This is a genomic window from Azospirillum oryzae (assembly GCF_900177515.1).
Taxonomy (GTDB): Bacteria; Pseudomonadota; Alphaproteobacteria; order Azospirillales; family Azospirillaceae; genus Azospirillum; species Azospirillum oryzae_A.
The window spans coordinates 2,792,501-2,847,836 of sequence record NZ_FXAK01000007.1 but is presented as its reverse complement, the minus strand read 5'-3'; the positions used below and the strand labels follow the sequence as shown (position 1 = coordinate 2,847,836).

Genomic DNA, 55,336 nt, shown 5'->3' with positions numbered 1-55,336 from the left:
CCAGGACTTCGTCCCGGTCGATGTTCTTTTCGCGGGCGACCGCGTCAGCGACTTGCAGCAGTTCCATCCGTTACACTTCCTGAGTCGGTCTTGTGTGATGCCGGTCTTGCGTGATGTCCGGTCGGGTCTCGGCGGGGTGGGGGCAACCTGGGGCAGGCAGTCCGATGGCGCGTCCTGATGGACGGGTCCGTCAGTTCTGCAGGCCCTCCTGCTGCTCCTGGCTGGCGCGGATCAGTTCGTCCGTCAGCACCAGCTTGGCGCGCAGGATGTTGTCGAACTCCAGCCGGGCGGCTCCCTGTTCGGTGTCGATGCACACGAGGCCGTCCTCGACGCCCTTCAGCATGCCCTTGAAACGCTTGCGGCCGTCGATGGCCATGCGGCTTTCCAGCCGGGCTTCGAAGCCGGCGAAGCGCTCGAAATCCTTGAGCCGGGTCAGCGGCCGGTCGATGCCGGGCGAACTGACCTCCAGCGTGTAAGCTTCGCGGATCGGGTCTTCCACGTCCAGCAGGGCCGAAACGGAACGGCTGATGTCGGCGCAATCCTCGACGGTCATGGGCGCGCCGTCGGCGCGCTCCGCCATGATCTGGAGGATCGCCCGCTGGCCGCCGGAGATCTGTACGCGCACGACCTCATAGCCCATGGCTTCGACCGACGGCGTGATGATCTGTTCGATGCGACCTGTAGCGTCCATTCCACCTGACCCAAAGCCTGCGGCCGGGATCGAACCGGACGAGGTTTCCACAACAGAAGGTTCAACAAGCGCGTGCTTCCACACGCTCATAAAAAAATAAGTGGGCAAAAGCCCACCCGCAAAGCGTCTCGCCGGCCCGGTTGCCCGGGCCGCCGATCCGTATGGGTTCTCAGCGGTGAATATAGTCATTCCGTCCGATGCCGCAAGCCTTTTCCGGTCCGATCGCTGTGGCCGGCCGGAATCTCAAGCGGAACGGGTATGCGTCAGCCCCGCGGACGGCGGACGAACCGCATGAACACCGGCTTGCGGCCGGCGGCGATGGCTTTCTCCTCGTAGCGCGTCGCCGGCCAATCGTCGGGGCGGATGCGCCAGTCCGACGGGCGGCGCGCCGTCCATTCGAAATCGGGATGCTTCACCGTGTGTTCAAGCATCCAGCGCACCAGACCCATGTCGTCGCTGGCCAGACGCAGCTCGGCACCGTCCTTCAGCACGCGGGCGAGCCGCGGCAGGTTCTCCGGCCCGATGAAGCGGCGGTCGGCGTGGCGCTTCTTCGGCCAGGGGTCGGCGAACAGCACGAAGGCGCGGCCGATGGAGGCGTCAGGCAGGGCGTCCAGCAGCGGACGGGCGTCGTCGGGCTGGATGCGCACATTCCGCAGATTTTCGTCGTCGACCATGCCCAGCAGGCCGGCGATGCCGTTGAGGAAGGGTTCCGCGCCGATGAAGCCGACATCCGGGTGGTGCCCGGCCTGCCAGGCGAGGTGATGGCCCATGCCGAACCCGACCTCCAGCCAGACCTCCCGCTTGGGGCTGTCGAACAGGCCGGCGGGGTCCAACCTGTCGCCGGGCTCCGGCAGCGTGATCTGGAGCTGCGGCAGCAGAACGTCGATCAGCTCCGTCCGGCGCTTGCGCAACGGCCGGCCCTTGCGGCGCCCGAACAGGCGGTTGGAGCTTTCGGCGAGGGGGCCGGCGGAGAGAGGGCCGGAGGTGCTGTCGTCGGTCATGTCGGAACGCTGTATCGGGAAAAGGGATGGGCCTCAAAAGAAAGCAGGGGCCGTTGCCAGCCCCTGCCGTCCAACCGCCTTGCGGCGGGTCCTATGCTGCGAACGCGCGCTTACAGGAAGGCGCTGCGCAGGTCGCCGACCAGATCGGTCTTCTCCCACGAGAAGCCGCCGTCCACCTCCGGCTCGCGGCCGAAATGGCCGTAGGCGGCGGTGCGGGCGTAGATCGGCCTGTTCAGGCCCAGATGCGTGCGGATGCCGCGCGGGGACAGGTCCACCAGCTGCTGCAGCACGTCGGACAGGCGATCCTCGTCGACATTGCCGGTGCCGTGGGTGTCGACATAGACCGACAGCGGCTTCGACACGCCGATGGCGTAGGAGACCTGGATCGTGCACTTCTCCGCCAGCTCCGCCGCGACGACGTTCTTGGCGAGATAGCGGGCGGCGTAGGCGGCCGAGCGGTCGACCTTCGTCGGGTCCTTGCCGGAGAAAGCGCCGCCGCCGTGCGGAGCGGCACCGCCGTAGGTGTCGACGATGATCTTGCGGCCGGTCAGGCCGGCGTCACCGTCCGGGCCGCCGATGACGAAGCGGCCGGTCGGGTTGACGTACAGGTGCTTCGGGTCGCACATCCAGCCTTCCGGCAGGCAGTTGACGATGTGCGGCAGGACGATCTCGCGCACGGCGTCCTGGTCCAGCCCCTCGGCATGCTGGGTGGACAGCACGATGGCGGTGGCGCGGGTCGGGCGGCCGTTGACGTACTGCAGGGTGACCTGGCTCTTGGCGTCGGGGCCCAGCTGCGGGGCGGCGCCGGAATGGCGCGCCTCGGCCAGCGACTTCAGGATGGCGTGGCTGTAGTAGATCGGCGCCGGCATCAGCGCCGGGGTCTCGCGGCAGGCATAGCCGAACATGATGCCCTGGTCGCCGGCACCCTCGTCCTTGTTGCCCGCGGCGTCGACGCCCACGGCGATGTCGGCGGACTGGGAATGGACGAAGCACTTGACGTCCATCTTCTCCCAATGGAAGCCGTCCTGCTCGTAGCCGATGTCCTTCACCGCGGCGCGGGCGACTTCGACCAGCTGGTCGGCCTTGATGCTGTCGGGGCCGCGCACCTCGCCGGCCAGAACGACCTGGTTGGTGGTTGCGAGCGTCTCGACGGCCACGCGGGCCTGCGGGTCGTGCGAAAGATAAAGATCGACGATGGCGTCGGAGATTCGGTCGCAGACCTTGTCGGGATGACCTTCCGACACGGACTCGCTGGTGAAGACGTAGTTCAGCTTTGCCACGGGAAACCTCGGCATTCGGCGGCACGCTATTTCATGAGCCGAAACGGCAGACCGGTACAGCGGCCGCAGACACCGGTCCAAAGCGGGTTGTGACAAGGAATCCCGCCCGGGTCAAGAAATCTACCGGCGGTAAGGCCCCGGACCGATTATCGCAGGCCCAGCACGAAGGGGGAGCACGGTCGGACCCGTGCCTTCCCCATTCGGTGGGTATCACTTGCCGTGTGGCAACCGGCAGGAGGTACTTGACGGCGTTACTCCGCGGCCTCGGCCACGGCGGCGCTGGCCACCGCCTTGGTCAGTTCGAACAGGCGCTTGCGCACCGACGGATCGCTGATCTTGTAGTAGGCGCGGACCAGTTCCAGCGTCTCGCGCTTGGCCATCGGATCGGGCTCGTAGGCGCCGGCGGAGCGCTCTTCGGTCGCACCGGTCTCGTCCTCGTCGTCGACGCGGGCGGCAGCCGCTTCGGCCGGCATGTCGTCGAAGAAGAAGGAGACCGGCACATCCAGGACGCGGCTGAGATCGAACAGACGCGACGCGCCGATGCGGTTGGCGCCGCGCTCGTACTTCTGCACCTGCTGGAAGGTCAGGCCGATCGCCTCGCCAAGCTTCTCCTGGCTCATGCCGAGAAGCGTGCGGCGAAGACGGACGCGGGATCCGACATGGACGTCGATGGGATTCGGCTTTCCGGTCTTCGGACGGCCGGCACCCGCACGGCGCCCGCGCGGCGCCCCAGTTTCAGTCTGCATCTCGTTTATCCCTGTAACGGTTGTGCAACCTAGTTACGACATATCCACGTATGCAGTCAAGCCCGCTCCGGTCAAGCCCGATACACGAAATTGTTCTGCCTGTGGCGGACGGATTGCCCGTATTGCTGCGTTACCGGTGATATCGCGAGGCCAAGGCCGCCAGAAAACAGCCTAGAAGCACTATGCCGAAAATCCAGTCTCCCATGCGGGCATAGGCTGTGACGCCGTCAGGCGCTTTCGGCAATGTGGTATCGATGAAGCCTCGCTCACCCAGTCCGAGCAATTGTTGCACACGACCGTAGGAGTCCACCACCCCGGATATTCCCGTATTCGCCACCCGGACCAGGGGCAGCCCTTCCTCCACCGCGCGGACCTGGTTGATGGCGAAATGCTGGTGCGGGCCGGCGGTGCGTCCATACCAGGCGTCGTTGGTCAGGTTCAGCAGCCAGTGCGGCCGGTCGGCGGTGTCGACCACGGCGCCGGGGAAGATGCTCTCATAACAGATCAGCGGGCTGAAGGAGGGCAGGCCGGCCACCCGACCTTCCAGGTCCAAGGTGCGCGGACCGGGGCCGGCCGAGAACTCCGCCCCGTTGCCGGCGATGGCGCCGACGGGCAGCCATTGCCGCAGCGGCATATACTCGCCGAACGGCACGAGGTGGAACTTGTCGTAGTCGGCGACCACCGCACCGCTGCCGTCCACCGCCACCATGCCGTTGAAATAGCGGCGCTCGCCGTCCGCATCGACCGTCGTGCGAGGCGCCCCGGTGATCAGCAGCCCGCCCGGCGGGATGACCGAGGCCATCGCCTGGCGCACCCGCGCATCCTCCTCGACGAAGAAGGGGACGGCGGTTTCCGGCCAGATGATGACGTTGGGCGGCGGGGCCGACGGATCGGCCGGCGGAGCGGCGGACAGGGCGAGATGGTTCTGGAAGTTCTGCACCCGCTCGCCGGGCGCCCATTTCAGCCGCTGGTCGATCGCCGCCTGGACCAGCCGGAGACGGACGCCCGGCACCGGCTCGTCGACCGCGCCGGCCAGCCTCCAGGCTCCCCAGCCGCCCAGCACCGCCAGCAGCGCCAGCCCGGCGGCGACGCCGGCCCAGGCGCGGCGAGGCGTGGTGTCGCGGTCGGGCAGGGCGGCGGGCAAGCTGGCCACCAGCACCGTCACCAGCGTCAGGCCGTAGATGCCGACCAGCGAGGCGGTCTGCAGCACCGGCAGAACCCCGACCCAGCCATAGCCGATCAGGTTCCAGGGAAAGCCGGTGAAGACATGGCCGCGCAGCCATTCCCACAGGCACCAGCAGGCGGCGAACAGAACCGGCCGGGCCAACCCGATGCCGAAGCCGCGCCGGCGCAGCAGATGGAAGGCCAGGGTGGCGCCGCCGCTGAACATCGCCAGCAGGACCGGCAGACCGACGGCCGACAGCGGCAGGGCCCACCAGAAGCGTGCGATGTCGGTGAACAGCGCGGCGCTGATCCAATAGAGCCCCAGCAGGTGATGGCCGAAGCCGAAGAACCAGCCGACGGCGAAGGCGCCCTTCTTCGTCTCCACCCCGTCCAGCAGCCAGATCAGGCCGGGAAAGGCGACCAGCAGCACCGGCATCAGGTCGGCCGGCGGCACCGCCAGCGTGGCTAGCCCGCCCAGCAGCGTCGCGGCGGCCAGCCGGCGCCAGCCGGTCAACGCGGCCAGCCGCGCAGAAACACGGCCCAGCCGGGCGGGGACGGGCAGCGCATCGGTGACGGTCAAGACGGGAAACTCCGGCAGCGGCAAGGAATGGCGGGCGGCGCCATAGGTAATGCGGCCGGACGGGGGCGCCAAGGCTGTTGTGGGCGGAGCTGTGTTGTGGGAGTGGGGGGAGGCGCGGGCCCCCACCCCGATCCTTACGCCGTCTCCGCCAGCTCCGAACTGTTGGCCGGGACGTTGTGGACGCGCAGGCGCTTCAGGCGGCGGGAGTCGGCGTCGACGATCTCGAATTCCAGGCCCGAGGGATGGATCAGCCGCTCGCCCAGCCCCGGCACGCGGCCGGCGATGGAAACGACCAGACCGCCCAGCGTGTCGATGTCCTCGCGCTCCTCCTCCGACAGGACCGGGCCGACGCGGTGCTCGAAATCCTCGATGGGCAGGCGGGCGTCGGCGATCAGGCTGCCGTCGGGACGCTCGACCAGACGCGGCGCCGCGGTCTCGTCATGCTCGTCCTCGATCTCGCCGACGATCTCCTCCACCAGATCCTCGATGGTGACGAGGCCGTCGATGCCGCCGAACTCGTCCACCACCAGCGCCATGTGCTGGCGGGTCTGGCGCATCTGCACCAGCAGGTCGAGCACATGCATGGAAGGGGCGACGATCTTCGCCTCGCGGATGATGCCGGTCAGGTCCGGCTTCTGGCGCATGCCCTCGGGCGAGGCGGCCTGCTTCGCCAGCAGGGTCAGCACGTCCTTGATGTGGATGATGCCGACCACGTCGTCCAGCGTCTCGCGGAACACCGGTAGGCGGGAATGGCCCTCCTCGGCGACGCGCTGGACCAGGGCGGGGAAGGGGGTGTCGATGTCGACGGCGATGATGTCGGCGCGCGGCACCATGACGTCGGCGACGGTGCGGTCGCGCAGCTTCAGGATGTTGGTCAGCAGCGCCCGCTCGCCGGCGCCCAGCGAATCCTCGCCGTCCTCGCTCGCGGCATCGTCCAGGCCGGCGATCAGCTCTTCGATCGTGCCGCGCAGGGAATTGTCCTCGCGGCCGCCCCAGACGGTGCGGAGCCACCCCTTGAACAGGTGGCCCAGGGAATGGTCTTCGGCCCCGTGGTCATCACGGGGCGTGCGACTGTCGGATATCTCGCTCATCGGTCCGGCGGTTGGTGGTTGGCGGCATAAGGGTCGGCGATTCCGAGCGTGGCGAGCAGCCGGGTTTCCAGCGCCTCCATCTCCTCGGCCTCGTCGTCCGTCTCGTGATCATAACCCAGCAGATGCAGAACACCATGCATCACAAGGTGAGTCATGTGGTCTTTGAAGATTTTCCCCTGTTCGGACGCCTCGCGGGCGACCGTTTCATAGGCGAGGATGACGTCGCCCAGCATCACCGGCACGCCGTCTTGCGCCTCCGGCTCCTCCGCCTCGGTCAGGGCGAAGGACAGGACGTTGGTCGGCTTGTCCTTGCCGCGATACTCGCGGTTCAGCCGGTGGACCAGCGCGTCGTCGGCCAGCACGACCGACAGCTCGGCCGGGCCTTCCTCATCGTCATAGGCGGCACCCAGCGCGGCGAGCGCCGCGCGCTCCGCCAGCCACTCGGCATCCTCGGCCCAATCGCCGGCTTCACGTGAAACAGTGACGTCGACCGCGCTGGTCATTCCGGATCTCCAACGATACCGGCCTCGCGGTCGTTCGTTCCGGGTTCGGAACCAGCACGGCGGGCCTGCTTGCGCGCCGCCTCGCGGGCATCGGCCTGGTCATAGGCGCGGATGATGCGGGCCACCATCGGGTGGCGGACGACGTCGGCGTCGGTGAAGCGGACGAAGCGCACGCCCTCCACCCCGCGCAGGATGTCCAGCGCGTCGCGCAGGCCCGACCGGGTGCCCGACGGCAGGTCGATCTGCGAGATGTCTCCCGTGACGACCATCCGCCCGCCTTCGCCGAGACGGGTCAGGAACATCTTCATCTGCATCGGCGTGGTGTTCTGCGCCTCGTCCAGGATGACGAAGGCGTTGCCCAGCGTCCGGCCGCGCATGAAGGCCAGCGGCGCGATCTCGATCTCGCCGGACTCCAGCCGCTTCTTCACCTGTTCGGCCGGCAGCATGTCGTGCAGCGCGTCGTAGAGCGGACGCAGGTAAGGATCGACCTTTTCCTTCAGGTCGCCGGGCAGGAAGCCCAGACGCTCGCCCGCCTCGACCGCCGGGCGCGACAGCACGATGCGGTCGACCTGACCGGTGGTCAGCAAGGCCACCGCCTGGGCCACCGCCAGATAGGTCTTGCCGGTGCCGGCCGGGCCGAGGCCGAAGACCAGCTCGCTCTCCGCCAAAGCCTGCAGATAGGCGGCCTGGGTGGGGGAACGCGGGGTGATCGGGCCGCGCCGGCGGGTGCGCAGCGCGATCTCGGCGCGGGTGATGGTCGCCTGCTGGCCGGGTGCGCGCGGCTCTTCACCCGTCGCCACGCCGGCGAATCCGGCATCGGCCGTGGCCATGCGGACGGCGCCGTCGACCTCGCCGCCGTCGATGGTCTGGCCGCGGGTCAGCCGGCCATACAGGCCGTTCAGCGCCGTCCGCGCCGTTTCGGCGGCCTCGGGCGGGCCGGAGATGGTCAGGGTGTTGCCGCGGGAGATCAGCGACACGCCGAGGAGGGATTCGATGCGGGCGAGGTGGCGGTCATGCTCCCCGTACAGCATCGGCAGAAGCCGGTTGTCATCGAATTGAACGTCGATACGCCGTTCGGGCAGACCGTTCAAGCGCTTGCCTCCAAGGTTACGGCAGGCTGGAAGGGAAGGGCGGCAGTGTGTCCGCCGGTGGTGTGCTCACCGGTTACAACAGTGCCGGCGAGGCTGTTGGCCAGCGCCGCATCGACCCGCACTTCGACGATGCGGCCGAGCAGCCGTTCGTTCGCCTCGGCATGGACCGACTGCATCCACGGGCTGCGGCCCAGCAGCTGGCCGTCGCGCCGCCCGACGCGGTCGAACAGGACCGGCACGCTGCGGCCGACGAAGCTGTGGTTGAAGGCCACCTGCTGGGCGTTCAGCAGCTGGTGCAGCGCCGCCAGCCGGGATTCCTTCACCTCTTCCGGCACCTGCGATCCCTCGACCGAGGCCGGGGTGCCGGGGCGCGGGCTGTATTTGAAGGAATAGGCCTGGGCATAGCCAATCTCGGTGACCAGCTTCAGCGTCGCGGCAAAATCGGCGTCGCTCTCGCCGGGGAAGCCGACGATGAAGTCGCCGGACATCGCCAGATCGGGCTTGGCCGCGCGCAGCCGGTCGACCAGACGGCGGTAATCGTCGGCGGTGTGCTTGCGGTTCATCGCCGCCAGGATGCGGTCGGACCCGGCCTGCACCGGCAGATGCAGGTAGGGCATCAGCTGCGGCACCTCGGCATGGGCGCGGATCAGGTCGTCGGCCATGTCGCGCGGGTGCGAGGTGGTGTAGCGGATGCGCTCCAGCCCGTCGATCTCCGCCAATTCGCGGATCAGCCGGCCGAGACCCCAGGTCGTGCCGTCCGGCCCGTCGCCATGCCACGCGTTGACGTTCTGGCCCAGCAGGTTGATCTCGCGCGTGCCGCCGGCCACCAGGCGTTTGGCTTCCGCAACGATCTGGCCGGCGGGGCGGGAGAACTCGGCGCCGCGGGTGTAGGGCACCACGCAGAAGGTGCAGAACTTGTCGCAGCCCTCCTGCACCGCCAGGAAGGCGGACACGCCCTGGCTGCCGGCTTCCTCCGGCAGGAAGTCGAACTTGGATTCGGCCGGGAAATCGGTGTTCAGCACGCTGCCGGCGGCACGGCTGGCCTTCGCCACCATCTCCGGCAGGGTGTGGTAGGTCTGCGGGCCGAAGACCATGTCGACGAAGGGCGCGCGGGCGACGATCTCCTCGCCTTCCGCCTGGGCGACGCAGCCGGCGACCGCCAGGATCATCCGGCCGTCCTCGGCCTCCGCCTTGCGGTCCTTCATCTGGCGCAGGCGGCCCAGTTCGGAAAAGACCTTCTCTGCGGCCTTTTCGCGGATGTGGCAGGTGTTCAGGATCACCATGTCGGCGCCGTCCGGCTCATCGACCGGTTGGTAGCCCAGCGGTGCCAGGACGTCCGCCATCCGGGCGGAGTCGTACACGTTCATCTGGCAGCCCCAGGTCTTGATGAACAGCTTCTTGGTCAACCCGCACCCTTCCGCTTGGAACAAAAACGAATAGCGCGCTCACGGTGCTGCGTGGCGCGCGGCACGCCGTCGGTCCGGCGTCGCTCCTGAAAAGATGGTATCGCGTGTGGGGCGAATCGAGTCAATCCCGCTTCGCCCCACCCATGTTTGCAACGACGTCGTTTCCGCAATCCGAAATCGTCACGCCGCGCCGGCCTGCAGACCGTCGCGCCAGAACCAGTCGGTCCTGCGCACGCGGTCAGTCCAGATTCGCTCCGCCGCCGCCCGGCTGAACAGGGCGCTGAAAGGGACGGAGGTGTCTCCCGCCGGCATGTCGATGGAGGTGGCCAGCACCGGGCCGAGAACCGGGCCAAGAACCGAGGTTTCGCCGATGGCGATGTCCTGCGCGTCCGCCTGCTCCGGCTTGCCGATCATGCCGGCGGCGCCGGCCAGCGAGCCTTCGACCAGTTCCAGGCCCAGCAGCCGGCTCATGTCGACCGGACCCGGCATCTCCATGCCCAGCGTCAGGGCGCGGGAGAAGCCGAACCGCTCGTAATAGGGGGCGTCGCCGACCAGGATCACCGACTTGTGGCCCAGAGCCACCGCCTTGTTCAGGCTCATCCGGATCATCTTGCTGCCCAGACCGCTGCCCTGCAGATGGGCGGCGACCGCGATCGGGCCGAGCAGGATCGACTGGGTGGTGCCGCCGACCAGGATCGGCCAGTAGCGGATGGTGCCCACCACCACCTCGCGCCCATGCTCGTCATGCTCGATGGCGACGAGGTTCAGGGCGGGGATGGAGTCGACGCCGTCGCGCAGCCGGTAGGCGGTCTTGGCAAAGCGGTCGGGACCGAAGGAGGCGTCCAGCAGGGCTTCGATGGCGGCGGCGTGCTTCGGCTCTTCGACGGTGATGATCATGCGTGGGGCTCCCGGCGGGAAGAAAGTCTTCTCAGAAGGCTTTTGGAGGGCGGATCGCGCCGCCGCCGGAAGGCCGGGGGTGTCAGGTCCCCGTTGTGCCTTTGGCGTTCGCACGCGACCCAAGGACGGCCGCAACCGCGATGCGCGGTGCGAGGCTCCGTCGTCGGATGCGAAGGGCGTGCGAACGAGACATGGACAAGGCTCTTCGGCCGTTGCTGGGACTTGCGCATATATCATCGTCGCCCCCCCATCGCAAGACCATGCAGACCCGAAGACTGTGCATGACTGTGTCAATCGTGGTGCGTGCCCAAGGCCGGCCAAAGGCTGGGATGCCGCATCATTGTCCGGCCGCGTTCTGGACAGTGCGGAGAGGGGACCTTATCCTGCGCGGAACCGCTGCCCGGCCACCCGGACTCCCCACCCGGACTCCCAAGCCGGACCCCCAAGCCGCCGGCCCGTTTTTACGGCCGGCGCCGTTCTCGGACCGCCCGCCATGTACACCGCCGTCACCCATGACATCCGCGTCACCGTCCAGCCCGTTTTCCTGGAAGACCAGTCGGCTCCGGCCGAGGGGCGCTTCGTCTGGGCCTATCATGTCCGCATCGAGAACGAGGGCAGCGAGACGGTGCAGCTGCGCACCCGCCACTGGCGCATCACCGACGCCATGGGCCGCGTGCAGGAGGTGCGGGGACCCGGCGTGGTCGGCGAGCAGCCGGTGCTGGAGCCGGGCGACCATTTCGAATACACCAGCGGCACCCCGCTCGGCACGCCGTCCGGCATCATGGCCGGCACCTACGGCATGGAGGGGGAGGACGGGCGTGCCTTCGACGTGACGATTCCGGCCTTCTCGCTGGACAGTCCGCACCAGCCGATGCAACTGAACTGATCGGACGGCGCGGCCGACCGTCTAATTCGGACGCAGGCGAATAATACAATAGAATGCTTGTGGTTATTGGAAGAAATTAACGCGCGGCTTTGACAATCCGCATGGCTGCCCGTACTTTGTCCATAGCTTGAAGGCCATAGGCCGGGCCCTATCTAGGGACTTCCAAGTGGCGTCCGGCGACAGAAACCGGGCGGAAACGGAAAGGCGGGCGCCGCCATTCCGTTTATAATCAACTCCTTTTCGTCTTACGAGCCGTTCGGTTGATCCGCCGGGACATCGGCTCCGTACTGACGCCAGACACGATGGGCGTGTTGCGCGACGGCCGTCGGATCGCGGTCATCGGCTTCGCGCAGGGTGTTTCCCAGTTATGGAAAGGATGTTCCCGTGACGGCTACCAAGACCCCGCACGCCAAGCCCCCGGTCGCCGACAACGTGCTGCGCGGCCCCGGCCTGTCCCGGCCCGACGCCGTCGCCCGTCCGTCCCGCGCCGAGGCGGAAGAGGCCGTGCGGACCCTGATCCGCTGGGCCGGCGACGACCCGGCGCGCGAAGGGCTGGTCGGCACGCCGGACCGCGTCGTCCGCTCCTATGAGGAATTCTTCGCCGGCTACGGCATCGACCCGGTCGAGATCCTGTCGCGTACTTTCGAGGAGACCGACGGCTATGACGAGATGGTCGTGCTGCGCGACATCCGGGTGGAGTCCTATTGCGAGCACCACATGGTGCCGATCATCGGCAAGGCGCATGTCGCCTACCTGCCGCGCCGCCGCGTCGTCGGCATCTCCAAGCTGGCGCGTCTGGTCGAGGCCTACGGCAAGCGCCTGCAGATCCAGGAGAAGATGACGGCGCAGATCGCCAACACCATCGACGAGGTCCTGCAGCCCGAGGGCGTCGCCGTGGTGGTGGAGGCGCAGCACCAGTGCATGACCACCCGCGGCGTCCACAAGACCGGCGTGACGATGGTGACCAGCCGCATGCTGGGCGCCTTCCGCACCGACCCGTCGACCCGCCGCGAATTCCTGACGATGATCGGCAACCCGTCCTCGCGCGGGATGGAGTGAGGCATCCGGCGGCACTGCCCCCTCCCTCCCACGGCTTCGCCGCGGGTCCCTCCCTCCCCCGCCTTCGGCGGTGGAGGGTGAGTTTGCATAACGGCGGCAGTCCCCTCTCCCACCAAAGGTGGGGGAGGGTTAGGGAGGGGGCCAAGCCCTGCGCATCCTGCAGGGCTTTACACCCGTAACGCCGCCTGCCAAGCTCCCGCCGCTGTTTGTCAGGGAACGGTGTGGAGCATGGCGGCGAAGGTAACCCCGGCGGTCAACGCGGCGAAGGCGGCGAGCGTCGCCTTCCGGCTGATGGAATACGACTACGACCCGTCGGCCGACGCCATCGGCCTGCATGCGGCCGAATCGCTCGGGCTCGACCCCGCCATCGTCTACAAGACCCTGATCGTCCAGCTGGAACCCAAGGCGCTGGCCTGCGCCGTCATCCCGGTCGCGGCCAAGCTGGACCTGAAGGCTATCGCCGCGGCGGCCAAGGCGAAGAAGGCCGATCTCGCCGACCCGGCGCTGGCGGAAAAGACCACGGGTTTCCTGGTCGGCGGCATCAGCCCGCTGGGCCAGAAGAAGCCGCTGCCGACCTTCATCGACGCGAGCGCCGAAGCGCTGCCGGAAATGGTGGTGAATGGCGGCCGGCGCGGCTTGCAGATCGTGCTGGCGCCCGCCGATCTGGCCAAGGCGACGAAGGCGACGGTCTGCGCCATCGTCGCGCACTGACGGGCCGTGAAAAGCGTTTTTGAACACGGAGCAAGTACGACCCTGGAAGCTCCCTTTCCAACACTACTTCCAGAAGCTGTGCCGCCCGTCGGGTGTCGCTCCAAAACTTCCTGCTTCGCTGTCTCATTGAGGCAAGGCTGAAGGGAAGTACAAGGGACGTAAACCAACGGCTCAGGCGAAGGCTGAGAATGTGTTATCGTTGAACGATAAAGGGTTTGGACTAACCAGTATTACAAAAGAAATTGGTATTTGGCGCGCAATTGTTTACAGAATAGTTGAATCTAAGGAAAAAAGTCATCTAAATAATCTTTGCTTCCACTATGTACTTCGCATGTTTTAATCACGACATATTTACCGGTGCTTACATCTTTTTTTGTTCTGATGCGTGACGGATCATCTGTGCCAATCTCACGCATCAATTCTATGAAGGAACTCAGGGAAACGCCAAATAGCCTCTGCTGTTTTCCTTGTTTCGAGGAGACAAGGAATCCATTTACTACATCTTCTTCGTCAACCTGAAGCATGAATATATGGCTGTGAACAATCTGATTGACTAGAGCCTTATAACTCAAGCTTGCAATTGAAGAACGCTGTAATTCAAAGTGCTCGTCTATACGGTGCCAGTTCAACGGAGTCATAACTGAACTGGTTCGGGAGTAAGTTTCGCATAAAATCACCTTTTCAGGAACTTCTGTGCACACTTTCTCCGCTTCAAATAGCTTCCTAATTACGTAAGCAGAAAGAAATAATTTTTTCTCGAAAATAAGCTCCCTCTTTGCAATTCTTTTTTTATTGGCAGACCAGCGATTAAGCATCTCTGCATCTTTCAGTAATTCATCTTTCCATGGACCGGATTCCCAAATCATTTTGAATTTACCTCAGTTTCCATGCATTGCTTATCATTAATTACATCTGACGTACGGACAACTATGGAAGGTGTTCCGTAGAATAGTTGGGAATTTGATAATTGGCCGAACGTGTTAGCTTCGTGAGACGTGCCATCTATGTGCCACCGAATGTGCCACATTGCTGTGCCAGATCCATCACACGCGAGATGACTAAACCATTGAATAGCAACGGAATTTCAAAAATGGTGACCCCGGCAGGACTCGAACCTGCTGCCTCAAGTTTAGGAAACTCGCGCTCTATCCTGATGAGCTACGGGGCCACTTGCGCCGCACCTTAACGGTTTCGTTGCCAAGGTGAAAGTGGCTTTTGGTGACTATGCCGCTTCGCCGTGTCAGTCGGAATAGCGTTCCTCCAGCCACGGATCGGCGTGGTTGTTGTAGCCGCGGACCTCCCAATAGCCTTTGCGGTCGCCGGCCAGCAGCTCGATCCGCTTCACCCACTTGGCGCTCTTCCACAGATACAGCTTGGGCAGGATGATGCGCACCGGGCCGCCATGGTCGCGGCTGATCGGCTGGCCTTCCCAATTGGTGGCGAGCAGCACGCCGTCGTCGTCGAAATCCGACAGGGCAACGTTGGTGGTGTAGCCGTCGAAGGAATGGAAGACGACGAAACGCGCCTCCGGCTTCGGCCGGGCCAGCTCCAGCAGGCGGCGGGCGCTGACACCCTCCCACCGGTTGTCGTAGCGCGACCAGGTTGTGACGCAATGGATGTCGGAGACGAAGCTCTCCTGCGGCTGGGCCTGGAAGTCCTCCCAACTCCAGGACAGCGGGTTCTCCACCAGCCCGTCGACGGCGAGCGTCCAGTTGGCGGTCGTCACCTTCGGCGTGATGCCGAGGTCCAGCACCGGCCAGTCGGTCACCAGACGCTGGCCGGGCGGCAGCCGGTCGCGCGCCGGGTCGGCGGCGTGGCCGGTCAGCGCGCGGCCGTCGCGCGCCCATTGCTCCTTGACGGCAACCAGCTTGTCGCGGATGGCGCCGTCGCGCTCCATCTCCTGATCCGGATCAAGTCCGGCGGGTCCATCCGATCCGGCGGGCGTGTCGTTCATGGCTGGTCCTTCTCTGCGGTTCCGGCGTTGCCGGTGGGGCTCCCGCTTAAAAAAGGAACAGCCGGTCGGGTTGGCAAGCGCAAGCGGGAGAACTAACTTCCCGAAGCCCGGCATATTGGAGCCACAGTTCCGCGCCAAGGTTCCGCTTTGCCGCCTTTTGCCACCGCTTTCCGAAGACCAGCCGAGTGATTTGCCGATGATCCGGTTCGCAACGCCTGCCGCACCCGCCCTTGCACGGGGCTGGCGTTTGTTCCTGTCCGGCGGCTTCGCCGTCCTGCTGCTCGCGGCTCTGCTCGCCGGAGCAGGCTTGGCCGGATCCGCCGCGCTGGCCGCATCGCCGCCGCCGGCCGCCGCCGCCCCGACCGCCGCTCCGGCCACCGGTGCCGCCGCTCCCGCCGCGTCCGCTGCTCCGGTGGTGGTTGACGAAGCGACCGTGCAGCAGCTGGAGGCGCTGGTCGGCACGCTGGAGAACCAGGACGCGCGCACCCAGCTGGTCAGCCAGCTGCGCAACCTGATCACCGCCCAGCGCGGCCTTGCCCAGGCCAAGGAGGCGGAGGGCGAGTCGGCGCTGCCGCAGACGCTCGGCGCCCGTGCGCTGGCCTTCCTGGCGGCGCGGATGGACGTGGTCAGCCGCCAGCTGGTGCAGGTCGCCAACGTCTTCTCCGACCTGCCGGGGGCGCTGTCCTGGGTGCAGCGGCAGGCGCAGGACGACACGGCGCGCGACCGCTGGGTGCAGATCGCCATCCAGCTGGCGATGATCCTCGCCGTCGGCGCCGCCGCCGCCCGCGGGATCAGCTGGCTGCTCGGCCGGCCGCGACAGGCGATGGCCGCCCGCCATGTCGGCTCCACCCTGCTGCGCATCCCGATGCTGCTGGGCCGCGCGGTGCTGGAGCTGGCGCCGATCCTGGGGTTCATCGTCGTCGCCTACACCATCCTGTCGGTGACGGAGCCGGCGCCGCGCGTGCGGCTGGTGGCGCTGGCGGTGGTGAACGCCACCGTCATCACCCAGGCGCTGCTGATCCTGGTGCGGATGCTGTTCGCGCCGGACGCGCCCAACCTGCGGCTGGTCCACACCAGCGATGCCGGGGCGCGCCGCTGCTACATCTGGTCGCGCCGGCTGATCGCGGTGGCGGTCTACGGCTATTTCCTGGCGGAGGGCGCCTATGTGCTGGGCCTGCCGCTGGGCGCCTACGGCGCGCTGCTGAAGCTGCTGGGGGTGGTGATCGCCGGCATGCTGATCGCGTTGATCCTGCAGAACCGCGTCGGCGTCGCCGAGTGGATGCGCGGCAACCCGCTGTCGGGCGACGGCGACCCGCTGGCGACCGCCCGGCGCGAGGCGGAAGGGCAGGGGGCGGTCCTGCGCACCGCGCGCCGCCGCTTCGCCGAGATCTGGCATGTGCTGGCGATCCTCTATGTCGTGGTGACGCTGGGCGTGTGGGTGCTGAACGTCTATGGCGGGTTCGAGTATCTGGCCCGCGGCACCGCCGTGACCGTGCTGTCGGTGGTGGTGGCGCGGCTGCTGGTGACCGGGCTGAACCGGGCACTGCGCCGCGGCCTGACGATGAACCGCGAACTGGCCGGCAACCTGCCGCAGCTCCACACCCGCGCCTTCCACTATCTTCCCGTCGTCCAGCGCATCGGCAAGGCCATCATCTGGCTGGTCGCGCTGGGTGTCGCGCTGAACGGCTGGGGCATCGACACGCTGGGTCTGGTTGAATCCACGATCGGCCGCCGCATCGTCGGAAGCACCATCTCCATCGGCCTGCTGCTGGGCGGCGCCATCGTCGCCTGGGAGGTGGTGAGCGCGCTGATCGAGCATTTCCTGACCAGCACCGACAGCAACGGCACCAAGATCGAACGCAGCGCCCGCATGCGCACGCTGCTGCCGCTGCTGCGCAACGCCTTCCTGATCCTGCTGGTGACCATGGTGTCGCTGATCACCCTGTCGGAACTGGGGGTGAACATCGCCCCGCTGCTGGCCGGTGCCGGTGTCGTCGGTCTGGCCATCGGTTTCGGATCGCAGACGCTGGTCAAGGACATCATCACCGGCCTATTCATCCTGTTCGAGGACTCCATCTCGGTCGGCGACGTGGTCGATGTCGGCGGCGGTCATTCCGGCGTGTGCGAGGCGATCTCCATCCGCTCGATCCGGCTGCGCGACTCGGCGGGGGCGGTGCATTCCATCCCCTTCAGCTCGGTGACCACGGTGAAGAACCTGACCAAGGACTTCTCCTTCGCCGTCTTCAACGTCAGCGTCGCCTATCACGAGGACCCCGATCATGTGATCGACACGCTGGTGGAACTGGGCAAGGAGATGCAGGCAGACGCCGAGTTCGCCGCCGACATCCTGGCCCCGCTGGAGGTGATGGGCGTCGACAAGTTCGCCGACTCCGCCATCGTCATCCTCGCCCGCTTCAAGACGCGGCCGATCAAGCAGTGGGGCGTCCAGCGCGCCTTCAACAAGCGGATGAAGAAGCGTTTCGACGAGCTGGGGATCGAGATCCCGTTCCCGCACATGCAGGTCGTCGCCGGCAGCCGGCCGCAGGACCGCGCAATGGCGGAGGCGCTCAGCCAGGGGTCGTGATCGCCGGGGATCGCAGGTCTGCTCCGTCGCGACGGAAAGGGAACGCCCGGCATTGCCGGGCGTTTTCCTTTTTCCGCCCGATGAACCGGAGCGTGCTGCAAAATGCTCAGCGATGCCTTCTCCCGTTTCGCCCGCTGGATGGAACGTCAGTCCGGGCGGCCGGGTGCCTTCGTCACCGCCTTCTTGGTCGTGCTGATCTGGGGGGTGACCGGGCCGCTGTTCCACTTCTCCGACACGTGGCAGCTGGTGATCAACACCGGCACCACCATCGTCACCTTCCTGATGGTGTTCATCATCCAGAACGCCCAGAACCGCGACACCCAGGCCATCCATCTGAAGCTGGACGAGCTGATCCGCGTCACCCATTCCGCCCGCAACGGCATGATCGACCTGGAAGAGATGTCGGAGGCCGAGCTGGCGAAGGTGAAGCGCAGCTTCGAACGCCTCGCCAAGACGGCCGAGTGCCTGGACCACCGCATCGACGAGAAGGTGGAACGCGCGGTCGAACGCGAGGTGGACGAGGAACTGGACGAACGCGGGCTACCCGATCCTTCGGATCGGCGGTAGGAGACGTTAGCCGGCGGGTGCCGGCGGGCAGGGCGGACGGCGCCAGGCGCGTAACGCGTCGTCCAGCGCGCGGGCGAAGGTGGAGCGTTCGGCCGGCGACAGGAAGGACCCGACCCCCACCGACTGGCCATGCGAACTCAGCGTGACCTGCCCGGCCGGACCGCGGCGGTCGTGGTCGGCGCGCTCGTCGTGGGTGATCCGCAGCCAATAGGGATGGAAGGACCAGCGGCGTTCCGGCGCCTTCCAGTGGACGCGCTGCACCGTCAGCGTGCTTTCGGTCAGCTGCACCCGCTCATACTGGCGGGCGGAGCGGTAGCTGACGCGGAAGGCCAGCCACAGCGCCAGCACGTCCAGCCCGCAGAAGGGCACCACCGGCCAGGCGCCGTGGGAGACGAAGATGCCGGCGACGATCAGGTTCATCACCACCACCACGCCCATCAGCACCCGGAAGCCGGTGCGGCCCAGGCTGCGGTGCGGATGGAGGATGGCATCGAAGAACACGCGCACGGCGCCGCTTCCGCCGCCGCCCTCCGCAGGGGTGGGGCCGTCGCCGGGCTGGCCGTCAGGCTGGGGGCCGCTGATGTCGATGGGCATGGCCGCCATCCTAACCCAGCGACGGCCGGCAGAAAACCGTGAGGAAGACGGGGTTATGCCGCCTTCGACACCATCGGCACCGCGCCGCCGTTCAGCACCCAGGCCATGGCGCTGTCCATTCCGGTGAAATCGGCCCCGGAGACGTCGGTACCGGAGAAACTGGCGGCCGGTCCGCCGTCCAGCTCCCCGGCAAGGTCGCCGTCGGCCGCCGTCACCCTGGCCTGGACGAAAATCCGCGCCTGATCGTCGGTGCCGGCCGCGATCATCGCATCGGCCATCACCGAGGCCCAGTTCCAGTCGGTCATCACCACCGCGCAACGCAGTTGGCCGCAGCGACGCGCCAGCCTCATCAGGGCGACGACGATCTCCGGCCGGAACCGGTCGGCTTCGAAGTGGTCGAACTCGACGAGGCTGCTCCATGGCGTGCCGCGGGTGCCGAGGTTGGCGCATTGCACCTCCACCTGACGGGCGACGGCGTCGCGCTGCTCCACCGACAGGGTACCCTGCAACCGGACATGCAGGCCCCAGTCCTTCACTTCCACAAGATAAGACGCGCTCATTTCGAGATACCCTTATCCGATCCGAACGCCACAACCAGGGTGATCCATGGTTCGATTGACGGCGTTCAAACGGTGTCTTGGCGGTCAGCAAATCATACGCCACCGCCGAAGGGGCCGGAAAGCGGTATTCCTGCGACCAAATCTGTTGGATTGACGTCAATTACTCCAAATTTTGTCGCAAATTGCGACGCAACGCTGCAGTTTGGACACTGACGCAAGACTGGGACTCAAGGCGAGCGGGTCGCCCACCGCGGCGGCGCGTTCGGCCTCTGGCGCAAGCCCGGCCGTTGCGGCTATGGTGGCGGCCATGAAGCCCGCCGCCGTCCAGGAATTCTTCCGCCGCCTGTCCGCCGCCAACCCGGAACCCCGGAGCGAGCTGGAATACGTCAATCCTTACACGCTGCTGGTCGCCGTGGTGCTGTCGGCCCAGGCCACCGACGTCGGCGTGAACAGGGCGACCGGCCCGCTGTTCAAGCTCGTCACCACGCCGCAGCAGATGGTGGCGCTGGGCGAGGAAGGGCTGCGCCAGTACATTAAGACCATCGGCCTGTTCAATACCAAGGCCAAGAACGTCATCCGCCTGTCGGAACTGCTGATCGAGCGCCATGGCGGCGAGGTGCCGCGCGACCGCGAGGCGCTGGAACAGCTCCCCGGCGTCGGCCGCAAGACGGCGAACGTCGTCCTGAACGTCGCCTTCGGGGAGGAGACCATCGCGGTCGACACCCACATCTTCCGCGTCGGCAACCGCACCGGGCTGGCCCCCGGCAAGACGCCGGACGCGGTGGAGGCGAAGCTGCTGAAGACGGTGCCGAAGATCTACCGCCGCCATGCCCACCATTGGCTCATCCTGCACGGCCGCTATGTCTGCAAGGCGCGCAAGCCCGACTGCCCGGTCTGTCCGGTCGCCGACCTCTGCGGCTTCAAGGACAAGATCATCGCCTGATCTGTAGGGGGGAAACGCAGAACGCCCGGCATGGCGGGAGCCAGCCGGGCGTTGCCTTGCGTGCCTTGCGCTTCAAAAAAGCGTGTCAGACGGCCTCGGCCGCCGGGACCTGCCCAACCGGCGCCTGGGCCGGCACCTGAGCCTGAACCGCGGCCGGGGCCGCAGCGGCGGCGGGCCGGGCGCCGTACAGCTGGATGTCGCCGATCAGCTGGCCGCCGGCATCGACCGCCAGCTCGCCGAAGCGGATCGAGCCGGTGATCTTGCCGGTGGAGCGGACGGTCAGACGGCCGCGGACGGAGATGTCACCCTCGAAGCGGCCGGCGATGTCGGCCTCCTCGATCTCGACGGAGCCCTTGAACAGGCCGCTCTCGGCGATCTCGACCGAGCGGCCTTCGCGCAGCTTGGCCTCGACCGTGCCCTCGACCACCAGCACGTCGCAGGAGCCGATCTCGCCGGTCAGGGAGATGTCGCGGCCGACCGTCAGGCGGCGCTGCTCCGGCATGGCGGGCGCCATCGGGGCCTGGGCGACCGGAGCCTGGGCAGGGGCTTGCGCAACGTGCGCCGCCGCCGGGGTGGCGACGGGGATCGACGGCTGGCGCGGGGCGGAGCCCGGCATGTCGACGACCCGGCGCGGCACGTCGGGCTTGAAGCCGGCACCCGGCATGGACGGCGCGGACGGGGGCTTGGGGATGCTGTTCATGTCGGGTCCCTTCGAGGCGGAAGGCATGTCGGGATAGGCCGGAGAGGCGCTCTGCGGGTCGGTCAGGGCGTGGGCCATGCTGGGTGCGGCGGCTCCGGCCGCCACTGCGGATACCGGGGCCGATCCCGGAGTGTTGAGGGAGGCGAGCGGCGACGAGACGGCACCGGGCTCGCCCGGGGTGTACGGACGGACACCCGGCTGCGGCGGGACGGGGCTGTCGGCCTTGGGAGCGGCGGGCGGTGTCTTTCGTCCGAACAGCATGAGCGGTTCCCCCAATCTGGACATGCGGGTGGCGGGATGGCCTGGAAGTCGAAAGGCCCGGTGCCGGAAGCGCGCCGCCGGGAAGGCGGGCGCCACGATCGGTGTCCGGGCAGGCGACGGCGAGCGGCCGTGCCGCCTAGCGGCGTATCACGGTCGTCCGGCCCGCCGCAAGGGGAGCCGACATGGACTGTAGGACATGAACCATGAAGGCGCTGGCGACGACCGGGACCAGCAAATTGACGAAGGGGATTGTCGAAAGGAAGGCAATGACGGTCCCGGCCAAAAAAGGTTTCAGCGGCCGGGCCCGCCGCATCGCCCGCGCCGTGGCGCGGTCCATCCGGCGGTGCGCCACCATTTCGAAATACTCCCGCCCCAGCAGATAGCCGTTGACGGTGTGGAAGACGATCAGGTTCAGGCCGGGCGCGAAGATGTAGACCGGCAGCGCCACCAGGTTGATCGCCAGCACCAGCAGCAGGAAGCGCAGCGCCGTCGCCAGCTCCTCCAGCCAGCCGGCATGGCGGGGAGCGGGCAGGGCGGGGTAATGCCGCGCCTCCACCCGCTCCACCACCTCGTCCAGGAAGAAGCTCGACACCGTGCCGACGGTGGCCGGGAACAGCAGCCACGCCAGCACCAGCACCCCCAGCCCGCCCAGCACGTCGATGGTGGCGTCGACCCAGCCGTAGCCGGTCAGCGGCGTCACCGACAGCGCCCACCATGCGCCGCCGGCCAGCAGGGCGTAGGCGAGAACCGAAACGAGCACCCCGGTCCACACCACCCGGCGCACGCGCGGGTCGGACAGCTGGGCGAAGGCAAGCACGAGGGCGCGGATCATCGGTGGTCCGTGGATCGGTTGGGGAGGAGGGGGAACGGACGCCCGCATATCTACGTCGGCCGGGCGCCGGGTTCCAGTCCCGGCCGCGGTAATTCGCCTCTCCGGGCATGGCGGGACGGGGCCGCGCTTGTGATGCGGGTGGCGGCGGCTATACTCGCGCCGCAACATCGCCTTCACCGTACGACCTGTCAGGAGAGCCCATGGCCACGTCCGCTTACGACGTCACCGGCATCGGCAACGCCATCGTGGACGTGATCGCCCACGCCGACGACGCCTTCCTCGCCGCCAACAGCATCGAGAAGGGGGCGATGACGCTGATCGACGCCGCCCGGGCGGAGGAGCTGTATGGGCGGATGGGACCGGGCGTCGAGGTCTCCGGCGGCTCGGCCGGCAACACCATGGCGGGCATCGCCATGCTCGGCGGGCGCGGCGCCTATATCGGCAAGGTCGCCAAGGACCAGCTGGGCGACGTGTTCCGCCACGACATCCGGGCATCCGGCGTCGCCTTCGACAGCGCGCCGCTGCTGGGCGGGGCGCCGACCGCCCGCTGCCTGATCCTGGTCACGCCGGACGCCCAGCGCTCCATGAACACCTATCTCGGCGCCTGTGTCGAGCTGGGGCCGGAGGACATCGACGAGGCGCTGATCGCCGGCTCGCAGGTGACCTATCTGGAAGGCTATCTGTGGGATCCGCCCCGCGCCAAGGAGGCCTTCCGCAAGGCAGCGGAGATCGCCCATGCCGCCGGCCGCAAGGTGTCGCTGTCGTTGTCCGACAGCTTCTGCGTCCACCGTCACCATGCCGAGTTCGTCGATCTGGTGGAGCGCCACGTCGACATCCTGTTCGCCAACGAGCATGAGATCGGCGCCCTCTACGGCACCGACAGGTTCGAGGACGCGCTGGCGGCGGTGAAGCGTCTCGGCAAGACCGCGGCGCTGACCCGCAGCGAGAAGGGCGCCGTCATCGTGTCCGGCGGCGAGGTGGTCGAGGTGGCGGCCGAGCCGGTGGAGCGGGTGGTCGACACCACCGGCGCCGGCGATCTCTATGCCGCCGGCTTCCTGTTCGGCCATACCCGCGGCCTGTCCCCGGCGGTCTGCGGCCGTCTCGGCGCCGTCGCCGCGGCGGAGATCATCAGCCATGTCGGCGCCCGGCCGGAAGTGAACCTGCGCGAGCTGGCCGCCGCCAAGGGCCTGCTGGCCTAAGCCGTCCTTGGAGCGCGATTTGCGCGTCAAATCGCGAATACGTTGTCGGCCGCGTTGCATTTTGCAACTGCGGCCGGTTCCGTTTCAGGCCCTCAGTTCAACTGGTCGTCGAGCACCGGCCGCTCCGGCACCGTGATCCTGGCGCACAGCAGCGCCATCGCCGTCCCGCTGTCGGGGGCGGCCACCGCCCAGCGCTCCGGCCGGTCCGGCCGCGGGACGCTCAGCAGCCACAGCCGGTCCTTCTCGCCGAAGCGTTCATTGAAAAGCGTGTATTCGCGCGGCCCCTGCCGGCGCAGGTCGTTCAGCCGGGCCTGCAGTTCCACCGCCTGGGCGTTGCGCACGGCGATGGCCTCCTCCGTCTGCCGCAGTTCCGCCTCCTGTCGGCGCATGTCGCGGCGCAGCGACTCGGTGGTCTGGGTCAGCTCCGTCCGCCCCTGATGCAGCTGCGACCGGCGGCGCTGGACGGCGGCGATCCGGTTGCCGATCCGCAGGATGGATACGGTGATCCAGCTGAGGCAGGCCATCAGGATCACCATCTCAAGCACGAGCAGCAGCGGCGTCTGCACGCTCATCGTCCCTCCGCTCCTTCGGCACGCTCCTTGCGTGCTCGCGCCGGCGTTTCAGCAACGGGCATGCCAAGAGCGGCTGCGCGAGTATCGGGGCGATGGGCCGGATGATGGCCGGATGATGGGCCGGATTATGGGGTGGTGATGGAGGCGGTGCGGACGATCCTCGACTCGGCGGTTCCGCTGGTGGCGGCCCTGGCGGTGCTGTGCCACCTGTGCTGGGTCGGCATCCGGCGCAGCTGGGACCGGGTCGCCGGGCTGGACCGGCTGCGACAGTCGGTGCTGCCCCTGAAGGAGCGCCAGCTTGCGGAGACCGAGGCGCTGGCCGACCTGACCTGCCGGCTGGAGGAGGCGAAGGGCCGGCTGTCGGCCGCCGAACAGCGGGTCAATCATCTTCAGCGCCAGATCGATGCGGTGGACAAGGAACCGCCGGTCTTCCTGCACATCCTCGGCACGCCCGGCGGCAACCGGCGCGCCTTCCGGGCGGAGGTGGAACTCGATACCGCCGTCGCCACCGCCGCCCGTGCCGCCGGAAAGCCGGTGAACCCGGTCTGGCGCTATGACAACAACCGGGTGGTGGTCCATGCACTGGACCTGCAGTCCGCCCGGCGCGAGGCGGAGCACGTCTTTCCGCACAAGGCCGGCTACAAGGTCTTCTTCCACGCGCCGGTTCCCTGACCGCTTTCCGCTTTTTGCAAAAGCTCACCGGCCAGAGAAAGAATTCCTATAATCTCCGCGAGAGATCCAACCATCGCTGCGGAGCGAAGCCATGCCCCTCGACAGCCGTACTCTTGCAGACGACCATTTCCCTCTCTGGGCCGAAGAGCCGCCGGTGCCGTCGGAAGGCTCCCTGGTTCCCGGCTCGCAGTTTCATGAGGAGCAATGGGTCATGGCCGCCGGCATGCTGGCCCGCGGCAGCAGCTTCCTCTATGTCGCCCGCGCCATGGGCTGCAGCCGCACCACCCTGTGGCGGGCCTATTACGGCTCCAAGGATTTCCGTCACAGGGTGTGGTGGGAGCGGCAGGCGCTGAACCGCGAGGCCGACCTGCGCCTGTCCTCGCTGCGCAGCCTGGTCGTCGAGCAGATCGAACGGCTGGTCTCCTCCGGCGATCCGTCCACCGTGCGCTGGCTGGCCGACCGGCTCGGCATCCTCGACGGGCTCGCCGCCCAACCCGGCTCAACAGCCGGCGCAGCCGCCGCAGACCCGGCAGCCGGCCGGCTTCGCTCCTGCGCAGCCGTGGGAAGATCCATGCGCCGCCCCCTCTGCCGACTCCCCTGCCGATCCCTCTGCGGACATCGTTCCCGACCTGGACGACGACAGCGTTCCCGGCGCCATCCGTGAACGCACAGCGCCCGATCCGCGCGCCGTCGCCGCGATCCTGGCGCGCCCTGAAGCGGAGGGGCCGAAGGGTGTCTATCCCTGGACCCTCAATCCCGACGATCCCTATCCCACCCTCGGCTCGGCGCTGGAACGCAAGGGCGGCAGGGGTGCCTTCTCCCGCCGGTAGGATCGGCGGGATGGAACATCGGCCGGAAACTGTTCCACGCTGTTCCACCCCCCTCGCCGGCTCCCTCTCACCGACCCCCCTCTCCGGATGAGATCCCCTCGAAAGCCGGTGCTGCGGTCTTCCGCCACGGCACCGGCTCGGGTAAGCTGCCGGTCCCGCCGCCCATCCCGAACATCCCGACAGATTGCCAATTCATGCAAGTCTACCTGCCGATTGCCGAGATGTCGGTCAACGCGCTGCTGGTGCTCGGCATGGGCTGGCTCGTCGGGTTCCTGTCGGGAATGTTCGGCGTCGGCGGCGGCTTCCTGATGACGCCGCTGCTGATCTTCATCGGCGTCCCCCCGGCAATCGCCGTCGGCACCCAGGCCAACCAGCTGGTCGCCGCCAGCGTGTCGGGCGTGCTGGCCCACTGGCGGCGCGGCAACGTCGACGTCAAGCTGGGCGTGGTGATGCTGGGCGGCGGCGTGGTCGGCACCGCGGTGGGGGTGTGGATCTTCGGCATCCTGCAGCGGCTGGGCCAGATCGACATCGCCATTACCCTGTCCTACGTCTTCTTCCTGGGCACCATCGGCGGGATGATGCTGGTGGAAAGCAGCCGCGCCATCCTGCGCCGCCGCGCGCCGACGGCGAAACGCGGCAAGCTGCACCGCCACATCTGGCTGCACGGCCTGCCCTTCAAGATGCGGTTCCAGCGGTCGAAGCTCTATATCTCCGCCCTGCTGCCGGCGGGGATCGGCGCGGTCGGCGGCATGCTGGTGGCGATCATGGGCATCGGCGGCGGCTTCCTCCTGGTGCCGGCGATGATCTATCTGCTGAACATGCCGGCCGGGCTGGTCGCCGGAACCTCGCTGTTCCAGATCATCTTCACCACCGCGGCGGCGACCCTGCTGCAGGCCGCCACCAACCAGACGGTGGACGCCATGCTGGCGCTTCTGCTGCTGATCGGCGGCGTGATCGGCGCCCAGTTCGGCACCAAGGCCGGCACCCGGCTGCGCGGCGAGACCGCCCGGATGGCGCTGTCGCTGATCGTGGTGGCGGTGGCGCTGAAGCTGGCCTGGGACCTGTTCTCCCGCCCCGACGACCTGTTCACCCTGACCATGGGGTTGCGATGATGGCGGGGGTGAGGAAGCGCAGGCTGATCCAAGGCGCCGCGGCGCTGGCCGGGCTGCTGCTGGGCGGCACGGTGGCGGCGACGGTGTGGGCGCAGCAGCTGGTCGCCGACCTGTCCAGCCACCTGATCGCCATCACCACCGGTTTCACCGGGACGGAGGTCGTGCTGTTCGGCACCACCGACGGGGCGGGCGACGTCGCCATCGTCGTCACCGGCCCGCGCGGCCCCGCCACCGTCCGCCGCAAGCAGCGGGTGGCCGGCATGTGGATGAACACCGACAGCGTGCGTTTCGAGCAGGTGCCGAGCTTCTACACGGTGGCGGTCAGCCGGCCGCTCGACCAGCTGGTCGGCCGCCCGGTGCTGGAACGCCAGCAGCTGGGACTGCCGCAGCTGCAATTGCCGGCCGACGCCACCCTGCCGCCGGACGAGCTTGCCGCCTACCGCAATGCGCTGATCCGCAACAAGCAGCGTCAGGGTCTCTACGCCATTTCCATGGGGCAGGTCGCCTTCCTGGGCGAACGGCTGTTCCGCACCAACATCTATTTTCCGGCAAACGTCCCGACCGGGCTGTACAATGTCGAAGCCTTGCTGATTCGCGACGGCGACGTGGTCAGCGCCCAGACCACGCCGCTGGTGGTGTCCAAGATCGGGTTCAGCGCCGAAGTGTCGGACTTCGCCCGCAACCGCCCGGTCATCTACGGGGTGGCCGCCGTCGTCGGCGCCATCGCGGCCGGCTGGGCGGCCGGCGCCGCATTCCGCCGGGTCTAAGCCGAGAAGGGTGATCGAGATGAGCGACGCGACGCAGTCCACGACGCCGGAGACGCCGGCTCCCAAGCCGGTGCGCATCTTCCTTGTGGTGGTCGACGACAGCCCGGAGCTGAAGGTGGCGCTCCGCTATGCCTGCCTGCGCGCCCGCAAGTCGGGCGGCAAGGTGGCGCTGCTGACCGTCCTGGAAAAGGGCGAGATGCAGCACTGGCTGGCGGTGGAGAACCTGATCCGCGAGGAACAGCGCGCCGAGGCGGAGCAGATGCTTCAGAAGCTGGCGCGCGAGGTCAACCAGCTGACCGGCACCCTGCCGGCGCTCTATGTCCGCGAAGGCAACCGCACCGAGGAGGTGCTGGCCCTGATCGGGGAGGAGCCGAGCATCTCCATCCTGGTGCTGGCCGCCGGCACCGATCCGGAGGGCCCCGGCCCGCTGATCTCCTACTACACCGGGCGCGGCCTGGGACGCCTGCGCATCCCGCTGACCATCGTGCCCGGCGGGCTGAGCAACGAGGCGCTCGACGCGATCACGTAAGTAAGGATAGGGGCCACGGTCGGGCCGCGCATGCCGGATGCCGAATACCCACACAACCGGGGTCCTTGATCCGCCCGGCGTTTCGGCCCAAATTTCCCCCCAATCGTTCCGCGTCCCGATCCCGGGCGCGCCGGCGGTTCCATTCCGCCGCCGATGGAGGACCAGACCATGTTCATTCAGACCGAGCAGACGCCCAACCCGGCGACTCTCAAGTTCCTGCCGGGGCGTGACGTGCTCGGACGCGGCACCGCCGACTTCACCAGCCGCGAGGATGCCGCCCGTTCGCCGCTCGCCCAGCGCCTGTTCGAGATCGAGGGCGTCGTCGGCGTCTTCCTGGGCGCTGACTTCATCACCATCACCAAGACCGACGCGCGCGACTGGTTCCTGCTGAAGCCGTCGATCCTCGGCGTCATCATGGAGCATTTCACCGCCGACCGTCCGGTCCTGCTGGAGGATGGCGGCGACGGCCATGCCGCGGCGTCGAACGCCGACGACGAAGAGATCGTCGAGCAGATCAAGGAGCTGCTGGACACCCGCGTCCGCCCGTCGGTCGCCCAGGACGGCGGCGACATCACCTTCCAGGGCTTCGAGAAGGGCGTCGTCTATCTGGCGATGAAGGGGGCCTGCTCCGGCTGCCCCAGCTCCACCGCCACGCTGAAGCACGGCATCGAGAACATGCTGCGCCACTACATCCCCGAAGTGGTCGAAGTCCGCTCGGTCCAGTAATCGGCTCTCCGGTTATGCCGGTCCGCCCTTGATGCGGCGGGCCGGCATTCCCATGCTGGCACCATGATCATCTCCGCCAGCTACAAGACCGACATTCCCGCCTTCTATGGGCGCTGGTTCCTGAACCGCCTCGACGCCGGCTACTGCCGGATGGTCAATCCCTATGGCGGCCAGACCTACCGCATCGACCTGACCCGGCCCGCGGTCGACGGCTTCATCTTCTGGACCAAGAATCTGGGACCGTTCCTGCCCGCGCTCGACAGCGTGGCGGAGCGGGGTTTCCCGTTCGTCGTGCAGTACAGCGTCACCGGTCTGCCCACTGCGCTGGAACGCTCGGTTCCCGATTGGGAGACGGCGGTCGGCCATATGGCGCGGGTGCGCGAGCGCTGGGGACCGCGCGCGGCGGTCTGGCGCTACGATCCCATCGCGCTGACCGACGCGACCCCGCCTGACTGGCACCGCGAGACCTTCGCCCGGATTGCGCAAGCGCTGCGCGGGGTGACCGACGAGGTGGTGGTGTCCTTCCTGCAGCCCTACCGCAAGACCGCCCGCAACCTCGCCGCTTCCGGCATCGGCTGGCGCGATCCGGAGGCGGAGGAGAAACGGTTGCTGCTGTCGGGCTTGGCGGACATCGCGGCGGGGGAGGGGATGGCGCTGACGCTCTGCACCCAGCCGGAACTGGTGGGCACGCCCGGCACGGCGCCGGCCCGCTGCGTCGATGCGCTGCGGCTGTCCGATGTGGCGGGATATGCGGTCGCAGCCAGGGAGAAGGGAAACCGGCCCGGCTGCCTATGCGCCGAAAGCCGCGACATCGGTGATTACGACAGCTGCCCACACGGCTGTGTCTACTGCTACGCCGTTGCCGATCGCGTTACGGCACAGCGGCGGTTCGCCGAACATGATCCTGAGGGGGAGTTTCTGGTGGCGCAGCCTAAGCGCTCCAAGATCCCCTCTCCCCCCCGGGGAGAGGGTTAGGGTGAGGGGGATGCGCGGCGAGGATCTTCAAGCCTCGCGCACTTTCCATTCCCTACCGGATCCACGTAGTGCATCCCCCTCACCCCGACCCTCTCCCCGGGGGAGAGGGGGACTTCCGGGGAAGAGGGGAACCTTACGGACAGACCTTCCGCACCGTCTCGACCAGCTTTTCCGGGTTGAACGGCTTCACCAGCCAGCCGGTGGCGCCGGCTTCGCGGCCGGCGGTCTTCTTGGCGGGGTCGGCCTCGGTCGTCAGCAGCAGGATCGGGGTGGTGCGGTTGAGGGCCGAGCCGCGGATGGCGCGGGTCAGCGCCAGCCCGTCCAGGCCCGGCATGTTCAGATCGGTGATGATGCAGTCGAACTTGCGCTGGTTGACCAGGGCGAGGCCGGCATTGCCGTCCGACGCCTCCGCCACCTCATAGCCGGCGCCTTTCAGCGTGAAACCGACCATGTCGCGGATGGTCTTGGAATCGTCGACGGTCAGGACGCTCTTGGTCGCAGAGGGGGGCATGGAACGCGGCTCCGGTTGCTCGGCCGAAAGGAACAAGGGAAAGGCCTAGGCAATTTCCCGGCGACCGTCAACCGCTGGCGTCCCCTATCCCGAACAACCGCCAGCCCCCGGCCCGGCGGTATCGCCGCCGAACCGGGGACTTTGCGAAGACTGTATGCTTACGCCTTCGTATCGACGTGCTGCCCGCCGGCGTCACCGCCCTTGGCGACGCCGACCATCGCTTCGCGCAGCAGGCGGCCGTGGATGGTGTAGCCGGGCTGCAGGACCTGGACGACGGTGCCGGCGGCCTTGCCGGTGTTCTCGATCTCGAACATCACCTGATGGAAGTTCGGGTCGAACGGCTCGCCGGCCGGATCCAGCTTCTTGATGCCGGCGCGGTCGAAGGCGGCGAACAGCTGGCGCTCGGTCGCCTCGACGCCGACGGCGAGACCCTTCAGCATCTCGTCCTGCTCGCGGCCCTCGGCCGGGACGGCGTCCAGCGCGCGGCGCAGGTTGTCGGCGACCGACACCAGTTCCTTGGCGAAGCTGGACACGGCGAACTTGCTGGCGTCCTCGCGGTCGCGCTGGGCACGGCGGCGGGTGTTCTCCGTCTCCGCCATGGCGCGCAGAAGCTGGTCCTTCAGGCTGGCGACCTCGGCCTCCAGCTTGGCGACGCGGTCCTCGGGCGAACCCGCTTCAGCACCGTTGGCGGCGGCCGTGTTGGCGGTCTCGGCGGTGGCCTCGGTCGGCTCCACCGTGGCGTCGGAGGGCTTGTTCTGCTCTTCGCTCATGGTTTTCTCAATTCTTGCTTCGTCAAAAGGCGGAGTGAGTGAGGGAGGCGGCGCTCAGCCGATCAGCCGGCTGACCACCTTGGCGGTGTAATCCACCAGCGGAATGATGCGGGCGTAATTGATGCGGGTCGGGCCGATGACGCCGATGGCGCCGATCACCTGCTCCCGGCTGTTCTGGAAGGGGGAGATGATCATCGAACAGCCGGAATGGCTAAACAGCACATTCTCGGCACCGATGAAGATCTGCACGCCGTCGCCGCGCCCGGTGGCGTCCAGCATGCGCAGCATCGTCTCCTTGGTCTCCAGCGCCTCGAACAGGCCGCGCACCCGCTCCAGGTCGGACAGCGCGGTGACGTCCTCCAGCAGGCGGGACTGGCCGCGGACGATCAGCTGGCCGGCGTTCGACCCGCCGCTGCCGGCCCAGGTGGCCAGACCGGCGGCGACCACCTTGCGCGACAACTCGTCCAGCTGGGTCTTCTGCTGCTCGATCTCCTGCAGCACCTCCTGCCGCGCCTCGTCCAGCGTGCGGCCGGCGAGCTTGGCGCTGAGGAAGTTCGACACCGTCTGCAGGGTGGAGGTCGGCACCCCCATCGGCACCTCGATTACCCGGTTCTCGACCAGACCGTCCTCGTTCACCAGGACGACCAGGGCGCGGCCGGGGCCGAGCGACACGAACTCGATATGCTTCAGCGGTCGATCGGTCTTCGGCGCCACCACCAGCCCGGCGCAGTGCGACAGGCCGGACAGCATGGTCGACGCCTCGCCCAGCACGTCGGCGAAGGCGCGGCCGGAGGCGGAGCATTTCGCTTCGATCGAGGCGCGCTCGTCCTCGGTCAGCGATCCGATCTCCAGCAGGCCGTCGACGAACATGCGCAGGCCGGCGTCGGTCGGGATGCGGCCGGCCGAGGTGTGCGGGGCGTAGAGCAGCCCCTGCTCCTCCAGGTCGGCCATCACGTTGCGGATGGTCGCGGGCGACAAAGCCATGCCAAGCCGCCTGGAGATCGTGCGCGAGCCGACCGGCTCGCCCGACGCCACATAGGCGTCGACGATCAGCCGGAAGATTTCGCGCGATCGCTGGTTCAGCTCGTTGATCATGGAAGTTGGGCGGTCGGGCTCTGTTCGGGCTGGTCGGCTGCGGAACGCAAGTCCCATCAACCGGTCCGAATTTAGGCAGGTCCGACCGCCGAATCAACGTGCGGGGCGAAGAAGTCCTCCGGCCTTGCGACCGCGTGACGCCCCTTACTGCTCCGCCAGGAAGGCCCGGTACTGCGTGGCAATGGCGGCGACCGCCGCCTCGTACAGCTGCCGGCCATGCTCCGGACGGGCAAGGCCGGGGGCGGAGCCGATGCGGCCGTCGGGATAGCGGCGGCGGAAGTCGCGGGCGTCGTGGAAGCCGCCGGCCGGCGCCTGCTCCGGCTCCAGCGCCGCGGTCTTGATCGAGTCGGGATAGGCGTATTGCGTGACCGACACCTCGCTGGGGGTGGCGTGCGAGCCCTCCTTGCCCTGGTACAGCTCGCGCGACAGGCGGGCGACCTCGGCATTCTCCCACCAGCTCACCAGGGCGCAACGCAGGTCCGGCGCATCGCGGCCGCGCAGCGCCCGGTTCTCCGCATGGATCTCGTAGAAGGCGGCGCGGACGGTGGCGATGTTGCCGCCATGGCCGTTGACGAAGAAGAAGCGCTCGAACCCGTGTTCGGCCAGCGAGCCGACATAGTCGCGCAGCAGGGCGATCAGCGTCGACGGCTTCAGCGTCATCGAGCCGGGGAATTCCATATGGTGGACAGCCATGCCGACTGGAATCGTCGGGCCGACCAGCGCGCCGGTGGCGTCGCCGACGCCCTTCGCGATGACTTCGGCGCAGATGGCGTCGGTGCCGACCAGCCCGTTCGGCCCATGCTGCTCGGTCGAGCCGATCGGCATGATGATGCCCTTGGAGGTCTTGAGGTAGGTCTCGACCTCGGCCCAGGTGCTCAGGTGAAGCTGCACGGTGGCGGATCCTTTTCGACGATGCGTGCCGGGAATGCGGCCGGGAATGCGTTGGCCCTCATGTTAGGCGGCCGAACGGCTGCGACAACCGCTCCCTGCGCCGGGCGGGCATGACGGGGCTGTTGCGGTGTCTGCGCTCATCCCGTGCTGGCGCAATTTTCACGGCATGACTACAATCGCGTGCATTTTGCCCGCATGGGCGTCTGTATCGGGGTGCAGTGGTGGTTGCGCGCGTCAACACGGTGGCGTTCCAGGGCATCGAGGTGCTGGGGATCGACGTCCAGGTCCAGATGTCCGGCGGAATCGTCGCCTTCACCGTCGTCGGCCTGCCCGACAAGGCGGTCGGCGAAAGCCGGGAGCGGGTGCGCGCCGCGCTGCATGCGCTGGGGCTGGCGCTGCCGGCCAAGCGCATCACCGTCAACCTCGCCCCCGCCGACGTGCTGAAGGAGGGCAGCCATTTCGACCTGCCGATCGCGCTCGGCCTGCTGACGGTGATGGGGGTTCTGCCGGATGCGGAGATCGCCCGCTATGTCGCGCTGGGCGAACTGGCGCTGGACGGCGCGTTGACGCCGGTGGCCGGCGTGTTGCCCGCGGCCATCGACGCGCTGGCCAACGACCGCGGCCTGATCTGCCCGGCGGCCTGTGGTGGCGAGGCGGCCTGGGCCGGTCCCGATCTGGACGTGCTGGCGCCGGGCAACCTGCTGGCCCTCATCAACCATTTCAAAGGCACGCAGGTGCTGACCCCGCCCAAGCCGCGGCTGCAGGAACAGGACGCACCGCCGCCCGACCTGCGCGACGTCAAGGGCAACGAGACCGCCAAGCGTGCACTGGAGGTCGCCGCCGCCGGATCGCACAACCTTTTGATGATCGGGCCGCCCGGGTCCGGCAAGTCGATGCTGGCCGCCCGCCTGCCCGGCCTGCTGCCGCCGCTCGACCCGGCGGAGGCGCTGGAGGTATCGATGATCCACAGCGTCGGCGGACTGCTGGAGGGCGGGCGTCTGCTGCGCCAGCGCCCCTACCGCGCGCCGCACCAGTCCGCCAGCCTGCCGGCACTGGTCGGCGGCGGTACGCGGGCCAAGCCGGGCGAGATCTCCCTGGCGCATCAGGGCGTTCTGTTCCTCGACGAGTTGCCCGAATTCCCCCGCGCCTTGCTGGAGGCGCTGCGCCAGCCGCTGGAAACCGGCAAGGCGGTGGTCAGCCGCGCCAACCACCATGTGACCTATCCGGCCCGTGTGCAGCTGGTGGCGGCGATGAACCCCTGCCGCTGCGGCCATCTCGACGACGCATCGCTCGCCTGCGCGCGGGCGCCGAAATGTGCCGTGGATTATCAATCAAAAATCAGTGGGCCGCTATTCGACCGCATCGATCTGCACATCGACGTGCCGGCGGTCAGCCCCGCCGACCTCAGCCTGCCGCCGCCGGCGGAGGGCAGCGCCGAAATCGCCGCCCGCGTCGCCGTCGCCCGCGCCATCCAGGCGGAACGCTATGGCGGATTCGGTCCTTACCCGGCCGGGCGGTGCGGACGAACGCCGAGGCCGACGGCGAACTTCTGGAAAAGGTCGCCTCCCCCGACGCCCCCGGTCGCGCCCTGCTGACCGAGGCGGCGGAGCGGCTGAAGCTGTCCGCCCGCGGTTACCACCGGGTGATGCGGGTGGGGCGGACGCTGGCCGACCTGGACGGGGTCGAGGGAGTCAAGCGCCGCCATATCGCCGAGGCGCTGAGCTACCGGCGGATCGCGCCGGGGCGGTAGCGGTCCGGCGGATGCCGCTGCCGGGGCCGCGCTTCAGATCGGTTGCGTTCGTCAGCACTACGCCGGAGCGGGTCGGCCGATCATCTGCCGCAGCCGCCGTTCGAGCCCGCGGCCATATTTCACCACGGTGCCGGCCCACAGTCGGTTCTGCCAGCTCACCGCGGCCCGGCGATTGACGAAGAGGACGTCGGTGTTGTCCAGGGAGAATGGCAACATATGAAATCCCAGCGACCGCATCCGCCGCTTCACCGCCTCCACCGCCGGCCGCGTTTCGGGATAGAGGAAGTCGTGGAATTCGATGGTGATCTGATCGATGTCCGAAAACTCCTCGTCCGCAGCGGCCGCGAACATGTCCAATTCGGCACCCTCGATGTCGATCTTCAACAGAGCGACGCGGCCGATGCCGGAGCGGCGCCGGAACTCCGCCAGGGTCATGGCTTCGGCGCGGATGGTCCGAATCGCCTGCTCTCCAGGAGAACGGTTGAAGCCGCTCGCACAGCGGTTCGGATAGACATGGATGTCCAGGCTGCCCGATGCGCCGGAAATCGCAACCTGCTGAAGCGTCAGCCTGGGATGTCGGGCGATCTGTTGGGCACAATCGGGGACAGGCTCGGCTGAAAAGACCTTGCAGCCATACCGCTCGATGACGGTGTGCGCGAATTCTCCTTCGTTGCATCCGAAATCGAGCACAATGGAATTTTCGTCGATCAGGGAAAAAAATGTGTGCTCGCAAATACGGTCTAACTTGATCATTCTAAAATCTCTGCGCGTCAGCTAAAAATTTCTACATTTTCGTGGATATATTTGTTGCTTCATATTCAATATAGCTGCTTTTTATAAAATCACGGCCCCTCGAATACCGGGGGCTTGCCCGCCCCTGGACAGACGGTCGCCGGCACCGACTCCTGTTCCACGAAGGTCACGGCGGCGGCCATGGCGCAGTCCTCGCTGGAGGTCACGATGTGACTGGCGGCGCGGAAGACCAGATGGCGGCTCTTCGGCAGGGTGGCGGCGGCACGGTCGCCCCAGTCCGGCGGGGTGACGGGATCGTAGGCGCCGGACAGCAGCAGGACCGGCACCGGGCTGGCGACCGGCAGGCGCTCGGCCGGCTCCTGGTGGCCGGCGGGCCAGAGACGGCAGACGCGCCGGCCCGGATCGTCGGCGGCGACGAGCCCGTAGGGGGCATAGCGGCGGGCGTTGTCGGCGCGCTTCTGCGGGTCGGCGGTGTTGACCGACTCGCGGCATTCGACGGAAAAGGCCAGCCCGTCGGCGACCTCCGGATCGCCCAGCCAGTTGGTCGGTGCCCACTCGGCCAGCGTGGCGTATTGGCCGCGGACGGCGCGGTCGAGCATGATCGGCAATGCCGGTACCGCTTCGCTGACCGCCATCGCCTCCAGTCCGGCGGCGATGATCGCTCCGCCGGTCAGCCGCAGGGCACGGCGCGTTTCATGATCGCCGACGACGATGTCGACGGGGTTGCGGTCCAGCCGTTCGACCAGGGAGAGGAAGCGCTTCTCCAGGTCGGGAAAGGCGGAGCGGCAGTTCCGGTTGGCGGCGCAGTCGTCGAACAGCCGGCGGTAGGCACGCTGGGCCAGCCCGGCCATCTCCTCCTGCGCGTTGACGTCGGGCGGATAAATGCTGTCGAACACGGCGGTGCGGACGCGGCCACCCTGCCGCCGCAGGATCTCCAGCCCGACGCGCGTGCCGTAGGACACCGCGAACAGATTCACCCGTTGGGCGCCCAACGCGGTGGCGATGTCCAGGGCATCCTCCGCTGCGACGGGGGTGGAGAACTGGGTGGTGTCCAGCCCGGCCGCCTCCAGCCGCGCGACGCAGGCGCCGATTGCCGCCCGTTCCTCCACCGCCCGCTGTTCGCGCGTCTGCGGCCGGGTGCCGCGGGTGGCGCCGACGGCGTCCAACTCCGGGCAATCGGTATCCGGCTCCGCCCGGCCGACGCCGCGCGGATCGAACAGGATCAGGTTGCGGGTGCGGCGGAAGGGGGCCGACAGCTCCCACCAGACCTCCATCCGCTCTTCCGTCGCCTCGCCGGTGCCGAAGGGGGAGGCGCCGGGACCACCCTCCAGAAACAGCACCGGGTCCGGGTCGGGCTGGCGCGCGGTGCTGAGCAGCACGGCGACCGGCAGGCGCAGGCTGCGGCTGTTGGCGCGGTCGCGCCGTTCAGGCACCGCCACCGTCCCACACAGCGCCGCTTCGCCGTCGGGAACGGTGAACCAGCAGGGGCCAGGGGTGAAGCGCGCCTCCGCCGCCGTGGGTAGGGCCCACAGCGCGCCCATCACCATGGCAGCCGCCGCGAGCGCAGCCCGCAGCTTGCGGGCGGAGCGCACCGCTTTCGGCCATACGGGAGAGGGGAGAATGGACACGGACGGACGACCTGACCCTGATGGATGGAGTACCGCAGACGGCTTTGGGCGGCGGCTTTGTGTTTGACCGAGCGTCCTTCGCTTGTCCAGAGGCGCCCGGCTCCAACCCAGGCGACGGCAAAACGGACGGCAAGTGATGCTGATCTGCAACAAGCGTGCGGCAAAGATCACGCCGTTGCCGGACGGACGGGTTGACGGAACACATCCGGGCGCGGAATTATTTCGGCACCAGAGGCCCAACCGGCGGAGCCTCTCTTTCTCAGGAGCAGATCATGCCGACCTTGTGGACGGCGATGCGGAGCCGCTGGCTCGATTCCGGAGCATCCTCCGGACCGGGCCGATTGTGCGACCACCTGCGGCGCGACATCGGATTGGCGGACGGGGAGGCGGCGGATGGAGAAGAACCTCAGCTTGCCTGCCGTCTTCCGCCTTTTCACATCCGCGATCGGAACCTATCGGACGCGCGGACATTTTTGACCTTGCAACCGTATCGCTGACCGGCGATACCGGATCCGCCGGCCTCTCACGCCGGCATCATTCAACCCCTGGAGAGTATCGATGAAAGCCATCGTAACCACCGCCTGGACCCGCCGATCGGGCGGTCCGGCCATCACCGCCGCTCATATGGCCGCCAATCATGCCCAACCGGCCCGTCTTCTTCCCGCACCCTTCGAACGTGAATTCCGGATATCGAGAGGATCCCATGTGTGTCTTTCTGGGTTTTTGCGGTCATCGTCTCTTCGTTGAACACGCCCGCTGGGCATCGCCGGCCGGGTCCTTCGACCTGCGGCGTGAGAACGGGGAAGTCATCCTATGGCTTGGACGCCTGAACATCATCTACACACCGGCCCGTTGGGGACCACCCTCCCGCGCTGCATAGCGCGCGGCGCCGCGGAGACCTGCTGAATGCCGGCCCGCGTTCGTCATGACGAGGTCCTTACCGTCGTCCAGGTGCTTGAGGCGTTCCGCAAGCTCGACCCCGACCTGCCCATCCAGTATGCGCTGAGTTTCATGACCATCGCGCAGAGCGAAGGCATTTCCATCGGCGAACTGGCGGAACGCCTGGGCATCGCCCAATCCTCCGCGTCGCGCAACGTCGCGGCGCTCAGCCGCTGGCACAGCTTCGGCAAGGCCGGCCTCGATCTGGTGCAGGCGCAGGAAGACCCGCGCGAGCGCCGCCGCAAGATCGTCACCCTGACCGACAAGGGCCGAGAGTTCCTGGACGCGCTGCGCGCCATCGTGAACCCGCCCGAACAGCGCCGCCCCGCCAGGACGGCCTGATTTTCGCAGCCCTGATCTTTGTAGCTAAGCGACCCCGTTCAGCGCCGTGCGCAGCATCCCCACCAGCGTGCGCACCGCCAGCTCCTGCCGCTCCAGCGCCAGACCGCCGAACCGCCGCAGCTCCTTGGCTCGTTCGGGCAGCGGCGGCATGTGGAAGAAGCCGTAGGGGATATCCAGGTCGGCGCTCTCGATGATGTGGCGCGCCCGGTAGAACAGATGGTTGCCGAGGAAGCCGCCGGAGAAATCGCCGAATGTCACCGGCAGCCCGGCCATCGACAACTCCCGCATCACCCGCGGCACCGGCAGGGTGCTGCCATAGGCGGTCGGCCCGTCGGGCACGATGTCGGCATGTTCCCGCACCATGCCGGCGGCATCGGGCAGCGGGCTTTCGTCGCGGTTCCAGGCCAGACGCTCCAGCCGGATGTAATCGCTCGACTCGAGGTAGGCGAAGCCGAGTGCCGCCAGCGGCCGGTGTTCTGCCAGCAGCTCGGCGAAGGCCTCACCACAGGCGTCATAGAGAGGGGGCAGAGTGGCGGTGACGACCCCCGGCTCCCCCGCCAGCCGGTCCATCAGCAGGGCGGTCGGATCGGCCGTCCAGGGATGGTCTGAATCGGGAGCCGGCTCGCCGTCCGGGAGGTTCCCGAACGGCGCGAAGCCGGTGAGCAGGATGGGAGCCGTCACGGGGCAGGCATCCTTACAGTCACTTCCTTACGGCCGCAGCAGGCCGATGATGTCCTTGACGTCGTTCAGGTTCTTCTCCGCGATGGCGGCGGCGCGCTCGCCGCCCTTCTTCAGCAGCCGGTCGATCTCCGCCTTGTCGGCCAGCAACTCCTTCATGCGGGTGGTGATCGGCGCCAGCTTGTCCACCGACAGGTCGACCAGCGACTTCTTGAAGTCGGAGAACTGGGCGCCCGCGAACTGCGCCAGCACCTGCTCGCGCGACTGGCCGGCCAGCGCACCATAGATGGTGACGAGGTTGTCGGCCTCAGGGCGGGCCTCCAGCTCGGTCACCGTCTCCGGCAGGGGTTCCGGGTCGGTCTTTGCCTTGCGGATCTTCTGCGCGATGGTGTCGGCGTCGTCGGTCATGTTGATGCGCGAATATTCGGACTCGTCCGACTTCGACATCTTCTTCTTGCCGTCGCGCAGGCTCATCACCCGCGTCGCCTCGCCCAGGATCTGCGGCTCGGGTAGCGGGAAGAACTCGGTCTCATAGCGGCGGTTGAAGGCGCCGGCGATGTCGCGCGCCAGTTCCAGATGCTGCTTCTGGTCCTCGCCCACCGGCACATGGGTCGCCTTGTAGAGCAGGATGTCGGCGGCCATCAGGGTGGGGTAGGCGTACAGGCCCAGATTGGCCATGTCCTTCTGCTTGCCGGCCTTTTCCTTGAACTGCGTCATGCGGTTCAGCCAGCCCAGCGGCGTGTGGCAGGACAGGATCCAGCTCAGCTCGGCATGGCCGGAGACCACCGACTGATTGAACAGGATGTTCTTGTCCGGGTCGATGCCGGCGGCGATGTAGGCCGCGGCGACCTCGCGGATGTTGTTGCGCAGGACGTCCGGGTCCTGGTCGATCGTCAGCGCGTGCAGGTCGACGACGCAGAAGATGCACTCGTAGCTGTTCTGCAGTTCCACCCAGTTGCGCAGCGCCCCCAGATAGTTGCCGAGGTGAAGCTGCCGGGTCGGCTGCATGCCGGAGAAAATGCGGTTCACGGGTGGTCTCGCTCGAAAACTCTGGGAGGCGGCAGTTATCGCCCCCCGAAGTCCGCCGGTCAAGGCGCGGCGCGCTCATCACGGCCGTCCGCGCGGATCGTCGCGGCCGGGTGGCGTCGGTTGTATTGAATGCGCTTGTGTGCTACCGCCGCGTTCGTGTGGTTGGGCGGGGCCGGACCCGCCGCCCCCGCCACACGAGAAGGAGAAGAAGGATGAAAGAGATCCTTGCCCTTCTGGTCCCGATCCTGGAGATCATCAAGCGCGTGCTTGATATCCTCCGCGGTTACGCTGGACCAGGGAGCGGCGAGATACGAGCTCGCCGCTCCCACGGTTCAAGGTAATATCAACCCCCATGCCCTGCAAGGGTATGCGAGCCTCGGCTTCCCGAAAGAATTGCACAAACCCTCGCCACGCTCCCGCGGGCCATATCCTTACTTCTCCGCGCGGCGACGCTCGATGGCATCCCACAGCAGGGCTTCCAGCTGCACGCCATTCAGGCGGTTGATCTCCTGGATGCCGGTGGGGGAGGTGACGTTGATCTCCGTCATGTAGTCGCCGATCACGTCGATGCCGACGAAGACCAGACCCTTCTCGCGCAGCACCGGGCCGATGGCGGCGCACATCTCGCGCTCGCGCGCGGTCAGCTCGGTCTTTTGGGCGCTGCCGCCGGCGTGGAAGTTGGCGCGGGCCTCGCCCTCCAGCGGCATGCGGCTGACCGCGCCCACCGGCTCGCCGTCGACCAGGATGATGCGCTTGTCGCCCTGGCGGATTTCCGGCAGGTACTTCTGCACGATCACCGGCTCGCGGTAGAGCTGGGTGAACAGCTCCAGCAGGGAGCCGAGATTCTCGTCATCCGGCTTCAGGTGGAAGACGCCGGCGCCGCCGTTGCCGAACAGCGGCTTGACGATGATGTCCTTGTGTTCCGCCCGGAACTCCAGAATGGCCTGCTTGTCGCTGGTGATCAGCGTCGGCGGCATCAGGTCGGGGAACTTGGTGATGAACAGCTTTTCCGGCGCGTTGCGGACCTCGGCCGGGTCATTGACCACCAGAACCTTGGGCTGCACATGCTCCAGCAGATGGGTGGAGGTGATGTAGGCCATGTCGAAGGGCGGGTCCTGCCGCAGCAGGATGACGTCCATCGTCGACAGGTCGGTCACCACCGGCTCGCCCAGCGTGTAGTGAGCGCCGCGCTGGCGTACCACCGTCATCTCGCGCACGCGGGCGGTCAGGCGGTTGCCGGTCAGGATCAGGTCGCGCGGGTGGTAGTGGTACAGGCGATGGCCGCGCTTCTGCGCTTCCAGCGCCATCATGAAGCTGGAATCGGTGTCGATGTTGATCGACTCGATGGGGTCCATCTGGAAGGCGACGGCGAGGCTCATGATGGGTCTCCGGACCTCTGCGAACGGGGTCAGTTCAGGCGGTTCTTCAACTGCTGGATCAGCGAGGCGGTCTGGTGGCGGTGATGGTCGTCGCCGGTCAGCGCCATGAAGGTCTCCAGCGCGGTGATGGCGTCCTTCAGGTTGCCGGCATGGGCCTCCAGAAGGCCGGTCTCGCGCCACAGCGACGGCTCGTGCGGGGCGAACAGGCGCATCGCCTCCAGCACCTCCAGCGCCTTCGGCACCTCGTGGGCCGACAGGTGGCGCAGCTTGATGTTGTTCTGCAGGCGCAGCAGCACGTCGCGGTTCGACACCGGCTGGTAATGGCCGGGCTCCAGCTCGGCGGCACTGCCGGCGGTGGCCTTCAGCAGGTCGCGCAGGTCGACGACGCTGCGGGTCTGCCCCTCGTTGAAGGGGTCGATGATGGCGCGCGCCCCGTCCTTCTCGATGCGGACCAGGAAATGGCCGGGGAAATTCAGCCCCACCATTGGCCAGCCCTGCGAGCGGGCGGCATGCATATAGAGGATGCCGAGCGCCACCGGCAGGCCGCGCCGGCGGTCGATCACCCGCAGCAGGTTGGCGTTCTGCAGGTCGTCGTAGGTGTCGTGGTCGCCGGCATAGCCGTGACGCCCACCGATCACCGCATGCAGATGCGCGATGCGCGTCTCCAGCCTGTCGTCGGCGGCATCCTGTGCCGCGACGCGGGCGGCCAGATCTTCGACGATGGCGCGGATATGGGCGCGATAGGGGGCGAGGTCGGCGTTCGGCAGCTCCAGCGCGCCCAGCGCCAGGGCGGCTTCGGCCAGATCGATCTCGTCGTCCGGCTGGTCGCCGATCCGGCGCAGGATTTCGCGGGCTTCCGCGCGGTTGCTCAAGACTGTCGCCCCTTCAAAATCGTCCCCTCACAGTCTCCAGGCATCGACCAGATGACGGGGCCAGGCCCAAGGGGTAACCAGCATCACGTCGAAGCGCAAGACATAGCCGGCATAGCGCGGGTTGGCGCCGAGGAAGGCATGGGCGGCACGGGCCAGCCGGCCGCGCTGGCGGGCGTTCAGCGCCTCGTTGGCGGTGTCCCAGTCGCCGCGGGCCTTCACCTCGACGATGGCGATGGTCTTTCCGCGCTTCGCCACGATGTCGATCTCGCCCATCGGCGTGCGCAGGCGGCTGGCCAGGATGCGGTAGCCGCGCAGCCGCAGCGACAGGCGGCACAGCGCCTCCGCCCGGCGGCCCAGGCTTTCGGCACGCAGGCGCCGCGCATCCAGGTCGGTCATTTCGCCTTCTCCTCCCGCTGCAGCTCGAGCGCGCGGGCGTAGACGGTGCGCTTATGCTGGCCGGTGCGGGCGGCGACGTCGGCGGCGGCGTCGCGCACCGACAGGCGGGTCAGCGCCTCGCGCAGCAGGGCGTCCACGTCGGCCTCGCCCGGCGTCGCCTCCTCTCCCGGCGGGCCGATGACCAGCACGACCTCGCCGCGGGGCGGGCCGGCCTCGGCATAATGGGCGGCGAGATCCGGCAGGGTGCCGCGGCGGACCTCCTCGTACAGCTTGGTCAGTTCGCGGGCGACGGCGGCCTCGCGCGGGCCCAGGATGTCGGCGAGGTCGGCCAGCGACTCCGGCAGGCGCTGCGGCGATTCGAAGAAGACAAGCGTCGCGGGTACGCCCTTCAGCTCGCCGGCGGTGGCGCGGCGCGCGCTGCTCTTGTTCGGCAGGAAGCCGGCGAACAGGAAGCGGTCGGTCGGCAGGCCGGACAGCACCAGCGCCACCAGCGGGGCCGAGGCGCCGGGCAGGGTGGTCACCGCCACGCCTTCCGCCACGCAGTCCCGCACCAGCTTGTAGCCGGGATCGGAGACCAGCGGCGTGCCGGCATCGGTGACCAGCGCGATGGCCTCGCCCTTTTTCATGCGTTCGATCAGGACCGGACGCATCTTTGCGGCGTTGTGTTCGTGGTAGGAGACAAAGGGGGTGTGGATGCCGTGGATGCCCATCAGCTTTGCGGTGACGCGCGTGTCCTCGCAGGCGATGGCGTCGGCCCGCTTCAGCGTGTCGAGCGCGCGCAGCGTGATGTCCGCGGCGTTTCCGATGGGGGTAGCCACGACATGGAGTCCGCCCGCGAGTTTACTTGGCGCGGCGAGGGGGCTACCTTGAGCGCCACTTTCGGCCGAGTCACCCGGATTCATGGCTGGGACCATGCCTTGGGTCTCGCCTTCGGTTCCGGCGGCCGTTTCAGCAGATGTGGAGACGATTGGTGGCACGCTTGGCAACAGCTTTCTCACAGGGTCTGAAACGTCACGGCGTGGCAGCCTTGCTGGTCGCCGGCCTGTTGTCGGCCTGTTCGACTTTAAGCGCGCCGCCGCGGGTGGCACAAGCGCCGCAACCGGCTCCCGCCCCGGTGGCTCCCCTGCCGGAGACGCAAGGCCCGGTCAAGGTGGCGGTGCTGGTGCCGCTCAGCGGCCAGAGCGCGGCCATCGGCCAGTCCATGCTGGACGCCGCCCAGATGGCGCTGTTCGACATGGCCGGCGACCAGTTGCAGCTGTTGCCGCGCGACACCAAGGGCACGCCGAACGGCGCCGCCGACGCGGCACGCCAGGCGCTGGCCGAGGGCGCGCGTCTGATCATCGGCCCGCTGTTCGCCGCCGATGTCGCCGCGGTGCGCCCGATTGCGCAGAATGCCGGCATCGACGTGCTGGCCTTCACCAACGACGCCGCCCAGGCCGGCAACGGCACCTATGTGATGGGCTTCGTTCCGGCCGATCAGGTCAGCCGCGTCGCCAGCTACGCCCGGTCGCGCGGAGCGACGCGCTTCACCGTGCTGGCGCCGCGCTCCCCCTACGGCGACGCGGTGGTCAACGCCATGCAGGCCATCGCGCCGCGTCTGGGCGCCATGACCACGCAGGTCGAGCGCTATGACCCGGCCATCACCGACCTGTCGGTCCCGGCCAAGCAGGTGGCGCAGGAAACCCCGCAGCCGCAGGCGGTGATGCTGGCCGAGGGTGGGCAGCGCGCCCAGGGCATCGCCCAGGCGCTGGCCGCCAACGGCGTGCAGCCGCAGCAGGTCAAGCTGCTGGGCACCGGCCTGTGGGACGACAGCTCGCAGGGGGCACTGGGGCAGGAGCCGGCACTGGTCGGCGCGCTCTACGCCGCCCCGGCGCCGCAGACCCGCGCCCGCTTCGAGTCTCAGTTCGAGCAGGTCTACGGCCGCAAGCCGCCGCGCATCGCCACGCTGGCCTATGACGCGACCTCCATCGCCGCGGTGCTGACCCGCAGCGGCGGCCCGGTTCCGTTCGACCGCATGGCGATGACCAACCCGAACGGCTTCGAAGGTCTGGACGGCCTGTTCCGCCTGCGGTCCGACGGCATGGTCGAACGCGGGCTTGCGGTGATGGAGATCACCCCGACCGGCGCCCGCGTGGTCGACCCGGCCCCGCCCAGTTTCGAGATGCTGGGGCAGTGACGGATACGAAAAAGCCCTCTCCCGAACCGGGAGAGGGCTTTTTCCGTTGCCGGTATCCTTACTTACGCCCGCGCCCGCAGATAGGGGGTCAGGCGCCATTCGGCGAACTTGATCAGGCGGGTGGCGATGAAGTTCAGCACCAGATAGATCGCGCCGGCGACGATGAACAGCTCGAAGACCGCGAAGGTCTGGGCGATCATGCGGCGGGCGATGCCGGTGACTTCCATCAGCGTGATGGTGCTGGCGAGCGAGGTCGCCTTGACCATCAGGATCACCTCGTTGCCGTAGGCCGGCAGCATCTGGCGGATCGCCACCGGCAGCACGATGCGGCGGAAGGCAAGCGCCCGCGACATGCCGCAGGCCCGCGCCGCCTCCACCTGCCCCTGCGGCACCGACAGGATGGCCCCGCGCAGGACCTCGCTGGTGTAGGCGCCGGTGTTCAGCGTCAGCGCCAGGATGGCGCACCAGTAGGGCTCGCGCAGAAAGGGCCAGAGGAAGCTGTCGCGGATGAACTCGAACTGGCCCAGCCCGTAATAGACCAGGAAGATCTGCACCAGCAGCGGCGTGCCGCGGAAGACGAAGACATAGGCCGCGGCCAGCGTCTCCACCACGCGGTTGCCCGACAGCCGCAGAAGCGCGACGGCGAAGGCCACCAGCGCGCCCAGCGCCAGCGACCCCAGGATCAGCTGCAGCGTCAGCGACAGGCCGCCGAGCATGCGGGGCAGGCTGTCCCACATCAGTTGCCAGTTCATGGCCTCAGGCCCTCCGGACGCCGCGATTGGCGGAGATTTCGGCGCGGTTGAACAGCGCCGTCGAAATGGTGGTCAGCACCAGATAGAGCACGGCGGCGGTGCCGTAGAACAGGAAGGGCTGGCGCGTGGCGCCCGCCGCCAGATGGGTCACCCGCATCAGTTCGGCCAGCGCCGTCACCGACACGAGCGCGGTGTCCTTCAGCGTCAGCTGCCAGACATTGCCGAGACCGGGCAGGGCGAAGCGCAGCGTCTGCGGCACCAGCACCCGGCGCAGGATCAGCCAGCGGCTCATGCCGCAGGCGCGCGCCGCCTCGATCTGGCCGAAGGGGACCGACTGCACCGCGCCGCGGATCACCTCGGTCGAATAGGCGCCGGAGATCAGGCCGACCGCCAGCACGCCGATGGTGAAGGCATCCAGGTCGATCCGGCCGTCATAGCCGAAGGCCGCGGCGATGGAGGTGGCGACCCCGCTGCCGCCGAAGAACAGCAGATAGATCACCAGCAGTTCGGGGATGCCGCGGACGATGGTGGTGTAGAAGTCGGCCAGGACGTTCAGCGCCAGCGAGTGGCTGAGCTTGGCCGAGGCGCCGAGCGACCCGACGACGATGCCGAAGGCGAAGGCCGACACGGCGACCGCGACGGTCATCGCGGTGCCCATCAGAAGCTGTCCGCCCCAGCCGTTGGGACCGAAAGAAAGGAGTTCCAGCATTGGTACGCCCGGTAAGGCCCGCCGGGCGCGGCGCGGTCGGCCGGCCGTACGGGGTTCAGCGAACGGAGATCAAGCGATGACAGGCAATGACAAGTATCGACCTGGGGGAACGACCGGCGCCCGGTTGCCGAAGGCCACCGGGCGCCGTTCCGATCAGGCAGACGGACCGAAGATCCGCCTTACTTGGGGGAGATGTCGTAGCCGAAATGCTGGGTGCTCAGCTTCTTGACGGTGCCGTCCTTCAGCGCCTCGGCGATCGCCTTGTCGAACATCGCCTTCAGGTCGGCGGTGTCCTTGCGCAGGCCGACGCCCATGCCCTCGCCGATCACGCCGCCGATGAAGTTCGGGCCGACGATGACCATCTTGTCCGGCGTGGCCTTCACCACCGCCTCGACCACCGACCGGTCGCCCAGCATGGCGTCGACGCGGCCGGAGCTGAGATCGATGCCGGCATTGTCGATCTTGTCGTAGGTGCGCATGGTCACCTTCGGCAGATGCTTGTCCATGAAATCGGCCTGGATGGTCGACACCTGGACGCCGACGGCCTTGCCCTTCAGGGCGTCGGCCAGCTTCTCCAGCACCGGCTTGGCCTTGCCCTGGTCGTTCAGGTCGACGCGGTCGGCGCCGAGATTCAGAGACTTGGCCAGCGGCGAATCGGTCATCACGGCGAACACCGACGGCTCGGTGCCGTAGGGGACCGAGAAGTCGATGACCTTCTTGCGCTCGTCGGTGATGGTCATCGCCGACATGATGGCGTCGTACTTGCCCTGCTGCAGGGCCGGGATGATGCCGTCCCAATCCTGGGCGACGAACTCGCAGGACACCTTCATGCGCTTGCACAGGTCGTTGGCGAGATCGACCTCGAAGCCGACCAGCTTGCCCGAGGTGTCGGTGGCGTTCCACGGAGGATAGGCGCCCTCGCTGGCGATGCGGACCGTCTTCCATTCCTTGGCGCCGGCGGCGCCGGCGGCGGCGACGGCCATCATGGCGCCGAGCGCCAGGGCCGAAACGATCTTCTTCAACGAACACACTCCTCTGTTCGGTTCGCCCGTTCTCTGGCCCCTGCCGGGGCCGGGCTGTTTCTGACGGTCCGGTCCTGCCCTCTGCCTCGTCCCCTCACGCCGCGCCGGACAGATGGCGCGAGAGGAACTGCCGCACCCGGTCCGAGTCGGGGTCGGTCAGCACCTTGTCGGGTGACCCCTCCTCCTCGATCCGCCCCTGGTGCAGGAAAACCACCTTGGACGCCACTTCGCGGGCGAAGCCCATCTCGTGCGTTACCAGGATCATCGTGTTGCCTTCGTCCGCCAACTGGCGGATGACGCGCAGAACCTCGCCGACCAGTTCGGGGTCGAGCGCCGAGGTCGGCTCGTCGAACAGCATGACCTTGGGCTGCATGGCGAGCGCGCGGGCGATGGCGGCGCGCTGCTGCTGGCCGCCCGACAGCTGAACCGGATAGGCGTCGGCCTTGGCCAGGATGCCGACCTTGTCCAGCAGCATGCGGGCGCGGTCGACGGCTTCCGCCTTCGGCACGCCCAGCACATGCACCGGCGCCTCGATCACATTCTGCAGGATGGTCATGTGGGTCCAGAGGTTGAAGCTCTGGAACACCATGCCGAGGCTGGTGCGGATGCGCTCCACCTGACGGGTGTCGGCGGGGACGCTGGCGCCGCCGCGCGTCTTCTTCAGCGCGATGGCCTCGCCGCCGATGACGACCCGTCCGTCGTCCGGGATCTCCAGCATGTTGATGCAGCGCAGCAGCGTGCTCTTGCCCGAGCCCGACGAGCCGATCAGCGTGATGACGTCGCCCTCGCGGGCGGTCAGCGAGACGCCCTTCAGCACCTCCAGCTCGCCGAACCGCTTGTGCAGATCCTCCACGACGACGGCGGCGGGAGCGGACTCGCTGACTGGCGGGTGACGGTGCATGCGCGAAAAACCGGCTGGTTCGGGTGGCGGGTGACGGTCGCGCCGACGCGGCGGGCCGAGGCGGCCGGCCATGGCGTCGGTATGACCATTGCGGCACAGGCTAGACCGGGGCATGCGCGTTTCGCAACGCAGATTTCACATCAAATGCACGTTAAGCCGCTTGTGTCCGAAAACAGTGCGTCACCACAACAAAAGTACCAGAATCTGCGGCCCCAGGATACGCAGGCACATCGCCAGCGGATAGACGGTGGCGTAGGCCAGCGCCGGCGCCTCCGACGCGACCAGCGCGTTGGCATAGGCCAGCCCCGGCGGGTTGGTCTGCGACCCGGCAAGCACGCCGCAGATGGTCAGGAAATTCAGCTTCATCAGCCCGCGTGCGACCAGCCCGGTCAGCATCAGCGGCACCAGCGTCACCAGCACGCCCCACATCATCCAGGGCCAGCCGGCGCCGCTGGCCAGCGTGGCGACGAAACGGTCGCCCGAGGCGATGCCCAGAACGGCGAGGAACAGGATGATGCCGATCTCGCGCAGCGCCAGATTGGCGGCCGGCGGCATGAACCACACCAGCGGCCCGACATGGCCGACGCGGCCCAGGATCAGCGCGACGATCAGCGGCCCGCCGGCAAGGCCGAGGCGCAGCGGCGCCGGCATGCCCGGCAGGAAGATCGGGATGGCGCCCAGCGCCGCGCCCAGCGCGATGCCCAGGAACATCGGGATCATCTCCACCTGCTGCAGCTTGCGGGCGGAGTTGCCGAAGACCCGGCCGACGGCGGCGAGGCTGTCCGGCCGGCCGATCACCGTCAGGATGTCGCCGAATTGCAGCTTCAGCGCCGGGGTCGGCACCAGCTCCACGCCCGACCGGTTGACGCGGCTGACCACCACGTCATGGGCGTCCTGCAGGTTCAGCGCCGCGATCGACTTGCCCAGCACGCCATTGTTGGTGACGACGATGCGCTCCCATTTCAGGTCAGTGCCCTTGGTGGTCAGCGGCCGGTCGAACTCCTGTCCCAGCAGGCTCCGCACCTGTTCCAGCTTCGGCCGCGGCCCGACCACATGCAGCACGTCGCCCAGCGTCAGGCAGGTGTTGTTGTGGGGGACGCACAGCGTGCCGTCGCGCAGCAGGCGGGAGGCGACCACGCCATGGTCGCACAGCGCGTCGATGGAGCCGAGCGGCCGGCCCGCAAGCTCCGGGTTGCGCACGGTCAGGTCCATGGTCTCCAGAGTCGACACCTCGGCGCGGCGGCATTCCTCGAAGCGGGCGGCCTCGGCCTCCGGGTCGATGCGGAACAGGATGCGGACGGCGGCCATCGCCAGCAGGTTGCCGGCGATGCCGAAGGGGTAGGTGACGGCGAAGGCAAGGCCGGGCAGGGCCATCACCGCCGCATCGGCCCCGACCTCCGTCAGCACCTGCTGGGTGGCGGCGAGCGCCGGTGCGTTGGTCACCGCGCCGGCGAACACGCCGAGCGAGGAGCCCAGCGACAGCGCCCCCGACGACACGAGCGCCGCGGTCAGCAGGATGCTGGAGCCCACCATCAGCAGCGCCAGCCCGTTCAGCGCCAGCCCGCTGCGGCGCAGCGCCGCGAAAAAGCCGGGGCCGACCTGGATGCCGATGGTGTAGACGAACAGGATCAGGCCGAAATCGCGGATGAAGTCCATCATCTCCGGGTTGAAGGCGATGCCCGCCTGCTTGGCGATATGTCCGCCGGCGATGCCGGAGAACAGCACCCCGCCGATGCCGAGCCCGACCCCGCGGATCTTGATATGGCCGAGCGCCACGCCCGCCGCCGACACGAGACCGAGCATGAGCACCACCCGCGCGATCGGCGGCATGGCCTGGAGGATGTCTGCGAAAGCCGACATGGCGCAACTCGCTTCCTGAACACATTTGGGCAAACCGCCGCCGTGTTCGGTGGGAGCCCGGATGACTGCGGCGCTCCCCCTTCGATCGGGGCAGATTGGCGCGACGATGCGGCAGGATGGCGGGCAAAGCGTTGATTCAGAACAAGTGCCCGGCCTTTAGCCGTGACAATCCCGGCACCCGGCGCTGCGGCAAACGCATGGAAGTGCAGCGCTTCGAGGCATGCGGCCCGTCATGGGGCGGCGTCCGATTCCTCGAACTCCATCCAAATTTTGCCATTTTCTTCCCATAGACCTTGTCTCAAGCAACCGGCCCCGCAGGTCGCGCACCGGCGTTCCCCCTAGCGCCACCGCAGCGACGAATGGAAGCCGTTCCACAAGGTATCGACCGGCCGGACCCGGCCGGACGCAAGGCCATCGCGAGAACCCCCTCGCGGTGGCCTTTTCTTTTGGGCGGGTTCTTTCGGGCGGGGCGGCGGCGGGAAGCTGCGACAGCATTCTTGCTCCGGCTTTCCCGTTCCCCTGTGCTATAGCAGCGCCTCCCTCAACCGGAAGCGCGACCCGTTCCCATGCCCGTCTTCGCCGGATCAGAGCTGACCTGCCTGCGTGGCGACCGTCTGGTCTTCACCGGGCTGGAGTTCCGCATTGCCCCCGGCGGCGCCTTGGTGCTGCTCGGCCCGAACGGCAGCGGCAAGTCCAGCCTGCTGCGGGTGATGGCCGGGCTGCTGAAGCCGCTGCGTGGGACGCTGGGCTGGGATGGGGTGCCGGTTTCCGAGGATCCCGACGGTCACCGGTCGCGGGTGCAGTATGTCGGCCATCTCGACGCGGTGAAGCCGGTGCTGACGGCGGCGGAGAATCTCGCCTTCTGGGCGGCGCTGGCCGGGGCCGCCGATCCGGCCGCCAACGCGCGGGCCGCACTCGACCGCCTGGGTGTGCCGCACATCGCCGGGGTGCCGGGTCGCTACCTGTCGGCCGGGCAGAAGCGCCGGCTGAACCTGGCGCGGCTTCTCGCTGCACCTGCGACGCTGTGGCTGCTGGACGAGCCGACCGTGGCGCTCGACCGCGCCGCCATCGCCCTGTTCGAGGGGCTGATCGCCGAACACCGCGCCCAGGGCGGCATGGTGGTGCTGTCCACCCACACCGACATCGCCACCCCCGGCGGCGAGGAACTGCATCTGGACGAGTTCGCCCCCTACGCCGACGATGAAGAGGCCGGCGACGAGGACTACGAGGAAGAAGGGGCTGCGCCATGAGCCGTTTCCTGCGCCTTGTCGCGCGCGACCTGCGGCTGGCGCTGCGCCAGGGGTCGGACGCCACCATCGCCGTCATGTTCTTCGTGCTGTGCGTGGTGCTGTTCCCCTTCGGCGTCGGGCCGGAGCCGAACATCCTCGCCCGCATCGCTGCCGGCGTGATCTGGGTGGCGGCGCTGCTCGCCTCGCTGCTGTCGCTGGAGCGGCTGTTCCAGACCGATTACGAGGATGGGTCGCTGGAACTGCTCTCGCTCTCCCCCCTGCCGCTTGAGGCCGCGGTTCTGGCGAAGACGCTGGCCCATTGGCTGGTCACCGGCGTGCCGCTGATCGTCGCCGCACCGCTGCTGGCCGTTCTGCTGAACATGGATGCGGAGGGGTTCGGCGTGCTGGTGCTGACGCTGACTCTGGGCACGCCGATCCTCAGCCTGATCGGCGCCATCGGGGCTGCGCTGACCCTGGGCGCGCGGCGCGGCGGCGTGCTGCTGTCGCTGCTGATCCTGCCGCTTTACATTCCGGTGCTGATCTTCGGCGCCGGCGCCATCGACGCGGCGATCAACGGGCTGACCCCGCGCCCGCACCTGCTGCTGCTCGCCGGCATCCTCGCCGCCGCCCTGCCGCTGGCCCCCTGGGCCGGAGCCGCGGCCCTGCGGCAGGCGGTGGAGTAGGGGGCAACCGCACCCTTACGACTTTGTCGCCTTCTCCGGCAGCAGCTTCTCGATCGCCTCGCGCACCTTGTCCGACTCGGGATCGGTCATGGTGGAGAACCAGGACACCAGCTTGCCGTCCGGCCCGACCAGATATTTGTGGAAGTTCCAGCGCGGCTTGGCGAGGAAGCCCAACTCGTCGGCCGCCCAGCGGTAGAAAGGATGGGCGCCGTCGCCCGACACCACCGTCTTGTCGGTCATCGGGAAGTCGATGCGGTAGTTGACCTCGCAGAAATCCTTGATCTGGCTGGCGTTCCCCGGCTCCTGGCCGCCGAAATCGTCCGACGGCACGCCGACCACCACCAGTCCGCGGTCGCGGTAGCGCTGCCACAACGCCTCCAGCCCCTTGTATTGCGGAGTGAAGCCGCATTGCGAGGCGGTGTTGACCACCAGGACCGCCTTGCCCTTGAACTGCGCCAGCGGCAAGGGCTGACCGTCGATGCCCTGGAAGGTGAAGTCGTAAGCGCTGCTGGCGGCGGCGTTGCTTGCGGCCATGGCGCTGGTTCCCAACACGGAAAGGACTGCCGCCATGGCGACGGTGCGAAGGCGGGCTCGGACGGTCATCGGTGCGGCTCGGCGGTTGGAGGGCTTTGCATCCTTACACATACGATGCCTGATACGAGGTCCGGCACCTATCGGATCATGACGGGACAGGCCGATCGCCCGTCGCTTCGGGTCTACCCCCTTCGAACGGGTGGTCACGGTGCCCCCGGCTCTACAGTTGATAAGTAAGGATGCACGGCGATCGATCGTCGCCATCCTTGCAACCGTCCCTGTCCACCGAACAGCGCCCGAAAAATGTCCCACCCGGCCGAGCCTCAGCCTGAGCATAAAAATCTATCCCATCGAAATGGGTATGCGGTCGCTGGCATGGCCACCGCCGCTCCCGTTGCCGATGCAAGCCCATTCCAGGAGAACAGGCCGATGAACGCCGGAGCCATCATGCAGCACAACCGGTCGCCGCGGACGGCGATGCGCCGGGTGGCCCGTGCCGCCGCCAGAGCCATGGCGGCCGTCACGGCGGTGCTGGTTTTCGGCGCCGCCCTGGCGACGCCGTCGCTCGCCGACCCTGGTGAACATGGCCGCGGCCATGCCTGGGGCCACCACAAGAAGAAGCACCATCATGACGACGGCCCGGTCGTCATCTACGGCGCCCCGCCGCCTGTGGTCGTTGTTCCGGCTCCGCCGCCCCCGCCGCGCGTCGTTTATGCTCCGTCCTACGCGCCGCCGCCGGCCGTCATCTACGCCCCGCCGGCGCCGCAGCCGGGCGTCAGCGTCCAGATGAACATTCCGCTTCGTTAACAATCCCGACCTTGCAAGTGCTCCGGCGGCCCGGTCTCACCCGGCGGCCGGAGCGCTTTGCGTTTTGGCAGCGCTGTCCCGGGCTGTGACCATCCTGTGCCCTTCTCGGGCGCCCCACCCCCTGCCACAGCATTCTCCCGGCCGCTCCCTTGCCTGCCGTCCACGCCGCACCCGTTGAAAACCCTGAATGGGCAGTCCTTTCGTGACAGGACCGGCCCGCACCGGTAGGATCGCGCGGCCTGTCGCGAAGGCGGTAGGCCGTTCGGGTGATTCACGGAAACTCAACCGATGTCCGGCCATCTGTCGGTCGGCAGCATCATGCGGCCCGTGGTCGGTATGGGAAGGGAAAATACCGAATGTTCGTGATTATCGGTTTGGGCATCGTGATTTTCAGCGTGTTCGGTGGCTACGTCCTCGGTGGCGGCCATATGGGCGTGCTGTGGATGCCGTTCGAATTCATGATCATTCTTGGCTCGGCAGCCGGTGCCTTCTTTATCGCCAATCCAAAATCGGTGGTGACCCACACCGGCAAGGAGCTGGGTCACCTGTTCAAAGGCCCAAAATACAAAAAGGAGGACTTCCTCGAGGTCCTCACCATGATGTACCAGGTGTTCAAGATTGCGAAGACCAAGGGCCTGCTGGCGCTCGAACAGCATATCGAGAAACCGGAAGATTCACCGCTCTTCCAGCAATTTCCGAAATTCTACGGCGACCACCATGCCATCGCCTTCCTCTGTACCTATCTCCGTCTGATGTCGCTGGGCGCGGACAACCCGCACGAACTGGTCGACCTGATGGACGAGGACATCGAGACGATGCATCACGAACACCAGCGCATCGCCGACGCCATCCAGGCGGTGGCCGATGCGGTGCCGGCACTGGGCATCGTGGCGGCGGTGCTGGGCGTGATTCACACCATGGGCTCGATCACCGAACCGCCGGAAGTGCTGGGCAAGCTGATCGGCGGCGCACTGGTCGGCACCTTCACCGGCATTCTGGTTGCCTACGGCTTCCTCGCCCCCATCGCCAGCGGCCTCAAGAACATCTATCACGCCGAAGGCAAATACTATCAGGCGATGAAGACCGGGTTGATCGCCCATCTGTCCGGCTACGCGCCCGCCATTTCGGTGGAATACGCCCGCAACGTGCTGGAACCGGAATACCGCCCGACCTTCGCCCAGGTGGAAGAGGCGACCTCCGCCCTGCCGCCGGCCTGACCTGTTGCCCTGATCGAGCGGGGATCCCGATGCCGGACATCGACATCGCCTGGAATGAAGGAACGGTCGGCGAGTGGGACGCCCTGTTCGCCCGCGTCCCGCGCTCCACCCTGCTCCAGAGCTTCGCCTATGCCCGCGCCATGGGCCGCACCTACGGCCATGTCCCGCGCCTGGGCGTGATCCGCCGCGGCGGGGAGCCGATCGGGCTGGTCCAGACGCTCGACCGCCGCATGCTGAAGCTCTTCCACGACCGGCAATGCTACCGGGGTCCGCTCTGGCTGGACGGCACGATCCCCGATGCCGACACGCTGGAAGCGGTGTTCCGCCTGCTGCGCCGCGCCTGCCCGCGGTCGCCGCTCGGGCGCGCCAACCTGTTGCCGGAGCTGCCCGCCGGGCCGGAGAATGAGGCGCTGCTCACCCGCTGCGGCTTCCGCAAGGTCGGCCCTGGCTATCGGACGGTCTGGTTCGACCTGACCCGCAACGAGGAGGCGATGCGCGCCGGCTTCGCCCGCGACTGGCGCCAGCGTCTGCGCGGGGCGGAGAAGGCCGGCCTTGTCCTCGACACCGACTGGAAGGCCGACAACCTGCCCTGGCTGATGAAGCAGGAGCACGACCAGGCTTTGGAGAAGGGCTTCCGCGCCATGACCGGGCCGCTGGCCGTCCGCCTGCGCAATGCCATGGTCAAGGGCGGCAGCCGCAATGACGGTGTGGTGATGGTGACGGCGCTCGACGGCCGAGCCCCGGTCGCTTGCGGGCTGTTCTTCCGCCACGGCGTCTGCGCCACCGGTCAGATCAGTTGGGCCAACGAGTCGGGCCGCAAGAGCGGTGCCATGCGGCTGGTGCTGTGGAAGGCGATGCAGGAACTGAAGCATCACGGCGTCCGCTCACTCGATCTCGGCGGCATCAATCCCGATACCGCTCCCGGCGTCA

At 67.7% G+C, this 55,336-nt stretch carries 57 protein-coding genes, 1 tRNA gene and 1 pseudogene (2 of these 59 cut by a window edge); 22 read left to right on the top strand and 37 right to left on the bottom strand.

The window, feature by feature from the left end:
• From nusA to B9N97_RS25975, 11 genes are all read right to left on the bottom strand, one after another.
• A protein-coding gene (nusA, locus tag B9N97_RS26025; RefSeq protein WP_085090530.1) for a transcription termination factor NusA crosses the window boundary here: on the bottom strand, positions 1–67 show its 5' portion. Its footprint begins 1,505 nt before the window's first position; only the first 67 of its 1,572 coding nucleotides appear in the window; its start codon is at positions 65–67; its stop codon lies beyond the left edge, outside the window.
• 123 nt (positions 68–190) lie between these two features.
• Positions 191–691, bottom strand: coding sequence for a ribosome maturation factor RimP (rimP, locus tag B9N97_RS26020; protein ID WP_085090529.1), 501 nt, complete (start codon positions 689–691; stop codon positions 191–193).
• Between the two features lie 263 nt (positions 692–954).
• Entirely contained in the window at positions 955–1,692 is a 738-nt protein-coding gene (trmB, locus tag B9N97_RS26015) for a tRNA (guanine(46)-N(7))-methyltransferase TrmB (protein ID WP_085090528.1), read from the bottom strand.
• Between the two features lie 110 nt (positions 1,693–1,802).
• On the bottom strand, positions 1,803–2,987 hold the full coding sequence (metK, locus tag B9N97_RS26010) for a methionine adenosyltransferase (RefSeq protein ID WP_432264199.1): 1,185 nt from the start codon (positions 2,985–2,987) through the stop codon (positions 1,803–1,805).
• Between the two features lie 236 nt (positions 2,988–3,223).
• Positions 3,224–3,718, bottom strand: a complete 495-nt coding sequence (locus B9N97_RS26005; protein WP_085090526.1) for a helix-turn-helix domain-containing protein — start codon at positions 3,716–3,718, stop codon at positions 3,224–3,226.
• 130 nt (positions 3,719–3,848) lie between these two features.
• Entirely contained in the window at positions 3,849–5,462 is a 1,614-nt protein-coding gene (gene lnt, locus B9N97_RS26000) for an apolipoprotein N-acyltransferase (RefSeq protein WP_085090772.1), read from the bottom strand.
• 134 nt (positions 5,463–5,596) lie between these two features.
• Positions 5,597–6,553: a hemolysin family protein gene (locus B9N97_RS25995; protein ID WP_085090525.1), complete on the bottom strand. Its 957-nt coding sequence runs from the start codon at positions 6,551–6,553 to the stop codon at positions 5,597–5,599.
• Positions 6,550–7,056, bottom strand: a complete 507-nt coding sequence (ybeY, locus tag B9N97_RS25990) for an rRNA maturation RNase YbeY (protein WP_085090524.1) — start codon at positions 7,054–7,056, stop codon at positions 6,550–6,552. The genes B9N97_RS25995 and ybeY overlap by 4 nt, the downstream gene beginning before the upstream one ends.
• Positions 7,053–8,147, bottom strand: a complete 1,095-nt coding sequence (locus B9N97_RS25985; RefSeq protein ID WP_085090523.1) for a PhoH family protein — start codon at positions 8,145–8,147, stop codon at positions 7,053–7,055. The genes ybeY and B9N97_RS25985 overlap by 4 nt, the downstream gene beginning before the upstream one ends.
• Entirely contained in the window at positions 8,144–9,553 is a 1,410-nt protein-coding gene (miaB, locus tag B9N97_RS25980) for a tRNA (N6-isopentenyl adenosine(37)-C2)-methylthiotransferase MiaB (RefSeq protein ID WP_085090522.1), read from the bottom strand. Before miaB ends, B9N97_RS25985 begins: the two co-directional genes overlap by 4 nt.
• Positions 9,554–9,733: 180 nt before the next feature.
• Positions 9,734–10,450, bottom strand: a complete 717-nt coding sequence (locus B9N97_RS25975) for a GNAT family N-acetyltransferase (RefSeq protein WP_085090521.1) — start codon at positions 10,448–10,450, stop codon at positions 9,734–9,736.
• 493 nt (positions 10,451–10,943) lie between these two features.
• On the opposite strand from B9N97_RS25975, the gene apaG reads away from it, so the two are divergent.
• The 3 genes from apaG (at position 10,944) to ybaK (ending at position 13,106) form a co-directional block, all read left to right on the top strand.
• On the top strand, positions 10,944–11,336 hold the full coding sequence (gene apaG, locus B9N97_RS25970) for a Co2+/Mg2+ efflux protein ApaG (protein ID WP_085090520.1): 393 nt from the start codon (positions 10,944–10,946) through the stop codon (positions 11,334–11,336).
• 432 nt (positions 11,337–11,768) lie between these two features.
• A complete protein-coding gene (gene folE / locus B9N97_RS25965; RefSeq protein ID WP_208621265.1) occupies positions 11,769–12,395 on the top strand; it encodes a GTP cyclohydrolase I FolE in 627 nt (208 codons plus the stop codon).
• A 228-nt stretch (positions 12,396–12,623) separates the two neighbouring features.
• Positions 12,624–13,106 carry a Cys-tRNA(Pro) deacylase gene (ybaK, locus tag B9N97_RS25960; protein ID WP_085090519.1) on the top strand — a complete coding sequence of 161 codons (483 nt, stop codon included), beginning with the start codon at positions 12,624–12,626 and terminating at the stop codon, positions 13,104–13,106.
• 281 nt (positions 13,107–13,387) lie between these two features.
• On the opposite strand, the gene B9N97_RS35215 is transcribed toward ybaK, so the two are convergent.
• The 3 genes from B9N97_RS35215 to B9N97_RS25950 form a co-directional block, all read right to left on the bottom strand.
• Entirely contained in the window at positions 13,388–13,972 is a 585-nt protein-coding gene (locus B9N97_RS35215) for a hypothetical protein (protein ID WP_143266844.1), read from the bottom strand.
• 225 nt (positions 13,973–14,197) lie between these two features.
• A tRNA-Arg gene (locus tag B9N97_RS25955) sits at positions 14,198–14,274 on the bottom strand.
• 72 nt (positions 14,275–14,346) lie between these two features.
• The gene (locus tag B9N97_RS25950) at positions 14,347–15,060 is read right to left on the bottom strand and encodes a sulfite oxidase-like oxidoreductase (protein WP_244560905.1); all 714 of its coding nucleotides are present in this window, start codon (positions 15,058–15,060) and stop codon (positions 14,347–14,349) included.
• 196 nt (positions 15,061–15,256) lie between these two features.
• On the opposite strand from B9N97_RS25950, the gene B9N97_RS25945 reads away from it, so the two are divergent.
• Positions 15,257–17,644, top strand: coding sequence for a mechanosensitive ion channel domain-containing protein (locus B9N97_RS25945; protein WP_085090518.1), 2,388 nt, complete (start codon positions 15,257–15,259; stop codon positions 17,642–17,644).
• Positions 17,645–17,746: 102 nt separating this feature from the next.
• Positions 17,747–18,211: a low affinity iron permease family protein gene (locus tag B9N97_RS25940; RefSeq protein WP_085090517.1), complete on the top strand. Its 465-nt coding sequence runs from the start codon at positions 17,747–17,749 to the stop codon at positions 18,209–18,211.
• Positions 18,212–18,217: 6 nt separating this feature from the next.
• Here B9N97_RS25940 and B9N97_RS25935 read toward each other — a convergent pair whose 3' ends face one another.
• Positions 18,218–18,805: a DUF2244 domain-containing protein gene (locus B9N97_RS25935; RefSeq protein WP_085090516.1), complete on the bottom strand. Its 588-nt coding sequence runs from the start codon at positions 18,803–18,805 to the stop codon at positions 18,218–18,220.
• Between the two features lie 53 nt (positions 18,806–18,858).
• Positions 18,859–19,365 carry a hypothetical protein gene (locus tag B9N97_RS25930; protein ID WP_085090515.1) on the bottom strand — a complete coding sequence of 169 codons (507 nt, stop codon included), beginning with the start codon at positions 19,363–19,365 and terminating at the stop codon, positions 18,859–18,861.
• 307 nt (positions 19,366–19,672) lie between these two features.
• On the opposite strand from B9N97_RS25930, the gene nth reads away from it, so the two are divergent.
• Complete coding sequence (nth, locus tag B9N97_RS25925) at positions 19,673–20,308, top strand: endonuclease III (protein ID WP_085090769.1); 636 nt, start codon at positions 19,673–19,675, stop codon at positions 20,306–20,308.
• An 85-nt stretch (positions 20,309–20,393) separates the two neighbouring features.
• Here the strand turns inward: nth and B9N97_RS25920 are convergent, their stop codons facing one another.
• Together B9N97_RS25920 and B9N97_RS25915 are read right to left on the bottom strand one after the other, a co-directional pair.
• Positions 20,394–21,269: a bactofilin family protein gene (locus B9N97_RS25920; protein WP_085090514.1), complete on the bottom strand. Its 876-nt coding sequence runs from the start codon at positions 21,267–21,269 to the stop codon at positions 20,394–20,396.
• A 136-nt stretch (positions 21,270–21,405) separates the two neighbouring features.
• Positions 21,406–22,101, bottom strand: coding sequence for an EI24 domain-containing protein (locus tag B9N97_RS25915; protein WP_085090513.1), 696 nt, complete (start codon positions 22,099–22,101; stop codon positions 21,406–21,408).
• Positions 22,102–22,301: 200 nt separating this feature from the next.
• On the opposite strand from B9N97_RS25915, the gene B9N97_RS25910 reads away from it, so the two are divergent.
• A complete protein-coding gene (locus tag B9N97_RS25910; RefSeq protein WP_085090512.1) occupies positions 22,302–23,300 on the top strand; it encodes an adenosine kinase in 999 nt (332 codons plus the stop codon).
• Between the two features lie 92 nt (positions 23,301–23,392).
• Here the strand turns inward: B9N97_RS25910 and B9N97_RS25905 are convergent, their stop codons facing one another.
• The gene (locus B9N97_RS25905) at positions 23,393–23,872 is read right to left on the bottom strand and encodes a hypothetical protein (protein ID WP_085090511.1); all 480 of its coding nucleotides are present in this window, start codon (positions 23,870–23,872) and stop codon (positions 23,393–23,395) included.
• Between the two features lie 138 nt (positions 23,873–24,010).
• Between B9N97_RS25905 and B9N97_RS25900 the strand changes: the two genes are divergently transcribed.
• The 7 genes from B9N97_RS25900 (at position 24,011) to B9N97_RS25870 (ending at position 29,483) form a co-directional block, all read left to right on the top strand.
• Entirely contained in the window at positions 24,011–24,544 is a 534-nt protein-coding gene (locus B9N97_RS25900; RefSeq protein WP_085090510.1) for a hypothetical protein, read from the top strand.
• A gap of 91 nt (positions 24,545–24,635) precedes the next feature.
• On the top strand, positions 24,636–25,208 hold the full coding sequence (locus B9N97_RS25895; RefSeq protein WP_244560904.1) for a hypothetical protein: 573 nt from the start codon (positions 24,636–24,638) through the stop codon (positions 25,206–25,208).
• A 360-nt stretch (positions 25,209–25,568) separates the two neighbouring features.
• Complete coding sequence (locus tag B9N97_RS25890; protein ID WP_085090509.1) at positions 25,569–26,486, top strand: sulfite exporter TauE/SafE family protein; 918 nt, start codon at positions 25,569–25,571, stop codon at positions 26,484–26,486.
• Positions 26,486–27,253: a TIGR02186 family protein gene (locus B9N97_RS25885; protein WP_244560929.1), complete on the top strand. Its 768-nt coding sequence runs from the start codon at positions 26,486–26,488 to the stop codon at positions 27,251–27,253. The genes B9N97_RS25890 and B9N97_RS25885 overlap by 1 nt, the downstream gene beginning before the upstream one ends.
• 19 nt (positions 27,254–27,272) lie before the next feature.
• Positions 27,273–27,782: a universal stress protein gene (locus tag B9N97_RS25880; RefSeq protein ID WP_085090768.1), complete on the top strand. Its 510-nt coding sequence runs from the start codon at positions 27,273–27,275 to the stop codon at positions 27,780–27,782.
• A 168-nt stretch (positions 27,783–27,950) separates the two neighbouring features.
• The gene (locus tag B9N97_RS25875) at positions 27,951–28,508 is read left to right on the top strand and encodes a NifU family protein (RefSeq protein WP_085090767.1); all 558 of its coding nucleotides are present in this window, start codon (positions 27,951–27,953) and stop codon (positions 28,506–28,508) included.
• Positions 28,509–28,571: 63 nt separating this feature from the next.
• Positions 28,572–29,483 carry a DUF1848 domain-containing protein gene (locus B9N97_RS25870; protein ID WP_085090507.1) on the top strand — a complete coding sequence of 304 codons (912 nt, stop codon included), beginning with the start codon at positions 28,572–28,574 and terminating at the stop codon, positions 29,481–29,483.
• Positions 29,484–29,616: 133 nt separating this feature from the next.
• Here B9N97_RS25870 and B9N97_RS25865 read toward each other — a convergent pair whose 3' ends face one another.
• The 4 genes from B9N97_RS25865 to B9N97_RS25850 all read right to left on the bottom strand — a co-directional run bounded on the left by B9N97_RS25865 (position 29,617) and on the right by B9N97_RS25850 (position 32,750).
• Positions 29,617–29,994 carry a response regulator gene (locus tag B9N97_RS25865; RefSeq protein WP_085090766.1) on the bottom strand — a complete coding sequence of 126 codons (378 nt, stop codon included), beginning with the start codon at positions 29,992–29,994 and terminating at the stop codon, positions 29,617–29,619.
• Positions 29,995–30,152: 158 nt separating this feature from the next.
• Complete coding sequence (gene grpE, locus B9N97_RS25860; RefSeq protein ID WP_085090506.1) at positions 30,153–30,764, bottom strand: nucleotide exchange factor GrpE; 612 nt, start codon at positions 30,762–30,764, stop codon at positions 30,153–30,155.
• Between the two features lie 54 nt (positions 30,765–30,818).
• On the bottom strand, positions 30,819–31,859 hold the full coding sequence (hrcA, locus tag B9N97_RS25855) for a heat-inducible transcriptional repressor HrcA (protein WP_085090505.1): 1,041 nt from the start codon (positions 31,857–31,859) through the stop codon (positions 30,819–30,821).
• A 144-nt stretch (positions 31,860–32,003) separates the two neighbouring features.
• Complete coding sequence (locus B9N97_RS25850; RefSeq protein WP_085090504.1) at positions 32,004–32,750, bottom strand: creatininase family protein; 747 nt, start codon at positions 32,748–32,750, stop codon at positions 32,004–32,006.
• Between the two features lie 221 nt (positions 32,751–32,971).
• Between B9N97_RS25850 and B9N97_RS25845 the strand changes: the two are divergent.
• A pseudogene (locus B9N97_RS25845) lies at positions 32,972–34,500 on the top strand (YifB family Mg chelatase-like AAA ATPase).
• Between the two features lie 57 nt (positions 34,501–34,557).
• Here the strand turns inward: B9N97_RS25845 and B9N97_RS25840 are convergent.
• On the bottom strand, positions 34,558–35,253 hold the full coding sequence (locus B9N97_RS25840) for an FkbM family methyltransferase (protein ID WP_085090503.1): 696 nt from the start codon (positions 35,251–35,253) through the stop codon (positions 34,558–34,560).
• Positions 35,254–35,342: 89 nt separating this feature from the next.
• Positions 35,343–36,881 (bottom strand): alpha/beta fold hydrolase, encoded by a 1,539-nt coding sequence (locus B9N97_RS25835; RefSeq protein WP_244560901.1) that lies wholly within the window; start codon positions 36,879–36,881, stop codon positions 35,343–35,345.
• A 906-nt stretch (positions 36,882–37,787) separates the two neighbouring features.
• Here B9N97_RS25835 and B9N97_RS25830 point away from each other — a divergent pair.
• Positions 37,788–38,162: a MarR family winged helix-turn-helix transcriptional regulator gene (locus B9N97_RS25830; RefSeq protein ID WP_085090502.1), complete on the top strand. Its 375-nt coding sequence runs from the start codon at positions 37,788–37,790 to the stop codon at positions 38,160–38,162.
• Between the two features lie 24 nt (positions 38,163–38,186).
• Here B9N97_RS25830 and B9N97_RS25825 read toward each other — a convergent pair whose 3' ends face one another.
• From B9N97_RS25825 to rsmI, 6 genes are all read right to left on the bottom strand, one after another.
• Positions 38,187–38,843, bottom strand: a complete 657-nt coding sequence (locus tag B9N97_RS25825; RefSeq protein ID WP_085090501.1) for a pyroglutamyl-peptidase I — start codon at positions 38,841–38,843, stop codon at positions 38,187–38,189.
• 27 nt (positions 38,844–38,870) lie between these two features.
• Complete coding sequence (gene trpS, locus B9N97_RS25820) at positions 38,871–39,869, bottom strand: tryptophan--tRNA ligase (protein ID WP_085090500.1); 999 nt, start codon at positions 39,867–39,869, stop codon at positions 38,871–38,873.
• A gap of 431 nt (positions 39,870–40,300) precedes the next feature.
• Complete coding sequence (gshB, locus tag B9N97_RS25815) at positions 40,301–41,248, bottom strand: glutathione synthase (RefSeq protein ID WP_085090499.1); 948 nt, start codon at positions 41,246–41,248, stop codon at positions 40,301–40,303.
• Positions 41,249–41,277: 29 nt separating this feature from the next.
• The gene (locus B9N97_RS25810; RefSeq protein WP_085090498.1) at positions 41,278–42,120 is read right to left on the bottom strand and encodes a SirB1 family protein; all 843 of its coding nucleotides are present in this window, start codon (positions 42,118–42,120) and stop codon (positions 41,278–41,280) included.
• 27 nt (positions 42,121–42,147) lie between these two features.
• Positions 42,148–42,516, bottom strand: coding sequence for a YraN family protein (locus tag B9N97_RS25805; protein ID WP_085090497.1), 369 nt, complete (start codon positions 42,514–42,516; stop codon positions 42,148–42,150).
• Positions 42,513–43,493, bottom strand: coding sequence for a 16S rRNA (cytidine(1402)-2'-O)-methyltransferase (rsmI, locus tag B9N97_RS25800; RefSeq protein ID WP_085090764.1), 981 nt, complete (start codon positions 43,491–43,493; stop codon positions 42,513–42,515). Before rsmI ends, B9N97_RS25805 begins: the two co-directional genes overlap by 4 nt.
• A 41-nt stretch (positions 43,494–43,534) precedes the next feature.
• Here rsmI and B9N97_RS25795 point away from each other — a divergent pair, with 41 nt between their 5' ends.
• Complete coding sequence (locus B9N97_RS25795) at positions 43,535–44,692, top strand: penicillin-binding protein activator (protein ID WP_244560900.1); 1,158 nt, start codon at positions 43,535–43,537, stop codon at positions 44,690–44,692.
• A 62-nt stretch (positions 44,693–44,754) separates the two neighbouring features.
• Here B9N97_RS25795 and B9N97_RS25790 read toward each other — a convergent pair whose 3' ends face one another.
• The 5 genes from B9N97_RS25790 to B9N97_RS25770 all read right to left on the bottom strand — a co-directional run bounded on the left by B9N97_RS25790 (position 44,755) and on the right by B9N97_RS25770 (position 49,936).
• On the bottom strand, positions 44,755–45,444 hold the full coding sequence (locus B9N97_RS25790) for an ABC transporter permease (RefSeq protein ID WP_085090495.1): 690 nt from the start codon (positions 45,442–45,444) through the stop codon (positions 44,755–44,757).
• Between the two features lie 4 nt (positions 45,445–45,448).
• Positions 45,449–46,153, bottom strand: coding sequence for an ABC transporter permease (locus tag B9N97_RS25785; protein WP_085090494.1), 705 nt, complete (start codon positions 46,151–46,153; stop codon positions 45,449–45,451).
• A gap of 179 nt (positions 46,154–46,332) precedes the next feature.
• Positions 46,333–47,184, bottom strand: a complete 852-nt coding sequence (locus B9N97_RS25780; protein WP_244560899.1) for a lysine/arginine/ornithine ABC transporter substrate-binding protein — start codon at positions 47,182–47,184, stop codon at positions 46,333–46,335.
• An 85-nt stretch (positions 47,185–47,269) separates the two neighbouring features.
• On the bottom strand, positions 47,270–48,076 hold the full coding sequence (locus B9N97_RS25775) for an ABC transporter ATP-binding protein (protein ID WP_085090492.1): 807 nt from the start codon (positions 48,074–48,076) through the stop codon (positions 47,270–47,272).
• Between the two features lie 180 nt (positions 48,077–48,256).
• Complete coding sequence (locus B9N97_RS25770) at positions 48,257–49,936, bottom strand: putative transporter (protein WP_244560898.1); 1,680 nt, start codon at positions 49,934–49,936, stop codon at positions 48,257–48,259.
• Positions 49,937–50,502: 566 nt separating this feature from the next.
• Between B9N97_RS25770 and ccmA the strand changes: the two genes are divergently transcribed.
• Together ccmA and ccmB are read left to right on the top strand one after the other, a co-directional pair.
• Positions 50,503–51,186, top strand: a complete 684-nt coding sequence (gene ccmA, locus B9N97_RS25765) for a heme ABC exporter ATP-binding protein CcmA (RefSeq protein ID WP_085090491.1) — start codon at positions 50,503–50,505, stop codon at positions 51,184–51,186.
• Positions 51,183–51,848, top strand: coding sequence for a heme exporter protein CcmB (ccmB, locus tag B9N97_RS25760; RefSeq protein ID WP_085090490.1), 666 nt, complete (start codon positions 51,183–51,185; stop codon positions 51,846–51,848). The genes ccmA and ccmB overlap by 4 nt, the downstream gene beginning before the upstream one ends.
• Positions 51,849–51,863: 15 nt before the next feature.
• Here the strand turns inward: ccmB and B9N97_RS25755 are convergent, their stop codons facing one another.
• Positions 51,864–52,451, bottom strand: coding sequence for a glutathione peroxidase (locus tag B9N97_RS25755; protein WP_085090489.1), 588 nt, complete (start codon positions 52,449–52,451; stop codon positions 51,864–51,866).
• A gap of 360 nt (positions 52,452–52,811) precedes the next feature.
• Between B9N97_RS25755 and B9N97_RS25750 the strand changes: the two genes are divergently transcribed.
• From B9N97_RS25750 to B9N97_RS25740, 3 genes are all read left to right on the top strand, one after another.
• Positions 52,812–53,189, top strand: coding sequence for a hypothetical protein (locus tag B9N97_RS25750; RefSeq protein WP_208621250.1), 378 nt, complete (start codon positions 52,812–52,814; stop codon positions 53,187–53,189).
• Positions 53,190–53,545: 356 nt separating this feature from the next.
• Complete coding sequence (gene motA / locus B9N97_RS25745; RefSeq protein ID WP_085090488.1) at positions 53,546–54,406, top strand: flagellar motor stator protein MotA; 861 nt, start codon at positions 53,546–53,548, stop codon at positions 54,404–54,406.
• A gap of 29 nt (positions 54,407–54,435) precedes the next feature.
• Positions 54,436–55,336: the 5' portion of a lipid II:glycine glycyltransferase FemX gene (locus B9N97_RS25740; RefSeq protein ID WP_085090487.1), read on the top strand. The gene runs 59 nt beyond the window's last position; only the first 901 of its 960 coding nucleotides appear in the window; it begins with the start codon at positions 54,436–54,438; its stop codon lies beyond the right edge, outside the window.

Bases quoted from the DNA above. Each gene is read 5' to 3' on its own strand.
- rimP (WP_085090529.1), bottom strand. From the start codon at position 691: ATGGACGCTACAGGTCGCATCGAACAGATCATCACGCCGTCGGTCGAA.
- trmB (WP_085090528.1), bottom strand. From the start codon at position 1,692: ATGACCGACGACAGCACCTCCGGCCCTCTCTCCGCCGGCCCCCTCGCC.
- metK (WP_432264199.1), bottom strand. From the start codon at position 2,987: ATGCCGAGGTTTCCCGTGGCAAAGCTGAACTACGTCTTCACCAGCGAG.
- B9N97_RS26005 (WP_085090526.1), bottom strand. From the start codon at position 3,718: ATGCAGACTGAAACTGGGGCGCCGCGCGGGCGCCGTGCGGGTGCCGGC.
- B9N97_RS25995 (WP_085090525.1), bottom strand. From the start codon at position 6,553: ATGAGCGAGATATCCGACAGTCGCACGCCCCGTGATGACCACGGGGCC.
- ybeY (WP_085090524.1), bottom strand. From the start codon at position 7,056: ATGACCAGCGCGGTCGACGTCACTGTTTCACGTGAAGCCGGCGATTGG.
- B9N97_RS25975 (WP_085090521.1), bottom strand. From the start codon at position 10,450: ATGATCATCACCGTCGAAGAGCCGAAGCACGCCGCCGCCATCGAAGCC.
- apaG (WP_085090520.1), top strand. From the start codon at position 10,944: ATGTACACCGCCGTCACCCATGACATCCGCGTCACCGTCCAGCCCGTT.
- ybaK (WP_085090519.1), top strand. From the start codon at position 12,624: ATGGCGGCGAAGGTAACCCCGGCGGTCAACGCGGCGAAGGCGGCGAGC.
- B9N97_RS35215 (WP_143266844.1), bottom strand. From the start codon at position 13,972: ATGATTTGGGAATCCGGTCCATGGAAAGATGAATTACTGAAAGATGCA.
- B9N97_RS25950 (WP_244560905.1), bottom strand. From the start codon at position 15,060: ATGAACGACACGCCCGCCGGATCGGATGGACCCGCCGGACTTGATCCG.
- B9N97_RS25945 (WP_085090518.1), top strand. From the start codon at position 15,257: ATGATCCGGTTCGCAACGCCTGCCGCACCCGCCCTTGCACGGGGCTGG.
- B9N97_RS25940 (WP_085090517.1), top strand. From the start codon at position 17,747: ATGCTCAGCGATGCCTTCTCCCGTTTCGCCCGCTGGATGGAACGTCAG.
- B9N97_RS25935 (WP_085090516.1), bottom strand. From the start codon at position 18,805: ATGCCCATCGACATCAGCGGCCCCCAGCCTGACGGCCAGCCCGGCGAC.
- B9N97_RS25930 (WP_085090515.1), bottom strand. From the start codon at position 19,365: ATGAGCGCGTCTTATCTTGTGGAAGTGAAGGACTGGGGCCTGCATGTC.
- nth (WP_085090769.1), top strand. From the start codon at position 19,673: ATGAAGCCCGCCGCCGTCCAGGAATTCTTCCGCCGCCTGTCCGCCGCC.
- B9N97_RS25920 (WP_085090514.1), bottom strand. From the start codon at position 21,269: ATGCTGTTCGGACGAAAGACACCGCCCGCCGCTCCCAAGGCCGACAGC.
- B9N97_RS25915 (WP_085090513.1), bottom strand. From the start codon at position 22,101: ATGATCCGCGCCCTCGTGCTTGCCTTCGCCCAGCTGTCCGACCCGCGC.
- B9N97_RS25910 (WP_085090512.1), top strand. From the start codon at position 22,302: ATGGCCACGTCCGCTTACGACGTCACCGGCATCGGCAACGCCATCGTG.
- B9N97_RS25905 (WP_085090511.1), bottom strand. From the start codon at position 23,872: ATGAGCGTGCAGACGCCGCTGCTGCTCGTGCTTGAGATGGTGATCCTG.
- B9N97_RS25900 (WP_085090510.1), top strand. From the start codon at position 24,011: ATGGAGGCGGTGCGGACGATCCTCGACTCGGCGGTTCCGCTGGTGGCG.
- B9N97_RS25895 (WP_244560904.1), top strand. From the start codon at position 24,636: ATGCCCCTCGACAGCCGTACTCTTGCAGACGACCATTTCCCTCTCTGG.
- B9N97_RS25890 (WP_085090509.1), top strand. From the start codon at position 25,569: ATGCAAGTCTACCTGCCGATTGCCGAGATGTCGGTCAACGCGCTGCTG.
- B9N97_RS25885 (WP_244560929.1), top strand. From the start codon at position 26,486: ATGGCGGGGGTGAGGAAGCGCAGGCTGATCCAAGGCGCCGCGGCGCTG.
- B9N97_RS25880 (WP_085090768.1), top strand. From the start codon at position 27,273: ATGAGCGACGCGACGCAGTCCACGACGCCGGAGACGCCGGCTCCCAAG.
- B9N97_RS25875 (WP_085090767.1), top strand. From the start codon at position 27,951: ATGTTCATTCAGACCGAGCAGACGCCCAACCCGGCGACTCTCAAGTTC.
- B9N97_RS25870 (WP_085090507.1), top strand. From the start codon at position 28,572: ATGATCATCTCCGCCAGCTACAAGACCGACATTCCCGCCTTCTATGGG.
- B9N97_RS25865 (WP_085090766.1), bottom strand. From the start codon at position 29,994: ATGCCCCCCTCTGCGACCAAGAGCGTCCTGACCGTCGACGATTCCAAG.
- grpE (WP_085090506.1), bottom strand. From the start codon at position 30,764: ATGAGCGAAGAGCAGAACAAGCCCTCCGACGCCACGGTGGAGCCGACC.
- hrcA (WP_085090505.1), bottom strand. From the start codon at position 31,859: ATGATCAACGAGCTGAACCAGCGATCGCGCGAAATCTTCCGGCTGATC.
- B9N97_RS25840 (WP_085090503.1), bottom strand. From the start codon at position 35,253: ATGATCAAGTTAGACCGTATTTGCGAGCACACATTTTTTTCCCTGATC.
- B9N97_RS25830 (WP_085090502.1), top strand. From the start codon at position 37,788: ATGCCGGCCCGCGTTCGTCATGACGAGGTCCTTACCGTCGTCCAGGTG.
- gshB (WP_085090499.1), bottom strand. From the start codon at position 41,248: ATGAGCCTCGCCGTCGCCTTCCAGATGGACCCCATCGAGTCGATCAAC.
- B9N97_RS25805 (WP_085090497.1), bottom strand. From the start codon at position 42,516: ATGACCGACCTGGATGCGCGGCGCCTGCGTGCCGAAAGCCTGGGCCGC.
- B9N97_RS25790 (WP_085090495.1), bottom strand. From the start codon at position 45,444: ATGAACTGGCAACTGATGTGGGACAGCCTGCCCCGCATGCTCGGCGGC.
- B9N97_RS25785 (WP_085090494.1), bottom strand. From the start codon at position 46,153: ATGCTGGAACTCCTTTCTTTCGGTCCCAACGGCTGGGGCGGACAGCTT.
- B9N97_RS25775 (WP_085090492.1), bottom strand. From the start codon at position 48,076: ATGCACCGTCACCCGCCAGTCAGCGAGTCCGCTCCCGCCGCCGTCGTC.
- B9N97_RS25770 (WP_244560898.1), bottom strand. From the start codon at position 49,936: ATGTCGGCTTTCGCAGACATCCTCCAGGCCATGCCGCCGATCGCGCGG.
- ccmA (WP_085090491.1), top strand. From the start codon at position 50,503: ATGCCCGTCTTCGCCGGATCAGAGCTGACCTGCCTGCGTGGCGACCGT.
- ccmB (WP_085090490.1), top strand. From the start codon at position 51,183: ATGAGCCGTTTCCTGCGCCTTGTCGCGCGCGACCTGCGGCTGGCGCTG.
- B9N97_RS25755 (WP_085090489.1), bottom strand. From the start codon at position 52,451: ATGACCGTCCGAGCCCGCCTTCGCACCGTCGCCATGGCGGCAGTCCTT.
- B9N97_RS25750 (WP_208621250.1), top strand. From the start codon at position 52,812: ATGAACGCCGGAGCCATCATGCAGCACAACCGGTCGCCGCGGACGGCG.
- motA (WP_085090488.1), top strand. From the start codon at position 53,546: ATGTTCGTGATTATCGGTTTGGGCATCGTGATTTTCAGCGTGTTCGGT.